Raw genomic sequence first — 54,981 nt, forward strand, 5'->3', positions numbered from 1 at the left:
CTGTGGATGGCAGTGTTTGCCGACATGGGCGTAAGCCTGTTGGTGGTGTTCAACGGGCTGCGGTTGCTGCGCAAGTGACGTTGCACCCGTCACTGCGCGGCGCTCTTTTCGCGGCCACCGGCCGCTCCTACGGGGTTCGTGGCACTGCGGATCTCACCGTAGGAGCGGTCATCGGCAGCGAAAGGCCCCCCCGATGCATCTGACATACCGCGGCGCTCTTTTCGCGGCCACTGGCCGCTCCTACAAGGTTCGTGGCACTGCGGATATCAGCGTAGGAGCGGTCATCGGCCGCGAAAGGGTTACCCCGATGCATCTGACATACCGCGCCGTTCCTTTCGCGGCCACTGGCCGCTCCTACGGGGTTGTCAGAGCTGCCGGGCCAGCGCCTCGATCTGCTCTTCGCGCTCGCGTTGGCTCAGGTGCTTGTGGCCGTTGAGCGAGGACCATTGCGGATAGGCGCGGGCCTTGTTCAGGGCTTCGGGCAGCTTGCCTTCGCGCCAGGTCTGCTCCTGTGGCGCCGCCACTTCGATGGTGCCCATGGCGGCATGGCCACGGGCATCGAGGGCTTTCACCAGTTGCTGTTGGCGCAACGCCAGCAGCCGCAGCACGTTGTCGTCCACGGTCAGTTCGCGCTCGCCCTTGAACTTGCCCAACAAGCGCGCGCCATAGCCCCGTGCGGTTTGCAGCGCGCCGCCGGCAATGGCCCCAGCGATGGCCGCCATGCCCAAGGTCAAACCGCCCACCAGCAGGTCGACGCCCGCGCCAGCCGCTGCGCCGGCCGCAATGCCGCCGCCGACCTTTACCCCCAGCTGCTTGAGCGTATCGGGGTTGAACAGATCGTCTCCCCAGCGCCCATCCGACAGCGGCAGGTCGCCTGCCGAGGCATCCTGGCTGCGGAAGGCATACAGTTTCAGCAACGTTTCCACGCAGCGCTGCTCGCGTGTGCGCACCGCTTGGCGGAGGTCTTCGATGGCGCCCGCCGCGGCGTCACTGGTAACGCTGCGACGACAGGCGGCGCAGTCGATCAGCAGTTCGGCAATCAACCGCCGCGCGCTGCCCTGGCGCGCCAGCCGTTGTGCCTGTTGATCGTCGATCAGCCGCTGCAGGGCCGGACGGGAATGCTCCAGCAGCAACGCCAGGCTTTCATAAAGACGCCGTTCACCGTCTTCGGGCGGCGCCACGCTGTCGAAGCGCACCAAGGCATGCAAACCAAGGCGGGCCAGGGCCTCGCGCCAATCCCCCTCGCGCTGCAGGCTGCTGCTGACGAAATTGAGCACTGGCAGTAGCGGTTTCCCGCAGCTGGCCAGCACTTCCAGCTCATCCCGGTACTTGGCCAGCACCGGCTCGCGTGCGTCGATCACGTACAGGCCCGCATCGGAAGCCAATAACTGGCGCAGCACCTTGGCCTCCTGCTCGAAGCGTTGACGGGCTTCGCTGCCCTGCAGAAACCGCTCGACCCGCGCCGGACCGTCGAGACGCTCGCCGGGGCGATCCAGACGCTCCACGAATTCCAGCAAGGCAATGGCATCTTCCAACCCAGGGGTGTCGTAGAGCTCCAACAAGGCATCGCCATCCACTGAAAGACGTGCGCCTTCCACATGTCGTGTGGTGCTGGGCCGGTGTGACACTTCGCCAAAACCCACGTCGCGGGTAAGCGTACGCAGCAGCGAAGTCTTGCCGACGTTGGTATGGCCGACCACGGCCAGGGTCAGGGGCTTACTCATGGCCTGTCTCCAGCCAGCTCAACGGGGTCGATTCATCGACCGGCAGGCCCAGTGCATCCAGCCCCGCCTGCCAATCTCCACGGCGTTGTGGGTCGAGGGCCTGGCCGGGTGGCGCGGGTAACAACCACACTCGGGTAACGTTGGCGCACCTGGCCAGTTCGGCAATCAGGCCAAGGCTGCCGCGATCCGGCGAGCGCCGCGGATCGCAGGCGATCACCAGCCGCGCGGGCGGAAAGCGGGTCATCTGTTCCAGCAGCCGCTGGCGCGACTCGCGGCTGTCGAGCACGCCGGCATCCTGAATGTCGGGCGCCAGGGCAGGCGGCCACGGATGCTGGCCGTCGAGTTCCAGTGCTACCAATACAGCGCCGCTGCTCGATTCGCTGGCTGCTTGAGTGGTGACATGCGGCAACGCGTCTGGCGCCTCATCGCGCACGCCCAAGCGTTCGCTGCTGGGCATCAGCCGTTCGCGCAACTGGCTGTAGCCGGGCAGGCTGGTATCCAGGGTCAAACCCGCGCGGCCTCGGCGCCAACGCCATTGGCAGAACGCGGCCAGCACCAGGCGCGGGCCGATACCGAACACCAGCAGCACGCCGACCAGCCAACCCGCCCAAGCCTGGCGTGCGCCTTCGATGTTGGTCGCCTGATCGCCACTGGCGCGGATCATGTCGATGTCCGGCACACTGAAACCCAGCAGCGCGGGCACGGCGCCCAACATCTGAGTCAGGTTTATGAAGGTGTCCGCGCCCAGAATGGTAGTCTCCCAGACGAAACCATAGCGCCGGGTCGCCAGCAGCAACAGCAGCACGGCCAGCGCACTCAGCAAGGCCAGCAGCCACAGCCCATGCACCAGTGTGCCCAAGGCCCAGCGGTTGAGTCGCCGCCGCTGCAGCAGCAATACCAGCGCCGGTGCCAGATGCACGGCTTGCGCATCACGCGCCAGTTTCTCGCTGAGCCACAACCACAGGCGGCCCAGCACCGCACCGTGTCCACCGGACGCGACCAGCCCCAGCAGCCAGCTCAGCAGCAAAATGAGGTTAAGCCCCAACAGGCTGCCCAGCGCCCAGAACACGTTGACGGGCTGCAGACCATCGCCCAGCGCCGCGAATGCCAGGCCCGCGCCGCTGAACACGGCCAGTACGCCCAGCAGCAGCATCGCCAGTCGCGCACCCTGCAACCAGTGGCTCAGGGCCTGGCGCTGGCCATCACGTTCGGCCAGCAGCAGAGCACGGTGCTCGATGCGCGCGGCCAGGTCGCCGCCTTGCTGACGTGCGCGGCGGTTGGCTTCCAGGTCTTCCAGGGGGCCTGCCTGCTCTTCGCGCAGGCGGATGGCTTCACTGAGCCAGAGTCGATGCAATGCAGTGGGTGCGCTCACGCGTTTTTCCAGGCGGCCGATTCGTCGTGAGCATAACCCAAGGAGGCTCTGCTATTCTGCCGGCCATGAAGACATCTCTCCCTTTAAGCTTGATCGCCGCGCTCGCCGAGAACCGCGTGATCGGCATCGACAACAGCATGCCCTGGCACCTGCCGGGGGATTTCAAGTATTTCAAGGCAACCACCCTGGGCAAGCCCATCATCATGGGTCGCAAGACCTGGGACTCGCTCGGCCGCCCACTGCCGGGGCGCCTGAACCTGGTGGTCAGCCGACAGCCGGACCTGCAACTGCCGGGTGCCGAAGTGTTCACTTCGCTGCAGGCGGCCATCGAGCGTGCCGAAGCCTGGGCTCGCGAACAGGGCGCCGAGGAAGTGATGCTCATTGGTGGCGCGCAGCTGTACGAGCTGGGCCTTGCTCAGGCGGATCGCCTGTACCTGACGCGGGTAGCCTTGCACCCGGAAGGGGATGCCTGGTTTCCCGAGTTCGACGAGAACCAATGGCAGAGGGTGTCGAGCGTGCCCAACGAAGCGGTCGACGACAAGCCGGCCTACACGTTCGAGGTATGGGCGCGCAGATGATCGGATGGCCTGTTCGCGCCGCCTGTTCGAGAGGGCGCCCACGAACAGGCAGCAGCGGTTACGCCGAAGCCAGTTCCTTGTGCTCATCAGCTGCCAGCAAAGCCTGGTCGGTCTGACCCATCACTTGGCTGGTAATGGTGCCCGCTGCCATCGACCCGCTCACGTTCAGTGCCGTGCGGCCCATGTCGATCAGCGGCTCGACTGAAATCAGCAGCGCCACCAGGGTGACCGGCAAGCCCATGGCCGGCAGTACGATCAATGCAGCAAAGGTCGCGCCGCCGCCCACCCCTGCCACACCGGCCGAACTCAGGGTGACGATGCCCACCAACGTGGCGATCCACAGTGGATCGAGTGGGTTGATCCCAACCGTGGGCGCGACCATCACTGCCAGCATGGCTGGATACAGGCCAGCGCAGCCATTCTGGCCGATCGTCGCGCCAAAGGAGGCGGCGAAGCTGGCGATCGCTTGAGGTACGCCCAAGCGACGAGTCTGCGCTTCGATGCTCAGTGGAATGGTCGCCGCGCTCGAGCGGCTGGTGAAGGCAAAGGTCAGCACCGGCCACACCTTGCGGAAGAACCGCAGCGGATTGACCCCAGCCAGGCTCAGCAGCAGCCCGTGCACCGCGAACATCAATGCCAGGCCGATGTACGATACCACCACGAAACTGCCCAGCTTGACGATATCCTGCACGTTGGAACTGGCGACCACCTTGGCCATCAGGGCCAGCACACCGTAGGGCGTCAGCTTCATCACCAGCCGCACCAGGCGCATCACCCAGGCCTGCAGCACGTCGATCGCACCCAGCACTTTCGTCCCTTTGTCGGCATCGTCCTTGAACAGCTGCAAAGCCGCCATGCCCAGGAACGCGGCAAAGATCACCACGCTGATGATCGACGTGGGTTTGGCCCGTGCCAGGTCGGCGAAGGGGTTCTGCGGAATGAACGAGAGCAGCAGTTGCGGCACGTTGAGGTCGGCCACCTTGCCCGCATAGTCGCTCTGGATCGTCGCCAGACGTGCCGTTTCCTGGGTCCCGGCGACCAGGCCCTCGGCGGTCAGGCCGAACAGGTTGGTCAGACCGATACCGATCAGTGCTGCGATTGCGGTGGTGAACAGCAGCGTGCCGATGGTCAGGAAGCTGATCTTGCCCAGCGAAGAGGCATTGTGCAGACGGGCCACCGCACTGAGGATGGACGCGAAGATCAGTGGCATGACGATCATCTGCAACAGTTGCACATAGCCGTTGCCAACCAGTTCCAGCCAACTGATGGTGCTTTTGAGCACAGGGTGGCCGGCACCGTAGACGGTGTGCAGGCCGATACCGAACAGAACGCCCAAGGCAAGGCCCAGCAAGACCTTCTTGGCCAGGCTCCAGTCGGTGCGACGCGTTTGTGCCAGACCCAGCAGCAATGCCGCGAAGATCAGCAGGTTCAACAGCAGGGGCAGGTTCATGTCAGCTCCGAAAGATTGACGACCGCGGCTCTACGGACGCTGGTCAATCGCGAATGCTAACACCCTGAATCGAAAGGTAATTAATATCGGAATGGAAGATCGTTAGGCGTTTTTGGAATAAGCGTCTGGGCCCTCACGGCAAATGGCCGGTCTTCACCAGAGGTTGCGTGAAGACCGGCCTGCAGGGTCCTGCTAGCGAAGAGCGTCTTACAGCCCGTCGAGCATCGCCTTGTTGCGTACCGCGCCCTTGTCGGCGCTGGTGGCCAGCAGGGCATAGGCCTTGAGTGCGGTGGTCACCTTGCGTGGACGCACCTCGACCGGCTTCCAGCCTTTCTTGTCCTGCTCGGCACGACGGGCAGCCAGTTCGGCATCGTCCACCAGCAGGTTGATCGAGCGGTTGGGAATGTCGATCAGCACCTTGTCGCCGTCCTGCACCAGGCCAATGGCACCACCTGCCGCCGCTTCAGGCGATGCGTGGCCGATCGACAGGCCGGACGTGCCGCCCGAGAAACGTCCGTCGGTGAGGAGCGCGCAGGCTTTGCCCAGGCCCTTGGACTTGAGGTACGACGTCGGGTACAGCATCTCCTGCATGCCCGGCCCACCCTTGGGGCCTTCGTAGCGGATGATCACGATGTCACCGGCCTGCACTTCGTCGGCAAGGATGCCACGCACCGCGCTGTCCTGGCTTTCGAAGATCTTGGCGTTGCCCTCGAACACGTGGATGGACTCATCCACGCCGGCGGTCTTCACCACGCAGCCATCCATTGCGATGTTGCCGTAGAGCACGGCAAGGCCACCTTCCTGGGAGTAGGCGTGTTCGAAGCTGCGGATGCAGCCGTTTTCGCGGTCGTCGTCCAAGGTGTCCCAGCGGGTCGACTGGCTGAAGGCAGTTTGCGTCGGTATGCCACCGGGGCCGGCCTTGAAGAAGTGGTGCACCGCTTCGTCGGTGGTCTGGGTGATGTCCCACTTGGCGATGCCTTCGGCCATGCTGCGGCTGTGCACGGTCGGCAGGTCGGTGTGCAGCAGGCCGCCACGGGCCAGCGAGCCGAGGATGCTGAAGATGCCGCCAGCGCGGTGCACGTCTTCCATATGGTATTTCTGAATGTTCGGCGCGACCTTGCACAGCTGCGGCACGGTACGCGACAAGCGATCGATGTCGCGCAGGTCGAATTCGATCTCGGCTTCCTGGGCAGCGGCCAGCAGGTGCAGGATGGTGTTGGTCGAACCACCCATGGCGATGTCCAGCATCATGGCGTTTTCGAATGCCTTGAAGTTGGCGATATTGCGCGGCAGGACCGACGCGTCGTCCTCGCCGTAGTAGCGCTTGCACAGCTCGACGATGGTGCGGCCCGCCTGCAGGAACAGCTGCTCGCGGTCACTGTGGGTCGCCAGGGTGGAACCGTTGCCCGGCAGAGCCAGGCCCAGGGCCTCGGTCAGGCAGTTCATCGAGTTGGCGGTGAACATGCCTGAACACGAACCGCAGGTCGGGCAGGCGCTGCGCTCGTATTCGGCGACCTTTTCATCCGAAGCGGTATCGTCGGCGGCAATCACCATGGCGTCGACCAGGTCCAGGCCGTGGCTGGCCAGCTTGGTCTTGCCGGCTTCCATCGGCCCGCCGGAAACGAAGATCACCGGAATGTTCAGGCGCAAGGCGGCCATCAGCATGCCAGGAGTGATCTTGTCGCAGTTGGAGATGCACACGATGGCATCGGCGCAGTGGGCGTTGACCATGTACTCGACCGAGTCGGCGATGATCTCGCGGCTGGGCAGGGAATACAGCATCCCGTCGTGGCCCATGGCAATGCCGTCGTCCACGGCAATCGTGTTAAATTCCTTGGCCACGCCGCCGGCGCGCTCGATTTCGCGTGCAACCAGCTGACCGAGATCCTTGAGGTGCACATGCCCCGGCACGAACTGGGTGAACGAGTTGGCGATGGCAATGATCGGTTTCTTGAAATCGTCGTCCTTCATGCCAGTGGCACGCCACAGCGCGCGGGCACCGGCCATGTTGCGACCGTGGGTGGACGTTTTCGAGCGATAGTCAGGCATGGAACGACTCCGGGCGGCTAATCGGGTTGCAATGAGGGATTGAGCTTTTCCTGGTCCGCGGCACGCTCGGGCGGTGTGTTGCCGTGCTTGCGGATGAGGCCGGTAACGCTGCGGGATCGCCACGCGTTCGGCCGAGCTCATAAACCCGCCGGGGGATGATTGGCGATGAGTAGGGCGATTCTACACCCATGGGGGAAGGATGGAACGTGGGGCAGGGCAAGTAATCGGCAGTAAGGCCTGACGCGGCTCGCGCGGCTCTTTTACAGGCCCTCTCCGGACTGAACGCCCTGCGGTTCGCTTTATAGACTGGAAGGAGGCGCTCGCCTGGCGAGAAAAGCCAAAGCATTCAATAGAAGAACGCCCGAAGCTCCCATCAAGACGAAGGTCCAGCCCAATGTTTGAAGCAGTTGGTGGCTGGAATTACTGACAAAAGCACTCACCACGCCCCCGATGATAAAAACAGTCGTGTTTAGTAACGACGATGCGGTGCCTGCACTCTGTTCCGATAGATCAAGTGCTTCGGAAGTTGCCGCTGGCCTAAGGATGCTGGCGCCTGCTGTGCAGAAAATCGCTGGCACTAAAATGCTGGCGAACGATAGTTGCCATGTCTCTGGCATCAGGATGATGGCTGTTCCCGATCCTAGAATGAGCGTCAATCCTGCAGTCATCTGCACATGAACGGACGTCACACGGCCCAGTCGGGAAGCAGCATAGCCCCCGCCTACATAAGCAAGGCTGTAGCACAGCAACGAGAAAGCGAACTCCATGGATGTGAAGCCTAGCTTTTCCAAGAAAAATAGCGGAGAGATGACGATGAAGGAGAAATGGCTGGCAAATGCGATTGCCGACAGCAGGGACATCCCAATGAATCGAAGCTTCATGCAAGGTCCAAACCGGTCGCTCCAGCCGACATTGATAGAAGAGCTGCTGATGCTGTCTTGATCCATCAGCTTGCGCGCAAGCCAGATCGTAACGACACCGAGCGCTGCAAAGACGTGAAAGCTCGCTGTCCACCCTGCTACGGTTTGCAGCATCGTGCCGATCAATGGCGAAACTGATATACAGATCCCACTGATACTGACCATGAGTATTCGAAGCTGGCGCCGCTGAGTGCCGAAAAACAGGTCTTGGATGATTGCATTGGCTAAAACGAAGCAACCACAGCCTATTGCCTGCACCAGCCGGAACGTCAAAAAGCTTGAGAAGTCTTGCGCCATAGTGCATCCAATCGCGCCGCTCACGGCTAAACCAAGCCCAGCGAGCAGAAGCTTCCTCCTGCCAAAGCGATCCGAAAGCGGGCCAATGGCGATCTGTGAGAAGGCGAAGCCCATAGCGAAGATACTGAGTGAAAAGGCGATCCGTGTGGTGCTGGTTTGAAAATGCTCGGCCAAGGCTGGAAAGGAGGGAAGGATGACGTCCAACGGGAAAACGCCCAGCGAGGTCATCAGTATCAAGAGTGCGATGATTCCTGCTTGCCTCTGGTCCGTACGTTTTAGGTCACAATTCATCCAACAGCCCTGCCTTATGGAATGGCTCCCGCTGATTTTCAGTTGTAATTGCTCCCGCGCTTCGGAGAGCACTGAACGTTGCCACGCACGATCGCTTTGCACGTTGTGAAAGCAGATTATCGCTGTTGAGCGAATGAGCTATCTCCGATGCCAACGCTGTGTTGATCCCCTCGTCTCTCAATGCTGAGCTGAGCCAGTCTTCGTCGATGAGTGCAAAAGTTTTCATCAAGATTGGGAGCAGTCGGCTGATGCAGTTTCGAGTGTGCTCATCGGCGTGTCTCCATCCATGAACAAATAGCCCGGAGAAAAATTTGCAGTGACGAGCTTCGTCCTGTAAATGGTCTCGAAGCATGGACCCTACTGGACGTTTCAAAGATGCTGAGGATAAATCGAGTAGCTCTTTTGCAATGGCAGTCTCGGATATGAAAGCTGTCAGGAATCTAAAGAGCGGACGCTGTTCTTTTTTCTCGGATTTTTCGAGTTTTGAAATTTCTAAAATGCGTTTAAATTCTGATATCTGCTGATTGTCAGCGTAGAGCTGCGCTACTTGATCGGCCAGCTCCTCTGAAAAAAGGGCGTGGTAGGCTTCATCTGTATATAGGCGGAGTGCCAGGTTTTTGGATTTTTCAGGCAGGTTGAGTCCCGAGTTTCTTTCTGTGATCTCACAGACTGCCTGGTTTACAATCTGAAGCTCTAGGGTTGTTGTGTATCGAAGAAAATAGATGAGATGCTTTGCCAGCAATCGTTGCTTTGATGCTGGTGATAGGCCTGAAACCTCAGATCTGGTAAATGCAGGCGCCATATGTTCGGGAAACCACCACTGATGATGATCCACTGTATCTGTATCATTCGGGCTAATATCATATGCCCATTGCTTGCTGCGAACCGCTGAACGCATATTCCAATCTTTCAGGTCGGTCATAGTGGTTCGATTCATTAAGGGGTCTCCCCTCGCATCAATGTCATTTCTAATGCGATCGGAATGGCGGAGTGTTCTCCATATCCAATACCCACGAAGAATAAAGGTTGTTCGTGGGAAGGCTCGATTTTTAGCGCGTGTTCAACAGCCGCATCATTGAATGCGCCTGTAACCCATGTCTTGAAATTCAACGCAGTGGCGATAAGTTGAAGGCTCTGGGAAATATGACCGGCTTCAATCAGTGCCATTCGGTAGGCGCGGGAGTGTTCGTACTTCCACCACAATTTGTCTAGCCGAGAAGTCAGCCAAATCCCCATTGGAAGATTGTCAACGAAATGTTGACCGCTCAATGTCTCGCCAAGAGCCGTTGATGTGAGTGGGCCACGGTGCTCCAATGCATGTTCGTAAGGATCGTAATAGTAGAATCCAGCTTCCACGTCCCGAATGTTTTTTGCGTACACATACCCTTCTGTGGCGTTCAGGCCCCCTGCCGATGGGGAGGTTCGACGCTGACCCAATGCACAGATGCTGGCAGCTTTTGAAGCCTTTCTAAATGGAGTGGTAAAGCCGAGCGCTATAAAAAGTAAAGTGGAGACGTCTATCAAGGATAACTCCTGATTATGAAATACTCTACAAGTTGCTCGGTTTAAAAGGGTGCTTTTCAATGAGGCGTCCAGATCAGAAATATTTGGCTTCGGCAGCTTGATACGCCGCTGGCTCGCACTGCATTTATCAATTGATGTAGGGGCGCAACTAGATAGCACCTCGAAGCAGTGCTGTTGATAGGCTTTGGCCCAGTCTTCCACATTGGCGATTGCTGTCTCAAACTGAATATTTTTTGTACCGATATGAAAAATCTTTGAAAGGATATCCCATCCCCATGTGTCTTGAGGCACAGGTTCTGATGATAGGACGCCACTTTGAAGGAGCGAGCGATCTACGATGGACTCCGCATCAAAACTAGCAGGGCTAGTGAGGATCGAATTCAATCGAATCCATGTGTCTGGGTCTATTTCGTACTGCTGATGGTTGCGATAGTCCCATAGTATCCACTGGCCTTGGTGCGGATAAATAAATAGGTCTTGATTTAAATACATGGAAAACCTCCTCAGCAAAGGAGGAAGGGTCCGGTTTCCCTCCCCCCTTTCTTAGGGTTTACTTGGCTTTAACCAAGCACATCAGGTTGGCGATTTTTTTTGATTCGAGATTTATCTTCTTCATTTTATTCCCTCGCTTTCATTGGAAGTCACGACGATGTGACGCCTTGAGGTTAATAGCCGTACGAAAGAAGTCAAGGGCGTATTCACAGAGTCGGCAGGCGAATTGTTTGAGTTGTAAAAGCTGTACTGGCTTCTGCGAGATATCTGTATCTACTTATATTGTTCTCTTTCAGGTCCGTGCGTTCGGCTAAATAGCCGGATTGAGCTAACTCATTGTTTCTTGAGCGATGCGAGCCAGACATGCTCCTTTCACGCTTTCATCTTCATATGATGGCGCAGGGGGAGCTGTATATGTCTCAAAATGTGTAGGTGTAGTGGGTAACGTGAGATGAAGTGAGTGCAAGGACGTACGTTGGAGTCGATCACGAGAAATACATCGATTCCAACATACGGCTGCAGCAGTGCTAGCTATTAGGCAACAACCGGCACGTAATGCTCTTGATGTACCGCGTTTCCGGAATCGCTGGATGCACCGGGTGGTCCGGGCCTTGGCCGCCGCGTTCCAGCAGCTGGATGTTGCGGTCCAGGTGGCGGGCGCTGGTCAGCAGGATGTTCTGCAGATCGTCTTCGGGCAGGTGCATGGAGCACGAGGCGCTGACCAGGATGCCGTCCTTGCTGAGCAGGCGCATGGCTTGTTCGTTGAGGCGGCGGTAGGCGCCTTCGCCGTTCTTCAGGTCTTTCTTGCGCTTGATGAACGCGGGCGGGTCAGCCACGATCACGTCGAAGCGTTCTTCGGCGGCCTTCAGCTCTTTCAAGGCTTCGAACACGTCGCCTTCCACGCAGGTGACTTTTTCGGCGAAGCCGTTGAGCGCGGCATTGCGCTCGACGCCATCGAGGGCGAAGCCCGAAGCGTCGACGCAGAATACTTCACTGGCGCCGAAGGCACCGGCCTGCACGCCCCAGCCGCCGATGTAGCTGAACAGGTCGAGCACGCGCTTGCCCTTGACGTACGGCGCCAGGCGCGCGCGGTTCATGCGGTGGTCGTAGAACCAGCCGGTCTTCTGGCCTTCCATCACCGGCGCTTCGAACTTCACGCCGTTCTCTTCCAGGGCGACCCACTCCGGCACCACACCAAAGGCGCTCTCCACGTAGCGCTCCAGGCCTTCGGCATCGCGGGCGGCTGAGTCGTTCTTGAACAGAATGCCGCTGGGTTTGATCACCTGGATCAATGCGGCCATGACATCGGCCTTGTAGCGTTCCATGGTGGCCGAAGCCAGCTGCACCACCAGGATGTCGCCGAAGCGATCCACCACGAGGCCCGGCAGCAGGTCGGAATCGCCGAATACCAGGCGATAGAACGGCTTGTCGAACAGGCGCTCGCGCAACGACAGACACACGTTGAGGCGGTGCACCAGCAGCGACTTGTCCAGGCTCAGCTTGACGTCGCGCGACAGCAAGCGAGCGCAGATCAGGTTGTTCGGACTCATTGCGACCACGCCCAGGGGCTTGCCACCCGCCGCTTCGAGAATGGCCTGATCGCCCGCCTGGAACCCGTTCAGCGGAGTGGCGGCCACGTCGATCTCGTTGCTGTAGACCCACAGGTGTCCGGCGCGCAGGCGGCGGTCGGCGTTGGCTTTGAGGCGAAGGCTGGGCAGGGACATGAAGTCGCTCCGGAAAAAAGAGCGGGAGTATAACCCGCCGTCCCCATCGCCGACGGCTCATTCGACAAATGACCCGGTGCGCACGGTGGGCGCTGCGGACCTTAACAGTTAGAATCCCCATGGTGTCCGGGGCGTCGAGCCTGGGGCACGGTTGCCTATCGATCCGCGTTTCGCATCAGGGGCCCCATGCCTGAATTACCCGAAGTAGAAACCACTCGCCGGGGCATTGCCCCGCACCTGGAAGGGCAGCGCGTGAGCCGCGTGATCGTCCGCGACCGGCGCCTGCGCTGGCCGATACCCGAAGATCTGGATGCGCGGTTGTCCGGGCAGCGGATCGTGGCCGTCGAGCGGCGGGCCAAGTACCTGTTGATCAACGCCGAAGTCGGCACCTTGATCAGCCACCTGGGCATGTCGGGCAACCTGCGCCTGGTCGAAGCCGGCCTGCCGGCGCTCAAGCACGAGCATGTCGACATCGAGCTGGAATCGGGCATGGCCTTGCGCTACACCGATCCGCGACGTTTCGGCGCCATGCTCTGGAGCCTGGATGCGCTCAACCACACATTGCTCCAGGGGCTGGGGCCCGAACCGTTGACCGAGCTGTTCGACGGCGAACGGCTGTTTCAGCTGTCGCGTGGCCGCAGCATGGCGGTCAAGCCGTTCATCATGGACAACGCAGTGGTGGTCGGGGTGGGTAATATCTACGCGAACGAAGCGCTGTTCGCCGCCGGTATCGACCCGCGCCGCGCGGCGGGGGGCATATCGCGCGGCCGCTACCTGCGCCTGGCGGTCGAGATCAAGCGCATCCTGGCCTACGCGATCGAACGCGGTGGTACCACGTTGCGCGACTTCATCGGCGGGGATGGCCAGCCGGGCTACTTTCAGCAGGAATTGTTCGCCTATGGCCGCGGTGGGCAGCTGTGCAAGGTCTGCGGTACCACCCTGCGCGAGGTCAAGCTGGGCCAGCGTGCCAGCGTGTATTGCCCGCGCTGCCAGACATGATCCGGCTGCGCGCGGCCTGCACAATGGCGGGCAACTGATATAGTTACTTGCATCCCTGATGACCCCATCGCAAATCGCAGTCGCCCCACGTGAGCAGAAGGATTGTGCCATGAACCTGTTTCGAACCCTGTCGCTGGCGCTGGTCGTCAGTTTCGGCCTGCACGTCGTGCCGGCCACTGCCGCCGATTCGAGCATGAGCACCAGCAGCGGTGACCCGACCTACCAGATCCAGAATCCGCCGGCCTATGCCATGATCGGCGATCTGCTGATCGCGCGGCCGCTGCTGGTGGCCGCCACTATCGTGGGCGCGGGGCTGTTCGTGATCGCATTGCCGTTCACCGCCGCCGGTGGCAACGTCGGCGCCAGCGGCAAGGCCTTGGTGGTCGATCCGGGCCGGGCCGCCTTCGTGCGTTGCCTGGGCTGCACGAACAGCGGCTACGGCAACCGCGACTGAGCCTGTCGCTGGCGCATCTGCCAGCGCGCTGGAATCAATGCTTGCCGGTGATCTGCTTGTACTTGGCCATCAGCTGTTCCTGGGATTCAGGATGCGCTTCGTCCAGCGGTATGCAATCCACCGGGCAGACCTGTTGGCACTGTGGCTCGTCGTAGTGGCCTACGCACTGGGTACACAGGTTGGGATCGATCACGTAGATCTCTTCCCCCTGGGAAATGGCAGCGTTCGGGCACTCGGGTTCGCAGACGTCGCAGTTGATGCAATCGTCGGTGATGATAAGGGACATGAAGACTCCGGCCCGAGACAACGGCCCAGGCATGTGAAAACCAATGGGCGCAATTGTGCCGCATTAGCGCCCGTAGTGCACGCGGGCGCTACCTTTGCCGGCTACTTGTTGCTGAAGCGCAGGGTGAGCGCCTCGGCCACGGCCGGGTGGACGAACTTGGTGATGTCTCCACCCAGGGCCGCAATTTCCCGCACCAGCGTCGACGAAATGAAGGAATAGCGTTCCGAAGGGGTGAGGAACAGGCTTTCCACGTCCGGGGCCAGTTGCCGGTTCATGTTGGCCAGCTGGAACTCGTATTCGAAATCGGACACCGCCCGCAGGCCGCGCAGCAATACGTTGGCGTTCTGCTCCTTGGCAAAGTGCGCGAGCAGGGTCGAGAAGCCCACGACCTCGACGTTCGGCAGGTGCCGCGTCACTTCGCGGGCCAACTCCACCCGTTGCTCGAGGGCGAACAGGGGGTTTTTCTTGGGGCTCGCGGCGACCGCGATGATCACGTGATCGAACAGGCGCGAGGCGCGTTCGACCAGATCACCGTGACCCTTGGTGATAGGGTCGAAGGTACCTGGGTACAACACTCGGTTCATCACGGCGTCCTGGCGGGAATCTGTTGGGGAATGCGATGGTATCGCAGCCGGAGAGGTGGGCCAAGCCTGCATCCATGGCGCAATGCAAGCAGGATCGCCTGTGGCACGCTGTCGCGGTGGTCGGCCGCTCGTTGTACGATGGCCGCCAGCCCCGACGCGCCGCGCGAACGGGTGTGCCGACTGCTACAGTGATTCATGCCGCGATCGATTTTGCCCGAGCTTTTCCAGCTGCGCGCAGGTCCATCATTCATCCCCGCCGGAGTCCTTCATGCCCCTCGCGCAACTGATCAGCCCGCAAGCGCTCGCCGAACATATCGATTCCCCCGGATGGGTCCTGCTCGACTGCCGCTACAGCCTGGAAGACGCCGATTACGGCCAGCGCAGCTATGCCGAGGGCCACATCGCCGGTGCCTGTTTCGCCGACCTGGGCCGTGACCTCAGCGCCCCGGCGGTCAGAGGCGTCACCGGGCGTCATCCGCTGCCCGAGCCTGGACAGTTGCAGGAACGGCTGCAGCGTTGGGGCATAGGTGCAGACAGTCGGGTGGTTCTCTACGATGACGGGCCGGGTGCCTATGCGGCACGTGCGTGGTGGCTGCTGACCTGGCTGGGCAAGCGCGACGGCGTCTTCCTTCTCGACGGCGGGCTGGCGGCGTGGCACGCCGCCGGACTGCCTTTGAGTCTGGATGCGGCGTCCACCGAGCCAGGCGATTTCATTGCAGCGCCCGACGACGAGCGCGTGGTCGATGCGGCCCAGCTGCAGGCGCGCCTGCAAGCGCCCGGGTTGACCTTGCTGGACGCACGCGCATTGCCCAGGTTTCTGGGCGAGGTCGAACCCATCGACCCTGTGGCGGGGCATATTCCCGGCGCACAGTGCGCAGCCTTTACCGAGAACCTGGGGCCCGATGGGCGCTTTCTCCCTGTGCAACAGTTACGTGAGCGGTTCGATGCTCAACTCAAGGGCCGTCCTGTGGAACAGGCCGTGGCCTACTGCGGCTCGGGCGTCACCGCCTGCCACAACCTGTTCGCCATGGCCCTGGCGGGCTACCCGTTGGCGACGCTGTATCCAGGCTCCTGGAGCGACTGGATCACCGACCCGCAGCGGCCCGTGCAGAAGGGGCCATGAACTCGATCCACTGGTTCAGCCACTGCGGTATGCGCCGTTCCAGGTAATAGCCGGGCTGGCGCAGGCTGCCATCGACGAAGCCGACGTGTCCGCCCCGCGCATGCAGCTCGAACTCGATGCAGGGCGACATTTCTTCGGCGGTGGGCAGGCTGTGGGCAAACACGAACGGATCGTCCTTGGCCTGGATGATCAGCGTGGGTTTGGCGACGCCGCCCAGGTAGTAGCGACTCGACGAGCGGCGATAGTAGTCCTGGGCATCCTTGAAGCCGTGCAGCGGAGCCGTGACCTGCCCGTCGAAATCCCAGAAGGTCCTGATGCCCTGCAGCGAGCCCAGCGCTTCGAGCGCGGCCAGTCCCTCGTGCTGCCCCTCGTGCTGGAAGCGGCTGCGCTTGTCGGTCAGGTAGCCGAGCATGGCGCGCATGAAATGCGCCTGGTACACCCTGGAAAACCCCTGGGTCATGCGGTCGGCACACTGGTCCAGGCGAAACGGCACCGATACCGCCACCGCGGCCTGCAATGGGCTGTTCGCTCCGCTTTCACCCAGGTGCTTGAGCAGGATGTTGCCACCCAGTGAATAACCGACGGCGTAAAGCGGCGCCAGGGGTCGTTGCCTGCCCAGGTGGTCGAGTACGTGCAGCAAGTCTTCGCTGGCGCCGGAATGGTAGCTGCGCGCCAACAGGTTGGGCTCGCCGGAGCAGCCGCGCCAGTTGACGGCCACGCTTGCGCAACCGTGCAGCCCCAACTGCCGTTGCAGGCCGGCGACGTAGGGCGAGTTGGATGATCCGGTCAGGCCGTGCAATACCAGCACCAGTGGCGCATGGGGTGCGTGTGGGCCGTGCCAATCGAGGTCGACGAAGTCGCCGTCCGCCAGCCACAGGCGTTCGCGCTCGCGCGCCAGTGCCGGTTGCTTGCGCCACAAAGGGCCCCATAGCGTCTGTAGATGCGGGTTGCCCAGCCCAAGGGCCGGACGGAAGCTGGGGTATGCTGGGTTCAACGTGGCTGCCTTGGCAAGCCTGTGTCAGCCACGCTGCCACAGGGAGTAGTAAACCTGTCCGGCTTTCTTCTCGCGGTGCAGGCGCCATGTTGCCGGCATCTGCAGCGCAGAGGGCGGTGCTTCGCTTTCCGTGTAGATCCAGGCCCGCGCGGCCAGCCAGCCTTTGTCTTCAAGCAGTGTGCAGGTGGCTGGCAGCAGGTTCTGGTGGAACGGGGGGTCGAGGAACACCAGGTCGAATGCGCTTGGAGTCTGGGTTTCCAGGTACTTGAGCGCATCGCTTTGCAGCAGTTGGCCGACGGCACACCCGAGCAGGTCGAGATTGTGCCGAAGGCTGGAAATGGCACTGGCATTGGCATCCAGTGCCAGTGCCATGCTGGCGCCGCGCGACAGCGCTTCGAGGTACAGCGCGCCGCTGCCGGTGAAGGCATCCAGCACCTTGGCACCTTCGATGTGCGCTGCCAGCCAGTTGAACAGTGTTTCACGCACCCGATCCGGGGTAGGGCGCAGACCAGGCGCTTCCGGGAAGCTCAGTTTGCGGCTGCGCCACTGGCCGCCAATGATGCGCAGGTGGCCTTGGCCACCATGGGGTTGCTTGGTTTTGACGCTGGCCATCAGTGCTCCGGTACGCCGAGCGGTTGCTCATTGGGTGTGTCCGTAGGGGCCGGCAACGGTTGCTGCGCAACCTTGGGGCCAGCCGTGACGATCACCAGTTTATCGGCATCCAGATGTTTGTTCATCGCAGCTTTCACCTGCTCCACGGTCAGCGCCTGGGATTGCTGCAGGAAGTCTTCCATCCAGGTCAGCGGCATGTCGTAGAAGCCGGTGGCGCCCAGTTGCGCGACGATGCTCGCGTTGCTGGCATTGGACAGCGGGAAGCTGCCGGCTTGTTCGCGTTTGGCGTTGTCCAGCTCTTCCTGGGTGGGGCCGGTCTTGAGGTAATCGCGCAGGATGTCCTGCACCAGCTTCAAGGTGCCGTCGCCGAGCTCGGCACGGGTCTGCAGGTTGATCAGAAACGGACCGCGCACCTGCATCGGCGTGAAGCCCGAGTACACCCCATAGGTCAGCCCGCGTTTTTCCCGGACCTCGCTCATCAGGCGGGTACCGAAGGAACCGCCGCCCAGGATCTGGTTGCCCATGGACAGCGCGGCGAAATCCGGGTCCTTGCGGTCGATGCCCAGCTGCGCGATGAACATCTGCGTCTGCTTGGACGGGAAGTCGATATGGGTCACACCGGCTGCGGGCGCAACCGGTTGCGCCGGCTTGGCCAGCGCAGGGCCCTTGGGCAGGGCGCTGGATACCTGTGCGGCGATCTGCTCGGCTTCGCCGCGCGACAGGTCGCCGACGATGGCGATCACCGCGTTGCCTGCAGCATAGGCACGTTGATGGAAGGCCCGCAGCTGCTCGATGCTCAGACGCGGCAGGCTCTTGGCGTCGCCCTCGCTGGGGTGTGCATACGGATGGCTGCCATACAGCTGCGTGAACAGCTCGTTGCTGGCCAGCTTGGCAGGGTTCTGCTTCTGGAATTCGAAGCTGGCGAGCAGTTGGTTCTTGATGCGTACCAGGGCGTCTGCCGGGAAGGTCGGTTTGCCGACGACATCGGCGAACAGCTTGAGGGCAGGGGTGCGCTTGTCGGTATCGCTGAGGCTGCGCAGTGACGCGACGGCCATGTCGCGATAGGCACCGTTGGAAAAGTCCGCGCCCAGGCCTTCGAAGCCTTGGGCGATGGCGCTGACGTCCTTGCCGGCCACGCCTTCGTTGAGCATGGCATTGGTCAGCACGGCGATGCCGGGATGGTTCTGATCCTGGCTGCTGCCGGCGGCGAAGGTAAGCCGCAGGTCGAACATCGGCAGCTCGTGGGCCTCGACGAACAGGACCTTGGCACCTTCGGCGGTTTTCCAGCTTTGAATGTCGAGGCGGCGATGGCTGGGTGCGGTGTTGCCCAGCTCGCTCACCGATTGCAGGCCGCGCGCGGGTTGGCCAGCGCCGGTGGCGTCCGCAGCCTGGACGGCGAAAGTGGCCAGGCAACCGGCAAGCACCAGAAAAGTCGAGCCAACCAGGAAACGACGGGGGGTGGTGGGCTCACTCATGAGCGGCTTCCTCTGGCAGAACGTGGGCGATACTCAAGCGATCGCGGGTGAAATAGGTGCGTGCGGCGCTCTGGATGTCCTGCGGCGTCACGCTCTTGAGGTCTTCGAGTTCGCTGTCCATGAGTTTCCACGACAACCCCACGGTTTCGAGCATGCCGATGGTGGTGGCCTGGCTGCTGATGGAGTCGCGGCTGTAGACCAGGTCGGCGATGACCTGAGCGCGCACGCGCTCCAGCTCGTCGGCCGAGGGCGGCGTGGTCTTGAGCTCGTCGAGCAGTTTCCAGAGGCCTTTCTCGACATCGGCGAGGGTTTTTTTCTTCTGCGCATTGGGCGTCGCGGAAATGAAGAACAGACTGTCGCCGCGGGTGAAGGCATCGTACCGGGCGCCGCCGCTGGAGATCAGTTCCTCGCCGCGTTCGAGGCGTGTGGCCATGCGCGCGCTGTAGCCGCCGTCGAGCAGTGCGGAAATCAGCCGCAGGGCCTGGACGTCGCGCGGCTTGTCGGCAGTGGCCAGGGCCGGGACGTTGAAGCCGTACAGCAGGCTCGGCAGTTGAGTGCGTACGTGCAATGTGGCCAGGCGCTGGCCGGGGTTGGCCAGTTCCAGCGGGATCTTCGCCGGTGGGGTGGGGCGTCGGGCGATGTTGCCGAAGAAACGTTGGGCCAGGGCCTTGACCTCGTCTGGCTTGACGTCGCCTACCACCACCAGGGTGGCGTTGTTGGGCACGTACCAGGCCTGGTACCAATGGCGCAGCTCTTCGACCTTCATGCGTTCCAGGTCGGCCATCCAGCCGATGGTGGGCGTGTGGTAGCCACTGGCCGGGAAGGCCATGGCCTTGAAGATCTCGTACGCCTTGGCGCTGGGCTTGTCGTCCGTGCGCAGGCGGCGTTCTTCCTTGATGACTTCGATTTCCCGAGCGAATTCTTCGGCGGGCAGGCTGAGGCTGGCCATGCGGTCGGCTTCGAGGTCGAACGCCACGGCCAGGCGGTCCTTGGCCAGCACTTCGTAATAGGCGGTGTAGTCGTCGCTGGTGAAGGCGTTTTCTTCGGCGCCGAGGTCGCGCAGGATGCGCGAGCCTTCGCCGGGGCCCAGTTTGTCGGTGCCCTTGAACATCATGTGTTCAAGGGCGTGAGACAGGCCGGTCTGGCCGGGGGTTTCGTAGCTGGAGCCGACCTTGTACCAGATCTGGGAAACCACCACCGGGGCGCGGTGATCCTCTCGCACGACGACCTTGAGGCCGTTGTCCAGGGTGAATTCGTGCGTGGGCTGTGTATCGGCGGCAAAAGCTGCCAAAGGCAGGCTGAGCGTGCAGAGCAGCAGGCCTGCGGCGCGGCGGGCGAGGACATTCATGGGATTCAGAACCTTGAGAGCTGCCCGCGTGGCCTTAGCGTCTACGGGCGAGGAGGTGCTAGGATACTGATCCGGTTCGCTGGGGGCCATGCCTGGAAGGCATGAACCTGCCCGGGCAACTCGACAAAATGTTGCGCGTGAACGAGCCGGCGTAAAAGCAGTCTGTGTTGCGTCTTCGAATTTTTTCCGACTCGCCGCCTGGCGCGTCGCTACCTTGAGATAGCCGTCTTCCATGTTTGGTTCCAACGACGACAAAAAGACCCCGGCCCCGGCCGGTGAAAAGAAAGGCCTGTTCGGATGGCTGCGCAAGAAGCCGCAGACACCTGTCGCCGAACAGCCGCCAACCCCTGCCGCCCAGGATCTGCCTGCAGCAGCCGACGCCGCCGCTGCCGAGGCGATCCCGCAGGCTTCCGTGGAAGCTGCAGTGGCGCTCGCACCGGAGCCGGTTCTGGCGCCGCAGGCCGAGCCCGCTGCCGCACCGGTCGAGCAGCCTGCCCCGCACGGCCTGGTGCTCCCGGTTCCCGAGGAGCCCGTGGCGCTGGTCGAGGACGATGCCCCGCAAACGCCGCCGGTCATCGCTCCGCGGCCGGAAGCGCCGGCCCCGGTGGCCGTCGAGCCTGCTCATGTTCCTGTTTCGCCACCAGCGCCGGCAGCGCCCGGCGCGCCAGCCCCGGTACCTGCGCCACCGCTGCCCGTACCCGTGGCAACCGTCGCTGCGCCCCGTGTCGAAGCGCCGACGCCTGCGGTTGCTGCCGCGCAACCTCCAGGGCAGACCAAGACCGGCTTCTTCGCCCGCCTCAAGCAGGGCCTGGCCAAGACCAGCGCCAGCCTTGGCGAAGGCATGGCCAGCCTGTTTCTGGGCAACAAGATCATTGATGACGACCTGCTCGAAGAGCTGGAAACCCGCCTGCTGACCGCCGATGTCGGCGTCGAGGCCACGTCGGTGATCATCCAGAGCCTGACCCGCAGGGTGGCACGCAAGGAACTGACCGATGCCGCCGCCTTGTACAAGGCTTTGCAAAGCGAGCTGACCGCCCTGCTGCGGCCGGTCGAGCAGCCGTTGGTGATCAGGGCCGAGCACCAGCCGTTCGTGATTCTGGTGGTGGGCGTCAACGGCGCCGGCAAGACCACCACCATCGGCAAGCTGGCCAAGAAGCTGCAGCTCGAAGGCAAGAAGGTCATGCTGGCGGCGGGTGACACGTTCCGTGCCGCAGCCGTCGAGCAGTTGCAGGTGTGGGGCGAGCGCAACAATATCCCGGTCATCGCCCAGCACACCGGTGCCGATTCCGCCTCGGTGATCTTCGACGCCGTGCAGGCCGCCAAGTCGCGCGGCATCGATGTCCTGATCGCCGACACTGCAGGTCGTCTGCACACCAAGGACAACCTGATGGAAGAGCTGAAGAAGGTCCGTCGGGTGATGGGCAAGCTCGACGAGCAGGCGCCGCACGAAGTGCTGCTGGTGCTCGATGCCGGTACCGGGCAGAACGCGATCAACCAGGCCAAGCAGTTCAACCAGACCGTGGCCCTGACCGGCCTGGCCCTGACCAAGCTCGACGGCACCGCCAAGGGCGGGGTGATCTTCGCGCTGGCCAAGCAGTTCGGCCTGCCCATTCGCTACATCGGCGTGGGCGAGGGCATCGACGACCTGCGTACCTTCGAGGCAGAACCCTTCGTCCAGGCCTTGTTCGCCGAGCGGGAGCCTTCATGATTCGATTCGAACAGGTTGCCAAGCGCTACCCCAACGGCCATGTCGGTCTGCATGAACTGAGCTTTCGGGTGCGGCGTGGCGAATTCCTGTTCGTTACCGGTCATTCGGGCGCGGGCAAAAGTACCTTGCTGCGCCTGCTGCTGGCGATGGAACGGCCCACCAGCGGCAAGCTGCTGCTGGCCGGCCAGGACCTGGGGCAGATCACCAATGCGCAGATCCCGTTCCTGCGCCGCCAGATCGGCGTGGTGTTCCAGAATCACCAACTGCTGTTCGACCGTACGGTGTTCAACAACATCGCCTTGCCGCTGCAGATTCTCGGCTTGAGCAAGCCGGAAATCGCCAAGAAGGTCGATTCGGCGCTCGAGCGCGTGGCATTGGCGGACAAGGCCGACCTGTACCCCGGCGACTTGTCGACGGGCCAGCAACAGCGCGTGGGCATTGCCCGGGCCATCGTCCATCAGCCAGCCTTGCTGCTCGCCGATGAACCCACCGGCAACCTCGACCCGCGTCTGGCGGCCGAGATCATGGGGGTCTTCGAAGACATCAACCGGCTAGGCACCAGCGTGCTGATTGCCAGCCACGATCTGGCGCTGATCGCGCGCATGCGCCACCGCATGCTGACGCTGCAGCGCGGGCGCCTGATCGGTGACGGAGAGGCAGGACAATGAGTGCGACACGCAGTCCCAAGGTCGCGGACCGGGTAGCGCCCAAGGGCGGCGAGCCCACACCGCAGAAGCCGAAGAAACGCCAGCGTGACGAAGACGACGGGCCGCCGTTCAGCAGCTTGCTGCGCGCCTGGGTCGAAAGCCATCGCGCCAGTTGGGTCGACAGCCTGCGCCGTCTGGGCAAGCAGCCGATCGGCAGCTTCTTTACCTGCCTGGTCATGGCCGTGGCCTTGAGCTTGCCCATGGGCCTGTCCCTGCTGCTCAAGAACGTCGAGCGGCTGGGCGGTTCGTGGCAGCGCGCGGCGCAAATTTCGCTGTACCTGGAACTCGATGCCGGCGAGCGCGAGGGCCAGGCCCTGGTGACGCAGATCAAGGGGCTGTCGGGCGTGGCGCAGGCCGAGTTCATCAGTCGCGAGCAGGCGCTGGGCGAGTTTCAGCAGCAGTCCGGGCTGGGCGAGGCGCTCAAGGAGCTGCCCGAGAACCCACTGCCCGGTGTAGTGGTGGTCACCCCGCTGGAAATCGACAAGGCCGCCCTGGAAACCCTGCGCCAGCAACTCGCCGAACTGCCCAAGGTGCAGCAGGCGCAGCTGGACCTGGTATGGGTGGAGCGCCTGGCGGCGATTCTCAAGCTGGGCGACCGGTTCGTGTTCGGCCTGACCCTGCTGCTGGTGTCGGCGTTGCTGCTGGTGATCGGCAACACCATTCGTCTGCACATCGAGAACCGGCGCATCGAAATCGAGGTCATCAAACTGGTAGGGGGCACGGACAGCTACGTGCGTCGACCTTTCCTGTACATGGGTGCGCTGTACGGCTTCGGTGCAGGCATTTTTGCATGGGGCATCCTGGCCTTCGGCCTGGATTGGCTCAACGATGCGGTCACCGGGCTTTCCGGCCTGTACGGCAGCGACTTCGCCCTGGGTGGGGTTCCCGTCGCCGACGGCTTGTCGCTCTTGCTAGGCGCGGTATTGTTAGGGTATATCGGTGCATGGATTGCGGTCTGGCGGCACCTGCGCGAACTGGCGCCGCGTTAGCCTGCAACAGATATGTGTGCTGTGTGAACGTGTATTCAAGTTAACTTTATTGTCATTGACCGTTAAAGCGTCATAGGGAACTTGTCCACTGGTTTCCGGTCAATTTTTCGCAGTGCCCACGGGCACGAGTCATGTGAGTCGGAGGTTTTTTCGTATGACCACTTCTTTGCAACCTGCTTATGCGCTGGTGCCGGGTGCGAACCTGGAAGCCTATGTGCACACGGTGAACAGCATTCCCTTGCTGACACCTGAGCAGGAGCGTGAACTGGCCGAGAGTCTCTACTATGAGCAGGATCTTGGAGCGGCTCGGCAGATGGTGCTCGCTCACCTGCGTTTCGTCGTGCACATTGCGCGCAGCTATTCGGGCTACGGCCTGGCTCAAGCCGACCTTATCCAGGAAGGCAACGTTGGCCTGATGAAGGCCGTGAAGCGTTTCAACCCGGAAATGGGCGTGCGCCTGGTGTCGTTCGCCGTGCACTGGATCAAGGCTGAAATTCACGAGTTCATTCTGCGCAACTGGCGCATCGTCAAGGTGGCGACCACCAAGGCGCAGCGCAAGCTGTTCTTCAATCTGCGCAGCCAGAAGAAGCGTCTGGCCTGGCTGAACAACGAGGAAGTGCACCGCGTGGCCGAAAGCCTCGGTGTGGAGCCGCGTGAAGTCCGCGAGATGGAAAGCCGCCTGACCGGCCATGACATGGCCTTCGATCCGGCTGCCGAAGCAGACGACGACAGTGCGTTCCAGTCCCCGGCGAACTACTTGGAAGACCATCGCTACGACCCGGCGCGCCAACTGGAAGACGCCGATTGGAGCGACAACTCCAACACCAACTTGCACGAAGCCCTGCAGGTGCTGGACGATCGCAGCCGTGACATCCTCTACCAGCGCTGGTTGGCCGAGGAAAAGGCGACGCTGCACGAGCTGGCCGAGAAGTACAACGTGTCGGCCGAGCGCATTCGTCAGCTGGAAAAGAGTGCGATGAACAAGCTGAAGGTTTCGATCGCGGCTTGATGTGATGTGTTGAATTGAAAAGCCCCGACTGGTTTGGGGCTTTTTGTTGCCTGGCAGGAAGTCTTTGCGGGAGAGGGCTTGCCGCACTCTCACACAGACGTGGCCTAATCCGCCCAGGGCGCCGGGCGCGGCATGTTCAGGCGCAGCAGATAGTCATGCCCGCCGAGTTGGCCCATTTGCTGGCGGATCCAGCCCGCGCGGCGAGCCACGTAAGGGCTGGGCCGGCTGGCGCTCCAGTTGCGCGGGTTGGGCAGCACGGCGGCCAGCAGGCTGGCTTGCTGGCGGGACAGTTGAGCCGCGCCAACGCCGAAATGGTGCCGCGCGGCCGCCTCGGCGCCGAACACCCCGTCATCCCATTCCGCACTGTTGAGGTACACCTCGAGGATGCGCTGCTTGGACCAGAACATCTCGATCAGACCGGTGAACCACGCCTCCAGGCCTTTGCGCAACCAGCTGCGGCCCGACCATAGAAAGACGTTCTTCGCCACCTGCTGGCTCAGAGTGCTGGCACCGCGCAGCGAGCCACCTTCTTCGTTGTGCGCAAACGCTGCACGAATGGCGGCGATGTCGAAGCCCCAATGCTCGGCGAAACGTTGATCTTCGCCGGCGATCACCGCCACCTTGAGATCGTCGGCGATGTTCGCCCAGGGTTGCCAATCGCGCTGCAGGTCGATCGGCTGGCCGTCGATCAAGGATTCGATCTTGCGTTCGGCCATGAGCATGGTGCCCGGCGGTGGAATGAAGCGAAAGATCACCACCACGGCCACGCTTGCGGCGACGAACCAGAGCAGGGTCTTGCACAGACGGCGGAAGAAGGATTGCAGCATGAAGGGCTTGGCCTGGCCGAGTGAGCGGGCCATTATACAGACCCTGCAGTGCAACACGGCTTTATGAGGACACACCTGGATGCTGCGTACGTTCATGATGCTGGCTGCGTTCTTCGGCTTTACCGGTGTGGCGCTCGGCGCCTTCGCCGCCCACGGTTTGAAGAACCGCCTGAGCGCCGAGTATCTGGCCATTTTCCAGACCGGCGTCAGCTACCAACTTATCCACACATTGGCGTTGTTCGGGGTCGCGCTGCTCAGCGTCCATGTGCCAGGGCGCCTGGTGGGCTGGGCGGGCGCGCTGTTCTGTCTGGGTATCGTGTTGTTCTCGGGCAGCCTGTATCTGTTGACCCTGACCGGCGTCAGCAAGCTGGGTATCGTGACCCCGTTCGGCGGCCTGGCCTTGCTCGCCGGTTGGCTGTGCCTGGGTATGGTCGCCTGGCGCCTGGGCTGATCGCGCGGGTGGTCGGCTTGGCCTTGGGAATCCTCGGCGATCGGGCTAGAATGGCGACCCCCAAAAAATGATGGCTGCCGACCGCATGCGCATTCAATTGAACGGCGACCCTTTCGAACTTCCCGACGGCGAAACCGTTGCCGGGCTGCTGGTCCGTCTCGAGCTGGTCGGCCGCCGCGTGGCCGTCGAGCTGAACCAGGACATCGTCCCGCGCAGCCAGCACGGCGACACCGTACTGGGCGAGGGTGACCAGATCGAAGTGGTTCACGCCATCGGCGGCGGCTGATCGAGTCGCCGGCACCTTCCACGTTCGTATCTTTACCTCAGCAGAGGAATTCCGATGAGCAATGCTCGCATTGACAAGCCATTCACCCTGGCCGGTCGCACCTTCGAGTCGCGCCTTCTGGTCGGCACCGGCAAGTACCGCGACCTCGAGCAGACGCGCCTGGCCATCGAGGCTTCGGGCGCCCAGATCGTCACGGTCGCCGTGCGCCGTACCAATATCGGCCAGAACCCCGGCGAGCCGAACCTGCTCGACGTGCTGCCGCCGGATCGCTACACCATTCTGCCCAACACCGCCGGTTGCTACGACGCCGTGGAGGCGGTGCGCACCTGTCGCCTGGCCCGCGAGCTGCTCGATGGCCACAACCTGGTCAAGCTGGAAGTGCTGGCCGACCAGAAGACCCTGTTTCCCAACGTGATCGAAACCCTCAAGGCCGCCGAAGTGCTGGTCAAGGACGGTTTCGACGTGATGGTCTACACCAGCGATGACCCGATCATCGCTCGCCAGTTGGCCGAGATCGGCTGCATCGCAGTCATGCCGCTGGCTGGCTTGATCGGCACTGGCCTGGGTATCTGCAACCCGTACAACCTGCAGATCATCCTGGAAGAAGCCAAGGTCCCGGTACTGGTCGATGCCGGCGTGGGTACCGCGTCCGACGCCACCATAGCCATGGAACTGGGCTGTGAAGCGGTGCTGATGAACTCGGCCATCGCCCACGCGCAGGATCCGATCATGATGGGCGCGGCCATGAAGCACGCCATCATTGCCGGGCGCATGGCCTATCTGGCCGGGCGCATGCCGAAAAAACTCTATGCCAGCGCCTCTTCGCCGCTGGATGGCCTGATCAAGTAAGAGCCCCCGATGACTGACTCGCAAGAAACGCCAACGTCCAACGAAGGCGAACCGCGCCAGCACCGCGCTATCAAGAGCTTCGTGATGCGCGCCGGACGCATGACCGAAGGTCAGCAGCGTGGCCTGGACCAGGGCAAGCCGCTGTTCGTGCTGCCACTGACCGATGAACCGGCCGACTTTGACCAGGTGTTCGGCCGCACTGCGCCGCGCACCCTGGAGATCGGCTTCGGCATGGGCCACTCGCTGCTCGAGATGGCAGCGGCCTCGCCGGAGCTGGATTTCATCGGTGTTGAAGTACACCGGCCTGGCGTTGGCGCACTGCTCAACGGCGTGCTGACCCAGGGTTTGAAAAACCTGCGGGTCTACGACTGCGATGCCATCGAAGTGCTCAAGCAGTGCGTTGCCGACAACAGCCTGGATCGCCTGCTGCTGTTTTTCCCGGACCCATGGCACAAGGCGCGCCACCACAAGCGGCGCATCGTCCAGCCGGCGTTCGCCGAACTGGTTCGCAGCAAGCTGAAAGTCGGTGGTGTGCTGCACATGGCGACCGATTGGGAACCCTATGCCGAGTACATGCTGGAAGTCATGAACGTTGCGCCCGGTTACCGCAACCAGGCGGCCGATGGCGGTTGCGTACCGCGTCCGGCCGAGCGGCCGGTGACCAAGTTCGAGCGCCGCGGCGAGCGGCTGGGGCATGGGGTGTGGGATCTGAAGTTCGAGAAGGTCGATTGAGGCTCACGCATCATTTGCGATCAGCGACGATCCCCAGCAGCACCAACACCACCAACAGCACCGGCGCCAGGCTGTAGTTGTTGAACTGGCTCAACCCCTTCAGCACCCAGGGCGTGGCATAGATCAAGGCCGCGCCACTGCCGATCACGCACATCAAGGCGATCAGGGGCACTCGCAGCATGCCCGAGAGCGAGCCCAGGCGGCCCTCGGCCCACGCCTTCACATCGGCGCCGAACAGCACCAGCACACAGCCCACCAAGGCCAGGGAGATCTCCGAAAGGTTGCCTCGGCCCCAGCGGGACACGATGGCGAGCAGATCGAGCACGAAATCCATCAGGACAATCCTTATACCAGGAAGTATTGCAGCAGGTCGTTGAGGAACAACTGCCCGCGGGCAGTGGCGACCAGACGCGTCGGTTCGACCTGTAAAAGGCCCTTTTGTTCGGCGTTGGCGCGTGCCGTCGCCAGTGACTGCAGGGACAGGCCGGTGCGTTGCGCGAACAGCCCGGCGTCGACGCCCTGGGTGAGGCGCAGCGCGTTCATCAGGAACTCGAAGGGCAACTCGTCTGCGGCCAAGGCCTTCTCGCCGGCCTTGAATGGTTTGGCGGGGTTCAGGTAATCCTTGGGCAGGCGGGTTTTCCAGGTACGCACGATGCGTCCATCAGGGTGGCTCAGCTTGCCGTGGGCACCGGCGCCGATGCCGATGAAGTCGCCGAAGCTCCAGTAGTTGAGGTTGTGCCGCGCTGCCTTGCCTGGCCTGGCATAGGCCGACACTTCGTACTGGCCGAAGCCATGCTCGGCCAGCAGGGCCTGACCGGCTTCCTGGATGTCCCAGAGAATATCGTCCTCGGGCAGCACGGGTGGCTGGTTCCAGAACACCGTGTTGGGTTCCAGGGTCAGCTGGTACCAGGACAGGTGCGTGGGCGCCAGGGCAATGGCCTGGCGCAGATCGTCCAGTGCCTCTTCCAGGGACTGATCGGGCAGGCCGTGCATCAGGTCCAGGTTGAAGTTGTCGAAACCGGCGCGGCGCGCCATTTCGGCAGCGCGCAAGGCTTCGTCACCGGTGTGGATGCGGCCCAGCGCCTCGAGCTTCTGCGGCTGGAAGCTCTGGATGCCGATGGACAGGCGGTTGATCCCCAGCTTGCGATAGGCGACGAACTTGTCCTGTTCGAAGGTACCGGGGTTGGCCTCCAGGGTGATCTCGATGTCGGGCGCGAAGGCGATGCGTTGCTCGACGCCGGCCAGCAGTCTGCCCAGGGCGGCCGCGCTGAACAGGCTGGGCGTGCCGCCGCCGAAGAAGATCGAATTCAGCGGGCGTCCGTAGACCGCGGGCAAGTCCTGGTCTAGGTCGGCCAGCAGGGCGTCGACGTATTCTTCTTCAGGCAGAACCGGGCTGGCGGTGTGGGAATTGAAGTCGCAGTACGGGCATTTGCGCACGCACCAGGGGATGTGGATGTACAGCGCCAGGGGTGGCAATTGCGCCAGCGCCTGGTCGGGACGCGGTGCCGGCGGATAAAGCAGTTGGTCGTTCATGCAAGGCTCAGGCGTTGGCGCAGCAAGGCCATGGCACGGGCGCGGTGGCTCAGTTGGTTCTTTTGCGTAGGGTCGAGTTCGGCGCTTGAACAGTTGCGCTCGGGCACCCAGAACAACGGGTCGTAGCCGAATCCGTGGGCACCGCTGGCGGCATGCAGGATGCGGCCGTGCCAGAGCCCTTCGCAGAGGATCGGCAGCGGGTCGTCGGCGTGCCGCACCAGGGCCAGCACACAGACGAACTGCGCACCGCGCGCCTCGTCGGGTACGCCCTGCAAGGCGTCGAGCAGCTTGGCATTGTTGGCGGCATCGCCCTGGCCATCGGCATAGCGCGCCGAATAGATGCCCGGGGCACCGCCGAGGAAGTCCACGGCCAGGCCGGAATCGTCCGCCAGTGCCGGCAGGCCGGACAGGCGCGCAGCGTTGCGTGCCTTGAGGATGGCGTTCTCGACGAACGACAGCCCGGTTTCCTCGGGCTCGACCTGGCTGAATTCGCCGACCGAGCGAAGTTGCACCGCACCTCCGAGCATGGCCTGCAGTTCCTTGAGCTTGCCTGTGTTATGGCTGGCGAGGACGAGTTGGGTGAAATTGATCATGGTTGTGAATGGGTTCCGAAGGGTTCAAAGAGCCAGTTCATGCAGTCTGTCTGATGTATCCAGTCGTCAGCTTCGCGGGCAGAGCCCGCTCCCACAGACCGCGAAAAGCCGTCTACACCGCCACCCGATGCTCCTGCAGCCCGGGGCTGCTGACCCGGTAGATGCCGATCTCGCCCAGAAGGTTGGGCCAGATCTTGCTCGCCCACCCGTGGCGGTGCTGTTGATCCACCGCCAGGCGGTTGAGCACCTGCGCGCGACGCTCGCTGCACAGGGCCTCGAAGTCGGCAAAGGTGCAGAAGTGGATGTTCGGCGTGTTGTACCAGGTATAGGGCAGGAACTCGGACACCGGCATGTGGCCCTTGCTGGCCAGGTACCAACGGCAGCGCCAGTGGCCAAAATTGGGGAAGGTGATGATGCACTGGCGACCGACCCGCAGCATTTCGTCAAGAATGCGGTCAGGGTATTCCACAGCCTGCAGCGCCTGGGTCATGACCACGATGTCGAAGCTGTTGCTGGCGAAATTGCCCAGGCCTTTGTCCAGGTCCTGCTCGATGACGTTGATGCCCTTGCGCACGCATTCGGTGATGTTGTCCGCATCGATTTCCAGGCCGTAGCCGGTGACCTGCTTGTGGTCGCGCAGCCAGGCGAGCAACTCGCCATTGCCACAGCCCAGGTCGAGCACGCGGCTGCCGGCAGGGATCCAGTCCTGGATGATTTCTAGGTCAGCTCTCATGGATGCCTCACAGTGCAATGCGGTTCATGTAGCTGCTGAACGCCTGCAGATACCGTGGAATGGGGATCAGGAAAGCGTCATGCCCCTGCGGCGCGTCGATTTCCAGGTAGCAGACGTCTTTCTTCGCGGCCATCAAGGCGTCGACCAGCTCGCGCGAGCGCGCTGGCGAAAAACGCCAGTCGGTGGTGAACGACATCACGCAGAACTTGGCCTGCACATGGGCGAACGTGGCGGCCAGATCATCGTCGTGAGCTGCGGCGGGGTCGAAGTAGTCCAGCGCCTTGGTCATCAGCAGGTAGGTATTGGCGTCGAAGCGACCGGAGAATTCCTCGCCCTGATAACGCAGGTAGCTTTCCACCTGGAATTCCACGCTGTGGAAATCGTAGTTGAGCTTTTCGCTCTTCAGGCCGCGGCCGAATTTCTCGCCCATCGAATCATCCGACAGGTACGTGATGTGCCCGACCATGCGCGCCAGCATCAGGCCGCGTTTGGGTATCACCCCGCGGGCCTGGAAATCACCGCCATGGAACTCGGGGTCGGACAGGATGGCCTGGCGCGCCACCTCGTTGAAGGCGATGTTCTGTGCGCTGAGCTTGGGCGCCGAAGCGATTGCCAGGCAGTGACGAACGCGCTCGGGGTAGGTGATGGTCCACTGCAAGGCCTGCATGCCGCCCAGGCTGCCTCCAACCACCGCCGCCCACTGGGTGATTCCCAGGGCGTCTGCCAGGCAGGCCTGGCTGTGAACCCAGTCTTCGACGGTCAATACCGGGAAATCGGCGCCGAACGGTTTGCCGGTGTCGGGATCGATGCTGCTGGGCCCGGTGGAACCGTTGCAGCCGCCCAGATTGTTCAGGCTGACCACGAAGAAGCGGTTGGTATCGATGGGCTTGCCGGGACCGATGCAGCTGTCCCACCAACCCGGCTTGCGGTCGTCGGCGGAGTGGTAGCCGGCGGCGTGGTGATGGCCCGACAGCGCGTGGCAGATCAGCACCGCGTTGCTGGCACTGGCGTTGAGCTGGCCGTAGGTCTCGTAGATCAGGTCGTAGGCGGGCAGCGAGCGTCCGCAGGCCAGGGCCAGGGGTTCGCTGAAGTGGGCAATTTGTGGAACGACCAGACCGACGCAATCATCGGGAAAGACAGTGGACATCGACCCTGCTCACGCTTGAATGAGGCGTAAGTCTAAAGAGCGCGGGGCACAGGGGCAAGCAGCGCTTGGCGGGGTTGGAGGCACGCAGGCAGGGAGCGTTTGCCGCGTGCGTGAAAGCCCATCGGGACCTTCACGCAGGCGGCATGCGGCGGTCAGATCAGCAGGCGCAGGATCTGCGGCATGCCGGTGCTCATGGCCAGGTTGTTGATGACCAGCATGTCCAGCAGCTTGAGTACCATGAAGGCCAGGATCGGCGAGATGTCCAGGCCACCCAGGTTGGGCAGGATGCGCCGGAACGGCGCCAGAGCCGGCTCGCAGATCTGGTTGACCAGCTCGGCACCCGGGTTGTGGCTTTGCGGCGCGACCCAGGAAAGGATCACGCTGATGATCATGGCGAAGAAGAAGATCTTCAGGAACAGCGCGGTCACCCCGATGATCGACCACACCAGCAACTGCAAGGGGTTGCCGGTGGTGCCGTAGGCGAGCAGCAAGGTCAGCGCCATGATGATCATCTGGATGACGATGGCCAGCAGCAGCGAGGACATGTCCAGCCCGAACAGGCTGGGGATGATCCGCCGCACCGGCTTGAGCAGCGGCTGCGTGGCGCGCACGATGAACTGGCACAGCGGATTGTAGAAGTCGGCACGCACCAGCTGCAGCACGAAGCGCAGCAGCATGATCAACAGATACAGGCTGCCCAGGGTTTGCACGACATAGATCGCCGCGGTATTGAGACCGTACATGAAAGCTCCTTGATGACCTGGTTATTGACCCAGCTGTTCGGCCAGCTCGGCCGAACGCCGGGCGGCGGCGTTCAGGGCGTTCTGCACCAGGGTTTCGAACCCTTCGGACTGGAATGACTGGATGGCCGCTTCGGTGGTACCGGCGGGGGAGGTGACGCGACGACGCAGTTCGGCAGCGTCGACGTCGCTGGCCACGGCCATGTGCGCAGCGCCCAGGGCGGTCTGCAGGGTCAGCCGGGCAGCCGTCTCGTGCGGCAGCCCGAGTTTTTCCCCGGCGGCGGTCATGGCTTCTATCAACAGAAAGAAGTAGGCCGGGCCGCTGCCGGACACGGCGGTGACCGCATCCAGTTGCTGTTCTTCATCCAGCCAAAGGGCCAGGCCGACCGCGCCCAGCAAGTCTTCGGCCTGCTGGCGTTGTTCGGCATTGACGTCGGCGGTGGCGTACAGGCCGCTGGTGCCCTGGCGCAAAAGCGCGGGGGTGTTGGGCATGCAGCGCACGATCGGCTGTTGCTCGCCGAGCCACGCCTGCAGGCTCGCGCAGTTGATGCCCGCGGCGATCGAGACCACCAGTTGACCGGGTGCCAGGCTCGGTGCCAGCGATTGGCACACGTCCTTCATGCCTTGCGGCTTCACGGCCAGCACCACCACGTCGACCCCCTCGATGGCCTCGGCGTTGTCGGCGAACACCTCGATGCCATGTTCGGCCGCTACCTTGTCACGCTGTTCGGCGCCGCGGTCGCTGGCGCGGATGTGGCTGGCTTCGACACCCTGCGCGCGCAGGCCGCCGATCAGGCTGGCGGCCATGTTGCCGGCGCCGATGAAGGCAATACGAGTGTTGCTCATGAAGGATCCTTGCTCAAAGGTGAGGAGGCCACGGCGGTGTGCGCCGGGGAGGTGTCTTGGCCGTAGTTGCGCGCGCCGAACAGCGCCGTGCCGATGCGCACCCACGTGGCGCCCTGGGCGATGGCTGCCTCCAGATCGTGGCTCATGCCCATGGACAAGGTGTCCAGCGGCATTGGCAGATCGTGCTGCAGCGCACGCACGCGGGCAAAGGCAGCGTTCTGCAGAGCGATGTCATCGGTGGGCTCCGGTATGGCCATGAGGCCACGCAGGCGCAGGTTGGGCAGCGCGGCGATGCCGCTGACCAGGGTGGCTACGTCGTCGGGATCGCAGCCGGACTTGCTGGCCTCGCCGCTGACATTGACCTGGATGCAGATGTTCAGGGGGCCAAGCGGGGCCGGGCGTTGTTCGCTGAGCCGTTGGGCGATCTTGAGGCGGTCCACGGAATGTACCCAGTCGAAGTGTTCGGCGATTGCGCGCGTCTTGTTCGACTGAATGGGGCCGATGAAGTGCCAGATCAAGGGCAGGTCGGCGAGTTCCAGCTGTTTGCCCAGGGCTTCCTGCAGATAGTTTTCGCCGAAGTCACGGATGCCGGCGGCGAATGCCTCGCGCATGGTGGCGGCAGGCTTGGTCTTGCTGACCGCGAGCAGGCCGACTTGGCCGGGCTCGCGTTGCGCCTGTCGGACAGCGGCTGCGATTCGGGCACTCACTTGCGAAATGTTGTCTGCTATCGTGGACATTGAATTCGTGCCGGCGGGTTTCAGGTCTGCGGCATTCTACCTGCTTGTCTGTATTTGGGGAGTCTCATGGACATTACCGAGCTGTTGGCCTTCAGTGCGAAACAAGGCGCATCCGACCTGCACCTGTCCGCAGGCCTGCCGCCGATGATTCGGGTGGATGGCGACGTGCGCCGTATCAACCTGCCGGCGCTGGACGACAAACAGGTCCAGGCGCTGATCTACGACATCATGAACGACAAGCAGCGCAAGGACTTCGAGGAGTTTCTGGAAACCGACTTTTCTTTCGAAGTGCCCGGTGTGGCGCGCTTTCGGGTCAACGCGTTCAACCAGAACCGCGGTGCCGGTGCAGTGTTTCGGACCATTCCGTCCAAGGTGCTGAGCATGGACGACCTGGGCATGGGAGATGTGTTTCGCAAGATTACCGAAGTGCCGCGCGGACTGGTGCTGGTCACCGGGCCGACCGGGTCGGGCAAGTCGACTACCCTGGCGGCGATGATCGATTACCTCAACAGCAACAAGCACCATCACATCCTGACCGTGGAAGATCCGATCGAATTCGTCCACGAGTCGAAGAAGTGCCTGGTCAACCAGCGTGAGGTGCACCGCGACACCCTGGGGTTCTCCCACGCCTTGCGCTCGGCGTTGCGTGAGGACCCGGACGTGATCCTGGTGGGCGAAATGCGCGACCTGGAAACCATTCGGCTGGCGTTGACGGCGGCCGAGACCGGGCACCTGGTGTTCGGCACGCTGCACACCACGTCGGCGGCGAAGACCATCGACCGGGTGGTCGATGTGTTTCCGGCAGAGGAAAAGTCGATGGTGCGTTCAATGCTGTCCGAATCGCTGCAGGCAGTGATTTCTCAGACCTTGCTGAAGAAGATTGGTGGCGGGCGGGTGGCTGCGCACGAGATCATGATCGGCACCCCGGCGATTCGTAACCTCATCCGTGAAGACAAGGTCGCGCAGATGTACTCGTCGATCCAGACAGGTGGATCGCTGGGCATGCAGACCTTGGACATGTGCCTGAAGAACCTGCTCGCCCAGGGCATCATCAGCCGCGACTCGGCGCGCGAAAAGGCCAAGTCCCCGGACAACTTCTGAACGGTGCATATCCCGCTGCACCGTGGCGTACGTTTCGCGGCCACTGGCCGCTCCTACAGAGAATGGCAGTCATCCGTAGGAGCGGCCAGTGGCCGCGAAGGGCGCACCGCGGTCGGGCTGATGCCCTGCGGTGAATGCGTTGCGGCCGATGACCGCTCCTACAGACAATTGCGGTCATCCGTAGGAGCGGTCCGTGGCCGCGAAGGGCACGCCGCGGAAAGAGGGATCAGCGCTGGACGATGCGCAGCGCGGGCTCTTTGGGCAGGACGCGCTTGGCGACAGCGTAGTGGGTGTTCCAGTACGGTTTCTTCAAGGTGTCGATGGTCACAGCCTTGCCACGACGCGGGGCATGGATGAAGCGGTCGTTGCCCAGGTAGATGGCGACGTGATTCACCTTGCGGCTCTTGATGTTGAAAAATACCAGGTCACCCGGCTTGAGGTCCTTGCGTTCAACCTTGACACCGTGGCCCGCAGCCATGGCGTTGGACGTACGCGGCAGATCAACGGCTTTCACGTCGTTGAAGGCATACTTGACCAGGCCACTGCAGTCGAAACCCTTGCTCGGGCTGCTGCCGCCCCAGCGATAGGGGGTGCCAAGCACGTTGACCGCACGGCTGAGCACATCGCTGCTCTGCTTGGACGAGGCGCTGCCGACCTTGACCGCGGTAACCTTGGCCAATGCCTGGTTGTTGCTGGCAGGGCGGGTCACGACGATGCGTGGGGCGCGTTGCGATTGTTCGGTAGCGGACTGGGCGGTGTAGCCATTGAAGCCAGCGGGAAGTCGTTGCTCACGATTGGTGGCGTGGGCGGCCAGGGGCAATAATAGGCAGATGGTCAGCCATGTCTTGAAAAATGGACGCATTCGGCAGGGCTCATGTGGGTAGGCGCGCAACTTTATAACAGCTTTTTGTGTGGTTTTTAATCCGCTGGTCGAGGCACGCAGGTCGCAAATGGCACCAATCGGGCGCAGAATTGTCCTTTGTGCGGCACGCAACTCAGGTGCTGCAAGGGTTCAGCCGATGTCGGTCACAGAAATGCCATACGTCGGGACGGGGCAAAAAAGTCACAAAACCGTTCAAAAAATTTTTATATCAGAGGGCGCACATCAACAATGAACAGCTATCGGATCCACGATACCCACAGCAAAGTCATGGGCTACCTGTTGTGGATTTTGGGCTTTACCGGTGCTCATCGCTTCTACTACGGCAAGCCGGTGACCGGGACGATCTGGTTTTTCACCCTGGGGCTGTTCGGCATCGGCTGGCTTATCGACCTGTTCCTGATTCCGGCCATGGACCGGCACGCCGACATGCGCTTTCACAGCGGCCAGACCAACTACAACGTGGCCTGGGTACTGCTGACTTTTCTCGGTTTGTTCGGTGTGCACCGCATGTACATGGGCAAGTGGATCACCGGGGTGATCTACCTGCTGACTGGGGGGTTGTTCTTGGTGGGCGTGCTCTATGACTTCTGGACGCTGAATGATCAGGTGTCGATGAAGAACGCGCAGCGCGGGTAGGTCGTTCAGGCTGCAGCCCCTGCTGCGCTGTGTCAGGCAGACCGCAGCGAGGCCTTCGCGGCCGCTGACCGCTCCTACGGGGGTGGTCGTCTGTGGGAGCGGGCTCTGCCCGCGAAGAAGTGGGTGCGGTGCATCAGGCAGGCCGCAGCGAGGCCTTCGCGGCCGCTGACCGCTCCTACGGGGGGGGCGTCTGTGGGAGCGGGCTCTGCCCGCGAAGAAGTGAGTGCGGTGCATCAGCCGTACTGCGGCGAGGCTTTCGCGGCCGCTGACCGCTCCTACAGGGATGGTGTCGTCTGTAGGAGCGGGGGGGATCAGCCAGTGAAGCTGATATGCCCATCCACCAAGGTGTAACGCACGGCGCCCGGCAACGTGTGACCGAGGAACGGGCAGTTGGCGCCCTTGGACAGCCAGCGCTCGCCGGCCACCGTCGAGACGCCTTCATCGAACAGCACCAGATCTGCCGCTGCGCCCACCTGCAAGCGGCCGGCCGGCAAGCGCATGGCCTCGGCCGGGCCCTGGCCCAGGCGCGCGAGCAAGGTCGGCAGGTCGAGCAAGCCATCCTGCACCAGGGTCAGGGCCAACGGCAATAGCAGCTCGACACTGCTGATACCCGGCTCGGTCGCACCGAACGGGGCCAGTTTGGCATCACGGTCGTGGGGCTGGTGATGGCTGGCAATGGCCTGCACCACGCCCTTCTTCACCGCCGCACGCAAGCCTTCCCGATCCGCTGTCGAGCGCAGCGGCGGTTGCACGTGATACAGGCTGGAAAACCCGGTCAGCGCCTCGTCGGTCAGGATCAATTGGTACAGCGCCACGTCCGCCGTGACCGGCAGGCCGCGGCCTTGGGCCTGTTCGATCAGCTCGACGCCGCGGGCGGTGGTCAATTGGCTGAAATGCGCACGCACGCCGCTTTGTTCGACCAGCAGCAAGTCACGTGCAAGGGCGACGGTTTCAGCCGTTTCCGGAATGCCTGCCAGGCCAAGGAAGCTGGCCGTAGGGCCGTCGTGGGCGAGCCCGCCGGCGGACAGGTCACGGTCCTGGGAATGGAAGATCACCGTCAGGTCGAACGTTGCGGCGTACTCAAGCGCACGACACAACGTCCGGTGGTTGCCGAAGCTGTTCAGGCCATTGCCGAAAGCAATGCAGCCGGCATCGCGCAAGGCAATCAGTTCCGCCAGTTGCTCGCCTTCCAGGCCCTTGCTCAGGGCACCGATCGGAAACACCTTGGCATGCCCGGCCTCGCGGGCGCGATCCAGGATCAGCTCGGCCACTGCCGAGGTATCGAGGATCGGCTTGGTCAGCGGCGGGCAGCACAGGCTGGTGACGCCACCGGCAGCTGCGGCCCGGGTTTCACTGGCGATGGTGCCCTTGCGGCTGTAGCCGGGCTCGCGCAGCGACACGCTGAGGTCGACCAGGCCGGGCGCGGCCACCAGGCCGCTGGCGTCCAGGCGCTGGCTGGCGGTGAAATCGGCGGGCGCATCGCCGATGGCCACGATTCGCCCCTGGCTGATATGCAGGTCGCTGATCTGGTCCAGACCACTGGCGGGGTCGATCACCCGTGCACCGATAATACTGAGGCTCACTGGACGCTCTCCTGCTCGAATTGACGCTGGGCCGTCTGCCCGCTCATGGCCATCGACAACACCGCCATGCGGACTGCGATGCCGTAGGTGACCTGGTTGAGAATTACCGAATGAGGTCCATCGGCGACGGCCGATTCGATCTCGACGCCACGGTTGATCGGCCCTGGGTGCATGACGATGGCGTCGGGCTTGGCACCGGCCAGACGCGCAGTGGTCAAGCCGTAGAGGCGATAGAACTCGCCTTCGCTGGGCAGCAGGCCACCGGTCATGCGTTCACGCTGCAGGCGCAGCATGATCACCACATCGACATCCTTGAGGCCCTGCTCCAGGTCGGTAAACACCTTGACGCCATACTGCTCGACGCCGATGGGCAACAGCGTCTTCGGACCGATCACACGGATGTCCGGGCAGCCCAGGGTCTTGAGGGCGATCATGTTCGAGCGCGCTACCCGCGAGTGCAGGATGTCGCCGACGATCGCTACCGACAGGTTCTCGAAGCCGCCTTTGTGCCGACGAATCGTGAGCATGTCGAGCATGCCCTGGGTCGGGTGGGCATGGCGGCCATCGCCACCGTTGATGATGGCCACTTCCGGGCTGACGTGCTCGGCGATGAAGTGCGCGGCCCCGGAGTCGGCGTGGCGCACGACGAACATGTCGGCGGCCATCGCTTCGAGGTTGCGCAGGGTGTCGAACAGGGTTTCACCCTTGCTGGTCGAGGAGGTCGACACGTTCAGGGTGATGACGTCGGCCGACAGGCGCTGGGCGGCGAGCTCGAAGGTGGTGCGCGTGCGCGTGGAGTTTTCGAAGAACACGTTGCACACGGTCTTGCCGCGCAGCAACGGGACTTTCTTGACCGCACGGGCGCCAACTTCAAGGAACGAATCAGCGGTATCGAGCACTTCGGTCAGTAGTTCGCGGGACAAGCCGTCGAGGGAAAGAAAATGGCGTAGCTGGCCCTGGTCATTGAGCTGCAGCGGGCGCTTGGCGTCGATAGGCGTCATGGCGGGGGCTCTTAAAGGCTGGAGGCGGAAACGAGGTCCTGGCGCTCGAGGGCGAGCGGGGACGGGCCGAGCAATTTTACCCGTTCATGGGCAGCCAGCGACAGGGTGGCACCGACGATGTCGGGGCGAATCGGCAGCTCGCCGGCGTCCAGGTCGAGCAGGCACACCAAGGTCACGCTGGCAGGGCGGCCGTAGTCGAACAGTTCATTGAGGGCAGCGCGGACGGTGCGGCCACTCATCAGCACGTCGTCGATCAGCACCAGATGCTGGCCCTCGATCTCGAAGGGCAGGGCCGAGGGGCGCACTTGCGGGTGCAGGCCGTTCTGGCTGAAGTCGTCGCGGTAGAACGACACGTCCAGGGTGCCCAGCGCAGCCTTGCTGTCCATGGCTTGCAGCAACGCCTGAGCGACCCAGACACCGCCGCTGTGAATGCCGATGTAGCGCGGCTCGGCAATGGAGCGCCTGGCCAGATGGGCCTTGAGGTCGACAGCCATCGCGCCGATCAGCTCGGCCGGGTTGGGAAGGCTCATGTGTGCTCCTGTGGTTGAGATCGTCCGAAGAGAAGGGGTGCGGTGTGACGCGGCTTGCACCGCACCTGTAGCAGCGGCGCAAGCCGCGTCGGCGGTCGCGCGGTGTATCTGGAAAAATGCGTCGAGGCCGGACGCGGCTTGCACCGCTGCTACAGGGGGGTGGGGTGCAGCTGCTGTCATCTTCAGCTGTTGCCACCCAGCGCATTCGCCTCCAGCCAGCCTTGCAGCAGCAGCTTGGCAGCGATGGCGTCGACCGGGTTGTCGCGGTAGCTGCCGCGCTGCCCGCCACGGGCCATGCGCTCGCCCTTGGCCTCGAAGGTGGTCAGCCGTTCATCGTGGGTGTGCACCGGGATGTTGAAGCGGCCGTTCAGGCGGCGGGCGAACTTTTCTGCCCGCTCGCTCATTTCGCTGGGGCTGCCGTCCATGTTCAGCGGCAGGCCGACGACGATGGCGTCCGGCTGCCATTCCTTGATCAGCGCTTCGACGCGGGTCCAGTCGGGCACGCCGTTCTGGGCCTTGAGGGTACACAGTTCACGGGCCTGGCCGGTGATCACCTGGCCGACCGCGAAGCCGATCTGCTTGGTGCCGTAATCCACGCCGAGCAGCAGTCTGGGTGCGCTCATCAGGCGTGGCCCGCCTGGCTGGTCAGCAGGCTGAGGTTGATGCCCAGGCGTGCCGCCGCCGCGCCGAGGCGCTGGTCGCTGTCGGTATTGAACAGGATGTCGGCATCGAAAGGGCAGGTCAGCCAGGCATTGTCGGCCAGTTCGGCTTCCAGCTGACCGGCTTCCCAGCCGGCGTAGCCCAAGGTGATCAGGCTTTGCTCGGGACCCGCGCCATCGGCGATGGCGAACAGGATGTCCTGGGAGGTGGACAGCGAGACCTCGCCCAGCTCGACCGTGGCCTGGAACACCGGGCCGCTGGGGTGCAGAACGAAGCCGCGGTCGGTCTGCACCGGCCCGCCGTTGTAGATGGGCACCTGCTGGCAGGAAGCCGGTGGTTCGGTGTCCGGCCGCAACTGCTCGAGTATGTCGGCCAGGTTCAGGTCCTGCAGGCGGTTGACCACCAGGCCCATCGCGCCATTGGGCGTGTGCTCGACGATGTAGGTCAAGGTATGGGCAAAATTGGGGTCCGCCATGTGCGGCATGGCGATCAGGAACTGGTTCCTGAGGTAGCTCGTTTCGAGGTTTTTCATGACCTGTAGTGTGGCGTCGGCCTGCCAGCCTGACAAGCTTGCAGGCGCAGTTTCATGTGTCTCAATTGCTCTGCAGGCGATCGCCCTTGGCGAAGCGCCAGGTACGGATGATCTCCAGGCGGTCGACGTCGGCCAGATCGCCGGTGAAGGGCGCGAACGGCGCGGCCAGGCGCACGATGCGCTGGGCCGCCTGATCGAGCAGCGGCTGGCCGGACGATTCGAGCACCAACACCTCGTAGAGCGAGCCGTCGCTGTTGATCGACACCATCAGCCGCAGGCTGCCGTAGATCTGCTGGCGGCGTGCCTCGTCGGGGTAATTGAGGTTGCCGATGCGTTCGACTTTCTTGCGCCAGTCATCCTTGTACCAGGCACCCTTGTCGCGCATGGTCGAGGCCGCGCTCAAACGGTGGATGCGCGGACGCTTGGCGTAGGCCTGCTGCTCGTGGGACAGCTCGGCTTCCAGGCTGGCGATCTCGCTGGACAGCTGCGAGCTGTCGAATTCCGGGGTAACGGCCTTTGGCTTGGGGTCGGGCTTGACCGGTGGCGGTCGTGCCTCGGTCTTCACCGGCCGGGGGGCCGTGGTGGCGATGGCCTTCTTCAGCGGTGCAGGCTCGGGCTGGGTGACCGGCTTGGGCGCAGGCGGTGGCGTCACCTTGTTGATCTTGCTGTCCTGGAAGGGCGCGACTTCAGTGGTCTTGGGCACGGCCTTCTTGTCCAGGGTGCCGCTGCCTTGCTGGTTGTCCTGGGCAAGAAAATCCGCATCCTTGGGCGCGGTCTGACTTTTGAGCGGTGCCAGGGTCACTTCCAGGGTCTTGCTGATCTGGGTAGGCGGCTGCGTGCCGAAGCCCACGCCGACGATCAGGGCGACGTGCAGCAGCGCGGCGAGGAACAGGGTAAAACCCAGCCGATCCGCAGGGCGGGCGCCGATGCGGGTCAGTTCAGCAGGGAGGTCGGCGGGCAGCGTCATGAAGAATCCGGCAGGCGTGCAACCCGGGCGGCGATGCGCGCCCGGCAACTGAAAGGGCGTGCATCATAACCCGGAGCAGGGGCGTAGGGTCAGCGTGCCTTGAGCTTGCGATCGATGGCGTCCATCAATTGGCCGCCGATGTCGGTGCCGAATGCCGCGTCGATTTCGCGGATGCAGGTCGGGCTGGTGACGTTGATCTCGGTGAGGTGCTCGCCGATCACGTCCAGGCCGACGAACAACAGGCCCCGGGCGCGCAGCGACGGGCCGACCTGTTCGGCGATCCAGCGGTCCTTGTCGCTCAGCGGACGCGCTTCGCCACGCCCCCCGGCTGCCAGGTTGCCGCGAGTCTCGCCGCTGGCGGGAATACGCGCCAGGCAGTAGGGCACCGGCTCGCCGTCGATCATCAGGATGCGTTTGTCGCCGTCCTTGATCGCCGGCAGGTAGCGCTGCGCCATGATCTGCTGGGTACCCATGGCCGTCAGCGTTTCGAGGATGACCGACAGGTTCGGATCGCCCACCCGATGGCGGAAGATCGAGGTGCCGCCCATGCCGTCCAGCGGCTTGAGAATGACGTCGCCATGTTCGGTGGCGAACTCGCGCAGGATGTCGGCCCGACGGCTGACCAGCGTGGGCGGGGTCAGTTGCGGGAACAGCGTGGCGAACATCTTCTCGTTGCAATCGCGCAGGCTCTGCGGCTTGTTCACCACCAGTACGCCCGCGGCCTCGGCCTGTTCGAGCAGGTAGGTGCTGTAGACGAATTCGAGGTCGAAGGGTGGGTCCTTGCGCATCAGGATGACGTCGAGATCGGCCAGCGGCGCGTCGAATTCCGACTCGAATTCGAACCAGTGCTGCGGGTCGGCGAAGACCTTGAGCGGACGCATCCGCGCGCGGGCCTGGCCCTGGCCTTGATACAGGTCCTGGATTTCCATGTGGAACAGCGACCAACCGCGTGCCTGGGCTGCCAGCAGCATGGCCAGCGAGCTGTCCTTCTTGTAGGAGATGTTGGCGATCGGGTCCATGACAATGCCGAGGCGAACGCTCATGGGGTAGCTCCTGTACGCGGGACGTGCCGCTTGCGAATGGGTCTTGGAAAGTGGCGTCAGGGTGGCGCCGCATGGCCCGCAGGTCAAGGGGCAGCGGCCGATGGAACGCTGTTGGAGAGTGTGCTAAAAAGGCTCGGACTTCTTTATTGCCCGCGAAGGCGCCCGTCGGGGCAAGCGCACATCAGAGCCTCCATGAAAACGTCCGAAGCCTTCAAGATCATGGTGATCGACGACTCCAAGACGATTCGTCGCAGCGCCGAACTGTTGCTCGAACAGGCAGGCTGCCAAGTGATCACCGCACTCGATGGCTTCGATGCCCTGGCCAAGATCGTCGACGAACGTCCCGATATCATCTTCATTGATGTCATGATGCCGCGCCTGGATGGCTACCAGACCTGCGCGCTGCTCAAGAGCAACAGCGCCTTCAGCGCCATTCCGGTGGTGATGTTGTCGTCGCGCGATGGCCTGTTCGACAAGGCTCGCGGCCGCAGTGTCGGCTCGGATCAATTTTTGACCAAGCCCTTCAGCAAGCAAGAACTGCTCGCCGCGATCCGCACCCATGTGCCGGGTTTCGCCGCGTAGCGAACGTTGTCCAGCCCTGGCGCGTGCCAGGGCCTTTACCGCATGGGGAACAGCATGGCTCGAATCCTGATCGTCGATGATTCGCAGACGGAAACCTACAAACTCACCGGCATGCTGGAACGGCACGGTCATGAAGTGCTCAAGGCCCAGAATGGTGCCGATGGTGTGGCCCTGGCCCGCCAGGAGAAGCCCGACGCCGTCCTCATGGACATCGTCATGCCCGGCTTGAACGGCTTCCAGGCGACCCGCCAGTTGCACAAGGACGAAGAGACCGCGCACATTCCGGTGATCATGATCACCACCAAGGATCAGGAAACCGACAAGGTCTGGGGCACTCGCCAGGGGGCCAAGGGCTACCTGACCAAGCCGGTGGACGAGGACACCTTGATCCAGACGTTGAACACCGTCCTGGCCGGTTGACCCACGCCGATGCTGGAGTCACGCACCGCCTTCGACCTGCTGCTCGATATCGACCAGCGTTGTCGCCTGCTGGCCGCCGAGCTGCCCTCGCAGGAACTGCGCCTGCAGACCTGGAGCGGCATAGGTTTTCGTCTGGCCGGGCACTGGTACGTCGCGCCCATGGGCGAGGTCGCCGAAGTGCTGCCCGAGCCACGCAGCACGCGGCTGCCGGGGGTCAGGCCCTGGGTCGTGGGCGTGTCGAACCTGCGCGGGCGGCTGTTGCCGGTCATCGACCTGGGCGGATTCTTCGGCCATGGCCTGTCGCCGCAGCGCAAACAGCACCGGGTGCTGGTGGTGGACCGAGCGGACATCTTCGTCGGCCTGCTGGTGGACGAGGTCGCAGGTCTGCAGCATTTCAGCTCGGCCAACCACCAGGCATCATTGCCCGAAACGGCGCTGGCTGCCGCCGCGCCGTTCCTGCAGGGCCACTTCCTGCGTGAACACCCCTGGTGCGTGTTCAGCCCGGCCCGGCTGGTACAGGCCCCCGCTTTCCTGGATGTAGCACTCTGAGCATGCCTATGCGTTTCCGTACTTCCCCCAGCAGACTCGCCCTACACGGGCCCACATCATGACCAAGCGCTGGCCAGGCAACTCTCTGTTGGGCTCCCGAGCCGGCGCGCAGATCATCGGCCTGTTCGTGGCGTTGGTGATCTTCATCGTTCTGCTGTTCGCCAATTTCACCTACCTCAACACTCAATCCACCTACGACAAGCAGTACATCGGCCATGCCGGCGAATTGCGCGTGCTGTCGCAGCGCATCGCCAAGAACGCCACCGAGGCGGCGGCGGGCAAGGCTGCAGCGTTCAAGTTGCTGGCCGATGCGCGCAACGATTTCGAGCGCCGCTGGGGTTTTCTCAAGGAGGGCGACAGCGCCACCGGCCTGCCTGCGGCCCCCGCGGCGATGCGCGAACAGATGCGCCTGGTGCAGCGCGACTGGGACGAGTTGCGCCACAATTCCGATGCGATCCTGGCCAGCGAGCAGACGGTGCTGTCGCTGCACCAGGTGGCCGCAACCCTGGCCGAAACCGTGCCGCAACTGCAGGTCGAGTACGACAAGGTCGTCGACACGCTGCTGCGCGGCGCCGCGCCTGCCAGCCAGGTCGCCGTGGCCCAGCGCCAGTCGTTGCTCGCCGAACGCATTCTGGGCGCCGTCAACACGGTGCTGTCCGGCGACGAAAGCGCGGCCCAGGCTGCAGAAAGCTTCGGCCGCGACGCCAACCGTTTCGGCCAGGTGCTGGGCGGCATGCTCGACGGCGATGCGCTGATCCGGGTGACCCAGGTACAAGATCCGGAGGCACGCGCGCGCTTGCGCGAGATCGCCGAGCTGTTCCAGTTCGTCTCGGGCAGTGTCGACGAGATCCTGGAAACCTCGCCCGAACTGTTTCAGGTGCGGGCCTCGGCCAGCAATATCTTCAATCAGTCGCAGACCCTTCTGGAAGAAGCCTCGCGCCTGGCCAGCGGCTTCGAGAACCTGGCCAGCGGGCGTTCCGCTGGTACCGTCGGCGGCTATGTGCTGGGCCTGGCGGCGCTGGCTTCGATCATTCTGATCGCCCTGGTGATGGTGCGCGAAACCAAACGGCAACTGCGCCAGACCGCAGAGAAAAGCGAGCGCAACCAGGCGGCGATCATGCGCCTGCTCGATGAGATCGGTGGGTTGGCCGATGGCGACCTGACCGTGACCGCCTCGGTGACCGAGGAATTCACCGGTGCCATTGCCGATTCGATCAATCATTCCATCGACCAGTTGCGCGATCTGGTGGCCACCATCAACCTCACCGCCGAAGAGGTCGCTACGGCCGTGCAGGACACCCAGGCCACCGCTCACCAGTTGGCGCGAGCCTCGGGGCATCAGGCGCAGCAGATCAGTGACGCATCGGTGGCGATCAGCGACATGGCCCAGTCGATCGACCGGGTGTCGACCAACGCCTGGGAGTCGGCCAAGGTTGCGGATCGTTCGGTGACCATCGCCAACAAGGGCAGCGAGGTGGTGAACAACACCATCCAGGGCATGGACAACATTCGCGAGCAGATCCAGGACACCGCCAAGCGCCTCAAGCGGCTGGGCGAATCGTCCCAGGAAATCGGCCACATCGTCAGCCTGATCGACGACATTGCCGACCAGACCAGCATCCTTGCCCTGAACGCGGCGATCCAGGCCTCCATGGCTGGCGAGGCCGGGCGTGGCTTTGCCGTGGTCGCGGACGAAGTGCAACGCCTGGCCGAGCGCTCGTCATCGGCTACCCGGCAGATCGAGACGCTGGTGCGGGCGATCCAGGCCGACACCAACGAGGCAGTGATCTCCATGGAACAGACCACGTTCGAAGTGGTGCGCGGTGCGCGCCTGGCTCACGACGCCGGGATCGCCCTGGAAGAGATCGAGGGCGTGTCGCAGGATCTGGCCGAACTGATCCAGGTGATTTCCAGCGCTGCCCAGCAGCAGACCAGTTCGGCGGGACAGATCTCGCACACCATGTCGGTGATCCAGCAGATCACCGAGCAGACCTCTTCAGGCTCCAGTGCAACGGCTGAAAGCATCGGCAATCTGGCGCAGATGGCCAGCGAGATGCGCCGTTCGGTGTCCGGTTTCACCTTGCCGGCGCCCAGTGCCGATGCAACTGCGGAGTGATCATGGCTGAACGGCACGAATACGTACTTCCCGCGTTGTGCGAGGAGTTGCTCAAGGTCAAGGAGCAGCTGGACCTGTTCGTGCGCGGTGGTCGCGAGTACACCCAGGAGTTGAACGGCCTGACGGCATCGTTGCGACAGATTGCCGATGCCCTGGCTGTGCTCGGTTTCGGCCAGCCGCGCAAGGTCATCATCGACCAGTTGGCGGTGATCCAGAGCCTGGTGCAGGGGACCCGCGAGCCCAACGACGCCGTGTTGATGGACGTCGCCGGGGCATTGCTCTATGTCGAAGCCACGCTGGCGGGCATGGCGGGACCCAGTGATACGCCGGGGCGCGATGAGCAGCAGACGTCCAGCACCGACCTGGTGCAGATTCGCCAACTGGTGATGCGCGAAACCCGCTTCGGCCTGCAGGAGGCCAGGGACGTACTGGCCGATTCCAGCGACGGCCGCTGGGACCGGCAACGGCTGCGCACCTTGGTGCCGCTGCTCACCCAGCTGCGCGGTGCGCTGGTCATGCTGCCGTTGCCCAGGGCCGCCGCGGTGCTGCAAGGCTGCAATGACGCCGTTAAAGCGCACCTGTTGGACGAGCCGACGGCATCGGTACCTGTGCCACTGGAGCAGGTGACGGCTGCACTCGCGGCGGTCGAGCATTACCTGCAGCGCACCAGCGAAGCACCGCAGCTTGCCCATGAGGGCCTGCTGGCGGTGGCCGAGGCTGGCCTGGCAGCGGCTGCGCCAACAGACCCACACGGCGAGGCGCATGCCGCGACGGGCCCGGAGCCCGACCCCGTGGATACCCAATTGCTGGAGATCTTCCACAGCGAGGCCTTGAGCCACCTGAGCGCCGTGGAGCGATTTCTCGCCCTGGACGAGCAAGGCAACGACGTCGCCGTCACCGACGAATTGCAGCGTGCCCTGCACACGCTCAAGGGCAGCGCGCTGGTGGCCGGTGTCACGCCGCTGGCCGAACTGGCCACCGCCTTCGACATCATGGCCCGCGAGCTGCGTGCCCACCGGCTGCCGTTCCAGGCCCGAACGCTGGGCCTGCTGGGCGATGCCCACTATCTGATGCGGCAGAAGCTGCTGCAATTGCCTGCGCAGCCGCTGACGCCCATTCCCGGTGCCGGCGAGCTGATCCGGCAGGTACAGGAACACACCATCGAACGCCTGCAGGGCGTACAGACGCTGGGCGATGCCCGCCAGGTCCAGGCGCCGCAACTGATCGAGCGGTTGCTCGACGAGGGCATGGATATCCTGCTCGATGCCGAGCGCTTGCTGCAGCGCTGGCAACAGACGCCGGCCAGCCGTGTGGAGTTGCCACGGCTGCTTGATCAGCTGACCCTGCTGGGCGAACAGGCGCAACTGACGGACGTGCAGGCGCTCGACGAGCTGTGCGAGGCGCTGCTCGATCTGTATGGCGCGGTCGAAGAAAGCAGCCTGAGTGTCAGCACGGATTTTTTCCAGCAGGCCGAACAAGCCCAGGAAGCCATGATCGGCATGCTCGATCAATTGGCGGCCGGGCAAGAGGTCAAGGCCCAGCCCACCCACGTGCGTGCCCTGCGGGCACTGCTGCAGGGTGCCCTGGCCCCGCACGCCATGGGTGTGGTGCAGCGCGAAGGCGGCGCGGTGATCGATCTTGCCCTGCTTGGCAACGTCGCTGCGACAGGTGCCGACGATGAAGGGTCATTCACCGAGGAATCCATCGAGCAGACCCAGCGGCGCTGGCTGAGCGAACCCGGCTACGAGGGGTCATCCCAGCTCCCGCCGCGTCCGGCTCCATCGGAGCCTGGAATCGAGCAGGTGGACGACGCCGACGGTGAATTGCTGGGTATCTTCATCGAAGAGGGATTGGACATCGTCGAGAGCGCAGGCGCGGCACTGGTGCGCTGGCAGGCCGAACCGGGCAACCATCTCGAAGCGGAAAACCTGCTGCGCGACCTGCACACGCTCAAGGGCGGCGCACGGATGGTAGAGATCGGTCCGCTGGGCGACCTGGCCCACGAGCTGGAATCGGTGTACGAACGCATTTCCCAGGGCCAGCTGCAGGCTTCCAGCCAACTGTTTGGCCTGCTGCACAAGGGTCACGACCGCCTGGCCCAGATGCTCGACGCGGTCCGCTCGCGGCAGGCGTTGCCAGCCGCCGGAAAGCTGATTGCCGCGATCGCCGAATTCGCCGCCGGCAGTGAGCCAGCCGGGCCCGCCGGGCCAGCTGCTTCGGCCAAGCCCGCCATTGCCGAACCGGTGGCCGCCGAACGCGGTCCCGTCGATGTGATCAAGGTCGGCGCCGAGCTGCTTGATGAATTGGGCAACCTGGCGGGGGAAACCGCAATCTTTCGCGGCCGCATCGAGCAGCAGGTCAATGACGCCCAGGCGGCGCTGCAGGAAATGGAAACCACCATCGAGCGCATGCGCGATCAGCTGCGCCGCCTCGATACCGAAACCCAAGGCCGCATCCTCAGCCGTCAGCAGGTCGATGGTCAGGGTTACGAAGACTTCGACCCACTGGAAATGGACCGTCATTCACACCTGCAGCAGCTGTCGCGGGCCCTGTTCGAATCGGCCTCGGACCTGCTCGATCTGAAGGAAACCCTGGCCGGCCGCAACCTGGAAGCACAGACGTTGCTGCAGCAACAGGCGCGCGTCGACAGCCAGTTGCAGGAGGGCTTGATGCGCACGCGCATGGTGCCGTTCGAGCGCCTGCTGCCGCGCCTGCAGCGTGTAGTGCGCCAGGTGGCCGAGGCGCTGGGCAAGGAGGTCGAGTTCGAAGTCAGCCAGGCTCAGGGCGAGATGGACCGCAGCGTCCTGGAACGCATGATCGCGCCGCTCGAACACATGCTGCGCAATGCCGTCGATCATGGCCTGGAGCCGATCGAGCAGCGGCTGGCTGCGGGCAAGCCGGCGGTGGGGCACATTCGTCTGGCCTTGCTGCACCAAGGCGGCGACATCGTCATCGAGATGAGTGACGACGGTGCCGGGGTGCCCCTGCAAGCGGTGCGCGCCAAGGCCATCAAGCGTGGTTTGCTGGATCCGCACAGCGACCTCAGCGACCACGACGTGCTGCAGTTCATCCTCCAGCCTGGCTTCTCCACCGCCACCAAGGTGACGCAGATCTCCGGCCGTGGCCTGGGCATGGACGTGGTCCACGAAGAGGTCAAGCAGTTGGGCGGCGCCATGAGTATCGACTCGCGGCCGGGGCAAGGTGCGCGGTTCCAGATTCGCCTGCCGTTCACCGTGTCGGTCAACCGCGCCCTGATGGTGCAGTGTGGCGAAGAACAGTACGCGATTCCCCTGAACAGCATCGAGGGGATCGTGCGGGTCATGCCCGGCGAGCTGCACGATGCCTACCAGTCTGCCCCACCGCGCTACGGCTACGCCGGGCGGGTGTATGACCTGCGCTACCTGGGCACCCTGCTGCATGGCCTCGCCGTCCCCTCGCTGACTGCGCAGAGCCAACCGTTGCCCGTGCTGCTGGTGCGCGCGTTCGATCAGCAGGTGGCGGTGCAGGTCGATGCCTTGGCCGGCTCCCGCGAAATCGTGGTGAAAAGCCTGGGAAGCCAGTTCGCGGCCGTGCCGGGCCTGGGCGGCGCGACCATCCTGGGCGATGGCAGCGTGGTGCTGATCCTCGACCTGCTGGCTCAGCTGCGGGCCCGTCAGGGTGTGGCCGTGGCTCGCGCCGGTTATCAGCACGGTGCGCAGGTACGGCGCCTGCAAGTCCTGGTGGTCGACGACTCGGTGACCGTGCGCAAGGTCACCAGTCGCTTGCTCGAGCGTCACGGCATGCAGGTGCTGACCGCCAAGGACGGGGTCGACGCCATGGCGCTGTTGCAGGAACACAGCCCCGATATTCTCCTGCTGGACATCGAGATGCCGCGCATGGACGGTTTCGAGGTCGCCCGGCGCATCCGCCAGCATCCCACGCTCAAGGACCTGCCCATCATCATGATCACCTCACGTACGGGGCAAAAGCATCGCGAGCGGGCGATGGCCATTGGCGTCAACGAGTACCTGGGCAAGCCTTATCAGGAGAGCCAGTTGCTGGAATGCATCGAACGCTGGGGCCAGGTCCATGCTTGATCGGGCGATCGGCCGCCGCGACAGCCTTACCGCGCTGGTGCTGCCCCTGGCCGATCGAAGCCTGTTGCTGCCCAACGTGGCGGTGGCCGAGCTGATCGACTATCTGCCCGGTGAACCGGTGCTGGGCGCCGCGCGCTGGCACCTGGGAATGATCGAGTGGCGCAACCTGCGCCTGCCGCTGGTCAGCTTCGAAGCGGCCAGCGGTGGCGAGGCGGTGATCGGCGAGCGCGCCCGTATCGTCGTGCTCAATGCACTGGGTGAAACCTCGACGCGCTTCATGGCCGTATTGATCCAGCACGTGCCTCGCTCGTGCCGGGTCGACAGCCAGCTCAGCTACGTTGACGTGCCGCTCAAGCCGCTGGAAATGGCGGCGGTGCAGGTCGGCGAAACCGTAGCGCGGGTGCCGGACCTCACAGCCTTGGAAAACCTGCTGCACAGCGCGGTGTAGACACCTTGTCACGTAATCGTTGCAGGGCTTTACAGCCGTCGGCCTGACCGGCACTCTGGCGTTGCCTTTGCTGCAGGGACCTCGTAATGCTCGACCGCACTTTTCTCGCCTTTGCCTTTTGTACTGCGCTGCTCAGTGGCAGCCCCGTGCGCGCCGAGGTCCCGGCAGGCTATTCGATGGTCTTGCTGACCGAAAACTTTCCACCCTACAACATGGCCAGCAACGACAAGAACTTCGCCCAGGAAGAGAACATCCGCGGCATCGCAGCGGAACTCGTGCGCGAAATGTTCCGTCGGGCGGACATCCCCTACAGCATGACCCTGCGGTTTCCCTGGGACCGTATCTACAAGCTGGCCCTGAGCAATGCCGGCTATGGGGTGTTCGTCACCGCGCGCCTTCCCGAGCGCGAACAGGCCTTCAAATGGGTTGGCCCACTGGGTCCGGATGACTGGATCATGCTGGCCCGTGCGGACAGCCCGATCACCCTGGAGACCCTCGACCAGGCCCGACCCTACCGGATCGGCGCCTACAAGGGCGATGCCATTGCGCAGAGTCTTGCCGAGCGCGACATGCGCCCGATCGTCGCCCTGCGCGACCAGGACAACGCACGCAAGTTGCTGGATGGCCAGATCGACCTGTGGGCCACGGGCGATCCGGCTGGCCGCTATCTGGCACGTCTGGAAGGGATCAACGGGCTCAAGACCGTGCTGCGCTTCAACAGCGCCGAGCTGTTTCTGGCGCTGAACAAGGACACACCGCAGGCGGTGGTCGAGCGTCTGCAACGATCACTCGATGAGATGCGCCGCGACGGTTTCGTCGATCGGGTATTCGCCGACTATCTATGAGACACGGCACTCCATGAAACAGGGCAATGGCGAATCAGTGGTAGATCCCGCCCTTGCCATGGGCGGCCGTGGCGCGATTGCCGCGCTCGCCGATCATCTGCCGGACCGGTATCCACTCCACTCCCCTGGCCTTCAAGCGCGGTAGTTCGCGCTCCAGCACTTCCAGGGTCTGTGGATAGGGGTGTCCGATGATCACCACCGTGCCCTGTTTGTGTGCCAAGGCAATGGCTTTTTCGAGCTGGCCAGCGATGGCCTCGACGGTGCGCGTGTCATCCAGGAAGACGTCCCGGGAGAGGCTGGCCAGGCCGATGCCCTGGGCTTTGGCGGCGGCCACGGTGGCGGCGCTGGTGCGGCTGTCGACGAAGAACATGCCGTGCTGCTGCAGCTCGTTCATCAACAGGGCCATGGCCTCGGGCTGCGAGGTCATGCGGCTGCCCTCGTGGTTGTTCAGGCCGGCAGCATACGGCACGGCGCGCAGCGCGGCCTGCAGGCGAGCGAGTAGCTCACTGGCAGGCATGTCGGGTCGCCAGGCGAACGGGCCGGTCGCAGGATCCATGGGCATGTGCACCATCACGGTCTTGCCGGCCTTGTGCGCCTGGCGGGCAAAGTCCGCAGCGTGTGGCGTGTCGGGCATGATTGCCAGCGTCACTGGGCCGGGCAGAGCCAGGGTGCGGCTGTCGCGAGCCGGGGACTGGCCCAGGTCATCGATGATCAGGCTCAGGTACGCCGGCCCGGCGAAGGCCGGGCCGGCAGTCAGCAACAGCACGGCCAGCAACAGGATGCGGCGCATGTCAGTTGCCGCGCGTCACGCTCAGGCCCTTGAGCAGGCTGAGCGCCTGGCTGATCTGGAAGTCGTCGTCCTGTGGCCGGGCCTTGCGGGCGCCGATCACCGGCTTGCCCGAAGGTCGATCGGCGCCGCCGTTGCCGTTGCCCAGGTGACCCTGCAGGTCGGCTTCCTTGAAGCTTTCGGTGTCGGCATCGCGGGTGACCTTGCCCTGACGTACCTCAACATCCGGGATGATGCCCTGGGCCTGGATCGAGCGGCCATTGGGCGTGTAGTACAACGCCGTGGTGATCTTCAGGGCGCGATCGTTGTTGAGCGGCAGCACGGTCTGCACCGAGCCCTTGCCGAAGCTGTCGGTGCCCATGAGGATGCCGCGCTTGTGGTCCTGCAGTGCGCCGGCGACGATTTCTGCCGCCGAGGCGCTGCCGCCGTTGATCAGCACCACCAAAGGCACCCGTTCGCTGGCATCGGCAGGGTCTGCCGAGAAGCGCAGTTCCGAGTTGGCGATGCGGCCCTTGGTGTAGACGATCAAGCCCTTGGTGAGGAAGTGGTCGGCCACCTCCACGGCGCTTTGCAGTACGCCGCCGGGGTTGTTGCGCAGGTCCAGAATCAGGCCCTTGAGCTTGCCGTTGTTGTCCTTGCGCAGCTTTGCCAGGGCCTTGCCGACTTCTTCGCCGGTTTTCACCTGGAACTGGGTGATGCGCAAATAGCCATAACCGTTTTCCAGCAACTGCGCCTTGACGCTCTTGACCTGGATAGTGGCGCGGGCCAGGGTCACGTCGAACGGCGTACCGCCGTCGCGCACCAGGGTCAGGGTGATTTTCTCGCCGAGCTTGCCGCGCATCAGATCGACGGCCTCGGTCATGCTCAGGCCCTGGGTGGGCTGGTTGTTGATCTTGACGATCAGGTCGCCGGCTTCGATGCCGGCCTTGGAGGCTGGCGTGTCGTCGATGGGCGATACCACCTTGATCATGCCGTTCTCGCTGCCCACCTCGATACCCAGGCCGCCGAACTCGCCACTGGTGCTTTCCTGCAGCTCCTGGAAGTCCTCGGGGCCCAGGTAGGCGGAGTGGGGGTCGAGGTTGCTGAGCATGCCCTTGATGGCATTCTCCAGCAGCGTCTTGTCATCCACAGGCTCGACATAGGCCGCCTTGATGCGGTCCATCACCTCGGCGAAGGTCCGCAGCTCGTCCAGCGGCAACGGTGCGGCGGCCGGAGCCGTGCCGACCGACCGGGCGGGCTGGGGAGCCAGATCGGCGGCGATCACTGCCGGGGCAGCACAGGCCACGGCGATCGTCAGGGCCAGCGAGGTAAGGCGGGACAGATGCGGCATGTCTAACAGACTCCTGATACGGGTTCGCGCCTTTGAGGGCTGCTTTTGAACGACTGCGCCAGTCAGCCTCGACACCATTGCGAGGGGTCGGTCGGCTTGCCTTGCTGGCGTATTGCAAAATACAGCGCTGGCGTGCTCTGCCCGCCGCTGGTACCTACAGTGGCGATGGCATCACCGGGCTTGACCACATCACCGGCCGATTTGAGCAGGGTCTGGTTGTGCCCGTACAGGGTGAGGTAGCCATTGCCATGGTCGAGAATGACCAGAAGCCCGGCGCCGCGCAACCAGTCGGCGAACACCACGCGGCCACCGTGCACCGCATGCACCTGGCTGCCGGCCGAGGCACTGATCATGACCCCGTCCCATTTGGTGCGGACATCGTCGCCGCGGGTTTCCCCGAAACGTGCCAACAGTCGACCATCGACAGGCCATGGAAGTTTTCCCCGCGCCGAAGCAAATGCACCACCGAAGCTTTCGCCGCTGCTCGACACCAGCGGGCCACTCGGTGCGCGAGGGGCCTGTGGTGCGGGTGCTGGCGCTTCTCGGGTGGCGGCCGCCTGCGCTTCGCGCTGCCGACGTTTTTCAGCCTCCTGGGCGGCCAGCAGGGCCTTCTGCCGCGCTTCCTCGGCTTCGCGAGCCTGGCGTGCCAGGGTTTCCTCGATGGTCTTGAGCACCTTGGCCAGGTCTTCCTGGTCCTGCTGACGCGTCT

The 54,981-nt window shown here is 63.4% G+C and carries 56 protein-coding genes (2 of these 56 running past the window's edge); 22 read left to right on the forward strand and 34 right to left on the reverse strand.

From position 1 onward, the window contains the following. A protein-coding gene (locus IFT80_RS10635; protein WP_192137537.1) for a heavy metal translocating P-type ATPase crosses the window boundary here: on the forward strand, nt 1–78 show its end. Its footprint begins 2,193 nt before the window's first position; only the last 78 of its 2,271 coding nucleotides appear in the window; its start codon lies off the left edge, out of view; it ends in the stop codon at nt 76–78. Between the two features lie 287 nt (nt 79–365). On the opposite strand, the gene IFT80_RS10640 is transcribed toward IFT80_RS10635, so the two are convergent. Beyond that, nucleotides 366–1,724 (reverse strand): DUF3482 domain-containing protein, encoded by a 1,359-nt coding sequence (locus IFT80_RS10640; protein WP_192058933.1) that lies wholly within the window; start codon nt 1,722–1,724, stop codon nt 366–368. Beyond that, entirely contained in the window at nt 1,717–3,096 is a 1,380-nt protein-coding gene (locus IFT80_RS10645) for a DUF2868 domain-containing protein (protein WP_192137538.1), read from the reverse strand. The genes IFT80_RS10640 and IFT80_RS10645 overlap by 8 nt, the downstream gene beginning before the upstream one ends. A 65-nt stretch (nt 3,097–3,161) precedes the next feature. Here IFT80_RS10645 and IFT80_RS10650 point away from each other — a divergent pair, with 65 nt between their 5' ends. Next, nucleotides 3,162–3,674 (forward strand): dihydrofolate reductase, encoded by a 513-nt coding sequence (locus tag IFT80_RS10650; protein ID WP_192058937.1) that lies wholly within the window; start codon nt 3,162–3,164, stop codon nt 3,672–3,674. A 58-nt stretch (nt 3,675–3,732) separates the two neighbouring features. Here the strand turns inward: IFT80_RS10650 and IFT80_RS10655 are convergent, their stop codons facing one another. From IFT80_RS10655 to IFT80_RS10680, 6 genes are all read right to left on the reverse strand, one after another. Then, nucleotides 3,733–5,124: an L-cystine transporter gene (locus tag IFT80_RS10655; RefSeq protein WP_192102816.1), complete on the reverse strand. Its 1,392-nt coding sequence runs from the start codon at nt 5,122–5,124 to the stop codon at nt 3,733–3,735. 207 nt (nt 5,125–5,331) lie between these two features. Further along, entirely contained in the window at nt 5,332–7,173 is a 1,842-nt protein-coding gene (gene ilvD, locus IFT80_RS10660) for a dihydroxy-acid dehydratase (RefSeq protein ID WP_122795915.1), read from the reverse strand. A gap of 299 nt (nt 7,174–7,472) precedes the next feature. Further along, the gene (locus IFT80_RS10665; protein WP_244652401.1) at nt 7,473–8,681 is read right to left on the reverse strand and encodes an MFS transporter; all 1,209 of its coding nucleotides are present in this window, start codon (nt 8,679–8,681) and stop codon (nt 7,473–7,475) included. Next, nucleotides 8,671–9,603, reverse strand: coding sequence for a diiron oxygenase (locus tag IFT80_RS10670; RefSeq protein ID WP_192137540.1), 933 nt, complete (start codon nt 9,601–9,603; stop codon nt 8,671–8,673). Before IFT80_RS10670 ends, IFT80_RS10665 begins: the two co-directional genes overlap by 11 nt. A 14-nt stretch (nt 9,604–9,617) precedes the next feature. Then, on the reverse strand, nt 9,618–10,697 hold the full coding sequence (locus tag IFT80_RS10675; protein WP_122714496.1) for a SagB/ThcOx family dehydrogenase: 1,080 nt from the start codon (nt 10,695–10,697) through the stop codon (nt 9,618–9,620). A gap of 527 nt (nt 10,698–11,224) precedes the next feature. Further along, nucleotides 11,225–12,421, reverse strand: coding sequence for a class I SAM-dependent rRNA methyltransferase (locus IFT80_RS10680; protein WP_122480530.1), 1,197 nt, complete (start codon nt 12,419–12,421; stop codon nt 11,225–11,227). A 186-nt stretch (nt 12,422–12,607) separates the two neighbouring features. Here IFT80_RS10680 and mutM point away from each other — a divergent pair, with 186 nt between their 5' ends. Both mutM and IFT80_RS10690 read left to right on the forward strand, forming a co-directional pair. Further along, nucleotides 12,608–13,420, forward strand: coding sequence for a bifunctional DNA-formamidopyrimidine glycosylase/DNA-(apurinic or apyrimidinic site) lyase (gene mutM / locus IFT80_RS10685; RefSeq protein WP_192137541.1), 813 nt, complete (start codon nt 12,608–12,610; stop codon nt 13,418–13,420). Between the two features lie 109 nt (nt 13,421–13,529). Further along, nucleotides 13,530–13,874, forward strand: coding sequence for a multidrug transporter (locus IFT80_RS10690; RefSeq protein WP_192055887.1), 345 nt, complete (start codon nt 13,530–13,532; stop codon nt 13,872–13,874). A gap of 34 nt (nt 13,875–13,908) precedes the next feature. Here IFT80_RS10690 and IFT80_RS10695 read toward each other — a convergent pair whose 3' ends face one another. Further along, nucleotides 13,909–14,160 (reverse strand): YfhL family 4Fe-4S dicluster ferredoxin, encoded by a 252-nt coding sequence (locus tag IFT80_RS10695; RefSeq protein ID WP_043191560.1) that lies wholly within the window; start codon nt 14,158–14,160, stop codon nt 13,909–13,911. Nucleotides 14,161–14,261: 101 nt separating this feature from the next. Beyond that, the gene (gene coaD / locus IFT80_RS10700; protein ID WP_122480527.1) at nt 14,262–14,744 is read right to left on the reverse strand and encodes a pantetheine-phosphate adenylyltransferase; all 483 of its coding nucleotides are present in this window, start codon (nt 14,742–14,744) and stop codon (nt 14,262–14,264) included. A 268-nt stretch (nt 14,745–15,012) separates the two neighbouring features. Here coaD and IFT80_RS10705 point away from each other — a divergent pair, with 268 nt between their 5' ends. Continuing rightward, nucleotides 15,013–15,867: a sulfurtransferase gene (locus IFT80_RS10705; RefSeq protein WP_122480526.1), complete on the forward strand. Its 855-nt coding sequence runs from the start codon at nt 15,013–15,015 to the stop codon at nt 15,865–15,867. Here the strand turns inward: IFT80_RS10705 and IFT80_RS10710 are convergent. Genes IFT80_RS10710 through IFT80_RS10725 form a run of 4 tightly spaced genes read right to left on the reverse strand, consistent with a single transcriptional unit; the run spans nt 15,830 to nt 20,296 of the window. Then, complete coding sequence (locus IFT80_RS10710; RefSeq protein ID WP_192137542.1) at nt 15,830–16,861, reverse strand: hydrolase; 1,032 nt, start codon at nt 16,859–16,861, stop codon at nt 15,830–15,832. The two genes, IFT80_RS10705 and IFT80_RS10710, sit on opposite strands and share 38 nt — an antisense overlap. 24 nt (nt 16,862–16,885) lie before the next feature. Continuing rightward, nucleotides 16,886–17,473, reverse strand: a complete 588-nt coding sequence (gene rsmD / locus IFT80_RS10715) for a 16S rRNA (guanine(966)-N(2))-methyltransferase RsmD (RefSeq protein WP_192055881.1) — start codon at nt 17,471–17,473, stop codon at nt 16,886–16,888. Further along, nucleotides 17,473–18,948 carry a M16 family metallopeptidase gene (locus IFT80_RS10720; protein ID WP_192137543.1) on the reverse strand — a complete coding sequence of 492 codons (1,476 nt, stop codon included), beginning with the start codon at nt 18,946–18,948 and terminating at the stop codon, nt 17,473–17,475. The genes rsmD and IFT80_RS10720 overlap by 1 nt, the downstream gene beginning before the upstream one ends. Then, the gene (locus IFT80_RS10725) at nt 18,941–20,296 is read right to left on the reverse strand and encodes a M16 family metallopeptidase (RefSeq protein ID WP_192055877.1); all 1,356 of its coding nucleotides are present in this window, start codon (nt 20,294–20,296) and stop codon (nt 18,941–18,943) included. The genes IFT80_RS10720 and IFT80_RS10725 overlap by 8 nt, the downstream gene beginning before the upstream one ends. A 232-nt stretch (nt 20,297–20,528) precedes the next feature. Between IFT80_RS10725 and ftsY the strand changes: the two genes are divergently transcribed. The 4 genes from ftsY to rpoH all read left to right on the forward strand — a co-directional run bounded on the left by ftsY (nt 20,529) and on the right by rpoH (nt 24,709). After that, a complete protein-coding gene (gene ftsY, locus IFT80_RS10730) occupies nt 20,529–22,004 on the forward strand; it encodes a signal recognition particle-docking protein FtsY (RefSeq protein WP_192137544.1) in 1,476 nt (491 codons plus the stop codon). Continuing rightward, nucleotides 22,001–22,672, forward strand: a complete 672-nt coding sequence (ftsE, locus tag IFT80_RS10735; protein ID WP_122480520.1) for a cell division ATP-binding protein FtsE — start codon at nt 22,001–22,003, stop codon at nt 22,670–22,672. Before ftsY ends, ftsE begins: the two co-directional genes overlap by 4 nt. Continuing rightward, nucleotides 22,669–23,700, forward strand: a complete 1,032-nt coding sequence (ftsX, locus tag IFT80_RS10740; RefSeq protein ID WP_122714503.1) for a permease-like cell division protein FtsX — start codon at nt 22,669–22,671, stop codon at nt 23,698–23,700. The genes ftsE and ftsX overlap by 4 nt, the downstream gene beginning before the upstream one ends. A 154-nt stretch (nt 23,701–23,854) precedes the next feature. Further along, nucleotides 23,855–24,709: an RNA polymerase sigma factor RpoH gene (gene rpoH / locus IFT80_RS10745; RefSeq protein WP_043191535.1), complete on the forward strand. Its 855-nt coding sequence runs from the start codon at nt 23,855–23,857 to the stop codon at nt 24,707–24,709. Nucleotides 24,710–24,813: 104 nt separating this feature from the next. On the opposite strand, the gene mtgA is transcribed toward rpoH, so the two are convergent. Next, entirely contained in the window at nt 24,814–25,536 is a 723-nt protein-coding gene (gene mtgA / locus IFT80_RS10750; protein ID WP_122480672.1) for a monofunctional biosynthetic peptidoglycan transglycosylase, read from the reverse strand. A gap of 79 nt (nt 25,537–25,615) precedes the next feature. Between mtgA and IFT80_RS10755 the strand changes: the two genes are divergently transcribed. The 4 genes from IFT80_RS10755 (at nt 25,616) to trmB (ending at nt 27,854) form a co-directional block, all read left to right on the forward strand. Next, nucleotides 25,616–25,987 carry a DUF423 domain-containing protein gene (locus IFT80_RS10755; RefSeq protein ID WP_122480518.1) on the forward strand — a complete coding sequence of 124 codons (372 nt, stop codon included), beginning with the start codon at nt 25,616–25,618 and terminating at the stop codon, nt 25,985–25,987. A gap of 70 nt (nt 25,988–26,057) precedes the next feature. Then, nucleotides 26,058–26,273 (forward strand): sulfur carrier protein ThiS, encoded by a 216-nt coding sequence (thiS, locus tag IFT80_RS10760; protein ID WP_342030363.1) that lies wholly within the window; start codon nt 26,058–26,060, stop codon nt 26,271–26,273. A 54-nt stretch (nt 26,274–26,327) separates the two neighbouring features. Further along, nucleotides 26,328–27,122 (forward strand): thiazole synthase, encoded by a 795-nt coding sequence (locus IFT80_RS10765; RefSeq protein ID WP_122480517.1) that lies wholly within the window; start codon nt 26,328–26,330, stop codon nt 27,120–27,122. Between the two features lie 9 nt (nt 27,123–27,131). Then, complete coding sequence (gene trmB, locus IFT80_RS10770) at nt 27,132–27,854, forward strand: tRNA (guanosine(46)-N7)-methyltransferase TrmB (RefSeq protein WP_122480516.1); 723 nt, start codon at nt 27,132–27,134, stop codon at nt 27,852–27,854. A 10-nt stretch (nt 27,855–27,864) separates the two neighbouring features. Here trmB and IFT80_RS10775 read toward each other — a convergent pair whose 3' ends face one another. The 8 genes from IFT80_RS10775 to IFT80_RS10810 all read right to left on the reverse strand — a co-directional run bounded on the left by IFT80_RS10775 (nt 27,865) and on the right by IFT80_RS10810 (nt 34,183). Beyond that, nucleotides 27,865–28,188 carry a DUF3392 domain-containing protein gene (locus tag IFT80_RS10775; RefSeq protein WP_192137545.1) on the reverse strand — a complete coding sequence of 108 codons (324 nt, stop codon included), beginning with the start codon at nt 28,186–28,188 and terminating at the stop codon, nt 27,865–27,867. A gap of 11 nt (nt 28,189–28,199) precedes the next feature. After that, entirely contained in the window at nt 28,200–29,387 is a 1,188-nt protein-coding gene (gene hemW / locus IFT80_RS10780) for a radical SAM family heme chaperone HemW (protein WP_192137546.1), read from the reverse strand. Continuing rightward, nucleotides 29,384–29,980: an RdgB/HAM1 family non-canonical purine NTP pyrophosphatase gene (rdgB, locus tag IFT80_RS10785; RefSeq protein ID WP_192137547.1), complete on the reverse strand. Its 597-nt coding sequence runs from the start codon at nt 29,978–29,980 to the stop codon at nt 29,384–29,386. The genes hemW and rdgB overlap by 4 nt, the downstream gene beginning before the upstream one ends. 112 nt (nt 29,981–30,092) lie before the next feature. Further along, nucleotides 30,093–30,713 carry a methionine biosynthesis protein MetW gene (metW, locus tag IFT80_RS10790; protein ID WP_043191520.1) on the reverse strand — a complete coding sequence of 207 codons (621 nt, stop codon included), beginning with the start codon at nt 30,711–30,713 and terminating at the stop codon, nt 30,093–30,095. A gap of 7 nt (nt 30,714–30,720) precedes the next feature. Next, nucleotides 30,721–31,860 (reverse strand): homoserine O-succinyltransferase MetX, encoded by a 1,140-nt coding sequence (metX, locus tag IFT80_RS10795; protein ID WP_122480513.1) that lies wholly within the window; start codon nt 31,858–31,860, stop codon nt 30,721–30,723. Nucleotides 31,861–32,012: 152 nt separating this feature from the next. Then, nucleotides 32,013–32,603, reverse strand: a complete 591-nt coding sequence (locus tag IFT80_RS10800) for a YggT family protein (RefSeq protein ID WP_122480512.1) — start codon at nt 32,601–32,603, stop codon at nt 32,013–32,015. Between the two features lie 21 nt (nt 32,604–32,624). Then, nucleotides 32,625–33,446, reverse strand: a complete 822-nt coding sequence (gene proC / locus IFT80_RS10805; protein ID WP_192137548.1) for a pyrroline-5-carboxylate reductase — start codon at nt 33,444–33,446, stop codon at nt 32,625–32,627. Beyond that, a complete protein-coding gene (locus IFT80_RS10810; RefSeq protein WP_192137549.1) occupies nt 33,443–34,183 on the reverse strand; it encodes a YggS family pyridoxal phosphate-dependent enzyme in 741 nt (246 codons plus the stop codon). The genes proC and IFT80_RS10810 overlap by 4 nt, the downstream gene beginning before the upstream one ends. 66 nt (nt 34,184–34,249) lie before the next feature. On the opposite strand from IFT80_RS10810, the gene IFT80_RS10815 reads away from it, so the two are divergent. Continuing rightward, a complete protein-coding gene (locus IFT80_RS10815; protein ID WP_122480509.1) occupies nt 34,250–35,284 on the forward strand; it encodes a type IV pilus twitching motility protein PilT in 1,035 nt (344 codons plus the stop codon). A gap of 226 nt (nt 35,285–35,510) precedes the next feature. On the opposite strand, the gene IFT80_RS10820 is transcribed toward IFT80_RS10815, so the two are convergent. Beyond that, on the reverse strand, nt 35,511–36,146 hold the full coding sequence (locus IFT80_RS10820; protein ID WP_122480508.1) for a C40 family peptidase: 636 nt from the start codon (nt 36,144–36,146) through the stop codon (nt 35,511–35,513). A gap of 249 nt (nt 36,147–36,395) precedes the next feature. On the opposite strand from IFT80_RS10820, the gene IFT80_RS10825 reads away from it, so the two are divergent. Further along, a complete protein-coding gene (locus IFT80_RS10825; RefSeq protein ID WP_122480507.1) occupies nt 36,396–36,803 on the forward strand; it encodes an NINE protein in 408 nt (135 codons plus the stop codon). Between the two features lie 311 nt (nt 36,804–37,114). Here IFT80_RS10825 and IFT80_RS10830 read toward each other — a convergent pair whose 3' ends face one another. The 7 genes from IFT80_RS10830 to gshB all read right to left on the reverse strand — a co-directional run bounded on the left by IFT80_RS10830 (nt 37,115) and on the right by gshB (nt 43,119). Next, the gene (locus IFT80_RS10830; RefSeq protein WP_192137550.1) at nt 37,115–38,386 is read right to left on the reverse strand and encodes a dihydroorotase; all 1,272 of its coding nucleotides are present in this window, start codon (nt 38,384–38,386) and stop codon (nt 37,115–37,117) included. Continuing rightward, nucleotides 38,383–39,387, reverse strand: coding sequence for an aspartate carbamoyltransferase catalytic subunit (locus IFT80_RS10835; RefSeq protein WP_122480505.1), 1,005 nt, complete (start codon nt 39,385–39,387; stop codon nt 38,383–38,385). The genes IFT80_RS10830 and IFT80_RS10835 overlap by 4 nt, the downstream gene beginning before the upstream one ends. A gap of 11 nt (nt 39,388–39,398) precedes the next feature. Next, the gene (pyrR, locus tag IFT80_RS10840; protein ID WP_122480504.1) at nt 39,399–39,917 is read right to left on the reverse strand and encodes a bifunctional pyr operon transcriptional regulator/uracil phosphoribosyltransferase PyrR; all 519 of its coding nucleotides are present in this window, start codon (nt 39,915–39,917) and stop codon (nt 39,399–39,401) included. Nucleotides 39,918–40,099: 182 nt separating this feature from the next. Then, on the reverse strand, nt 40,100–40,540 hold the full coding sequence (ruvX, locus tag IFT80_RS10845; protein ID WP_122480503.1) for a Holliday junction resolvase RuvX: 441 nt from the start codon (nt 40,538–40,540) through the stop codon (nt 40,100–40,102). Beyond that, entirely contained in the window at nt 40,540–41,109 is a 570-nt protein-coding gene (locus tag IFT80_RS10850; RefSeq protein ID WP_122480502.1) for a YqgE/AlgH family protein, read from the reverse strand. The genes ruvX and IFT80_RS10850 overlap by 1 nt, the downstream gene beginning before the upstream one ends. Nucleotides 41,110–41,170: 61 nt before the next feature. Further along, a complete protein-coding gene (locus IFT80_RS10855) occupies nt 41,171–42,076 on the reverse strand; it encodes an energy transducer TonB (protein ID WP_122480501.1) in 906 nt (301 codons plus the stop codon). An 89-nt stretch (nt 42,077–42,165) separates the two neighbouring features. Beyond that, a complete protein-coding gene (gene gshB, locus IFT80_RS10860) occupies nt 42,166–43,119 on the reverse strand; it encodes a glutathione synthase (protein ID WP_192137551.1) in 954 nt (317 codons plus the stop codon). A 192-nt stretch (nt 43,120–43,311) separates the two neighbouring features. Here gshB and IFT80_RS10865 point away from each other — a divergent pair, with 192 nt between their 5' ends. The 7 genes from IFT80_RS10865 to IFT80_RS10895 all read left to right on the forward strand — a co-directional run bounded on the left by IFT80_RS10865 (nt 43,312) and on the right by IFT80_RS10895 (nt 52,155). Next, nucleotides 43,312–43,701, forward strand: coding sequence for a response regulator (locus tag IFT80_RS10865; protein WP_122714517.1), 390 nt, complete (start codon nt 43,312–43,314; stop codon nt 43,699–43,701). A 54-nt stretch (nt 43,702–43,755) separates the two neighbouring features. Continuing rightward, on the forward strand, nt 43,756–44,121 hold the full coding sequence (gene pilH, locus IFT80_RS10870; protein ID WP_122480669.1) for a twitching motility response regulator PilH: 366 nt from the start codon (nt 43,756–43,758) through the stop codon (nt 44,119–44,121). 9 nt (nt 44,122–44,130) lie between these two features. Next, entirely contained in the window at nt 44,131–44,670 is a 540-nt protein-coding gene (locus IFT80_RS10875; RefSeq protein ID WP_122480498.1) for a chemotaxis protein CheW, read from the forward strand. 58 nt (nt 44,671–44,728) lie between these two features. Beyond that, nucleotides 44,729–46,786, forward strand: a complete 2,058-nt coding sequence (locus IFT80_RS10880) for a methyl-accepting chemotaxis protein (protein ID WP_122480497.1) — start codon at nt 44,729–44,731, stop codon at nt 46,784–46,786. A gap of 2 nt (nt 46,787–46,788) precedes the next feature. After that, the gene (locus tag IFT80_RS10885) at nt 46,789–50,862 is read left to right on the forward strand and encodes a hybrid sensor histidine kinase/response regulator (RefSeq protein ID WP_192137552.1); all 4,074 of its coding nucleotides are present in this window, start codon (nt 46,789–46,791) and stop codon (nt 50,860–50,862) included. Further along, the gene (locus IFT80_RS10890) at nt 50,855–51,310 is read left to right on the forward strand and encodes a chemotaxis protein CheW (RefSeq protein ID WP_122480495.1); all 456 of its coding nucleotides are present in this window, start codon (nt 50,855–50,857) and stop codon (nt 51,308–51,310) included. Before IFT80_RS10885 ends, IFT80_RS10890 begins: the two co-directional genes overlap by 8 nt. Before the next feature lie 86 nt (nt 51,311–51,396). After that, complete coding sequence (locus IFT80_RS10895; protein ID WP_192137553.1) at nt 51,397–52,155, forward strand: substrate-binding periplasmic protein; 759 nt, start codon at nt 51,397–51,399, stop codon at nt 52,153–52,155. Between the two features lie 34 nt (nt 52,156–52,189). On the opposite strand, the gene IFT80_RS10900 is transcribed toward IFT80_RS10895, so the two are convergent. The 3 genes from IFT80_RS10900 to IFT80_RS10910 all read right to left on the reverse strand — a co-directional run. After that, on the reverse strand, nt 52,190–52,945 hold the full coding sequence (locus IFT80_RS10900; protein ID WP_192102829.1) for a divergent polysaccharide deacetylase family protein: 756 nt from the start codon (nt 52,943–52,945) through the stop codon (nt 52,190–52,192). Between the two features lies 1 nt (nt 52,946). After that, the gene (locus tag IFT80_RS10905) at nt 52,947–54,272 is read right to left on the reverse strand and encodes a S41 family peptidase (RefSeq protein WP_122480492.1); all 1,326 of its coding nucleotides are present in this window, start codon (nt 54,270–54,272) and stop codon (nt 52,947–52,949) included. A gap of 62 nt (nt 54,273–54,334) precedes the next feature. Further along, nucleotides 54,335–54,981: the 3' portion of a murein hydrolase activator EnvC family protein gene (locus IFT80_RS10910; RefSeq protein ID WP_192137554.1), read on the reverse strand. It continues 646 nt past the right edge of the window; the window shows 647 of its 1,293 coding nt (coding positions 647–1,293); the start codon falls outside the window, past its right edge; the stop codon is at nt 54,335–54,337.

The sequence above is a fragment of the Pseudomonas sp. CFBP 8771 genome, from assembly GCF_014841695.1.
Classification (GTDB): Bacteria; Pseudomonadota; Gammaproteobacteria; order Pseudomonadales; family Pseudomonadaceae; genus Aquipseudomonas; species Aquipseudomonas baltica.

Coding starts and splice junctions, on each gene's coding strand:
- IFT80_RS10800 (WP_122480512.1), bottom strand. CDS start 32,603: ATGTACGGTCTCAATACCGCGGCGATCTATGTCGTGCAAACCCTGGGC.
- IFT80_RS10875 (WP_122480498.1), top strand. CDS start 44,131: ATGCTGGAGTCACGCACCGCCTTCGACCTGCTGCTCGATATCGACCAG.
- hemW (WP_192137546.1), bottom strand. CDS start 29,387: ATGAACGACCAACTGCTTTATCCGCCGGCACCGCGTCCCGACCAGGCG.
- IFT80_RS10850 (WP_122480502.1), bottom strand. CDS start 41,109: ATGAAAAACCTCGAAACGAGCTACCTCAGGAACCAGTTCCTGATCGCC.
- gshB (WP_192137551.1), bottom strand. CDS start 43,119: ATGAGCGTTCGCCTCGGCATTGTCATGGACCCGATCGCCAACATCTCC.
- IFT80_RS10835 (WP_122480505.1), bottom strand. CDS start 39,387: ATGACGCCTATCGACGCCAAGCGCCCGCTGCAGCTCAATGACCAGGGC.
- metW (WP_043191520.1), bottom strand. CDS start 30,713: ATGAGAGCTGACCTAGAAATCATCCAGGACTGGATCCCTGCCGGCAGC.
- ftsY (WP_192137544.1), top strand. CDS start 20,529: ATGTTTGGTTCCAACGACGACAAAAAGACCCCGGCCCCGGCCGGTGAA.
- IFT80_RS10650 (WP_192058937.1), top strand. CDS start 3,162: ATGAAGACATCTCTCCCTTTAAGCTTGATCGCCGCGCTCGCCGAGAAC.
- IFT80_RS10820 (WP_122480508.1), bottom strand. CDS start 36,146: ATGCGTCCATTTTTCAAGACATGGCTGACCATCTGCCTATTATTGCCC.
- coaD (WP_122480527.1), bottom strand. CDS start 14,744: ATGAACCGAGTGTTGTACCCAGGTACCTTCGACCCTATCACCAAGGGT.
- ilvD (WP_122795915.1), bottom strand. CDS start 7,173: ATGCCTGACTATCGCTCGAAAACGTCCACCCACGGTCGCAACATGGCC.
- IFT80_RS10665 (WP_244652401.1), bottom strand. CDS start 8,681: ATGAATTGTGACCTAAAACGTACGGACCAGAGGCAAGCAGGAATCATC.
- IFT80_RS10775 (WP_192137545.1), bottom strand. CDS start 28,188: ATGGATTTCGTGCTCGATCTGCTCGCCATCGTGTCCCGCTGGGGCCGA.
- rsmD (WP_192055881.1), bottom strand. CDS start 17,473: ATGGCCAGCGTCAAAACCAAGCAACCCCATGGTGGCCAAGGCCACCTG.
- mtgA (WP_122480672.1), bottom strand. CDS start 25,536: ATGCTGCAATCCTTCTTCCGCCGTCTGTGCAAGACCCTGCTCTGGTTC.
- IFT80_RS10670 (WP_192137540.1), bottom strand. CDS start 9,603: ATGACCGACCTGAAAGATTGGAATATGCGTTCAGCGGTTCGCAGCAAG.
- IFT80_RS10765 (WP_122480517.1), top strand. CDS start 26,328: ATGAGCAATGCTCGCATTGACAAGCCATTCACCCTGGCCGGTCGCACC.
- IFT80_RS10675 (WP_122714496.1), bottom strand. CDS start 10,697: ATGTATTTAAATCAAGACCTATTTATTTATCCGCACCAAGGCCAGTGG.
- rpoH (WP_043191535.1), top strand. CDS start 23,855: ATGACCACTTCTTTGCAACCTGCTTATGCGCTGGTGCCGGGTGCGAAC.
- ftsE (WP_122480520.1), top strand. CDS start 22,001: ATGATTCGATTCGAACAGGTTGCCAAGCGCTACCCCAACGGCCATGTC.
- IFT80_RS10655 (WP_192102816.1), bottom strand. CDS start 5,124: ATGAACCTGCCCCTGCTGTTGAACCTGCTGATCTTCGCGGCATTGCTG.
- IFT80_RS10880 (WP_122480497.1), top strand. CDS start 44,729: ATGACCAAGCGCTGGCCAGGCAACTCTCTGTTGGGCTCCCGAGCCGGC.
- mutM (WP_192137541.1), top strand. CDS start 12,608: ATGCCTGAATTACCCGAAGTAGAAACCACTCGCCGGGGCATTGCCCCG.
- IFT80_RS10885 (WP_192137552.1), top strand. CDS start 46,789: ATGGCTGAACGGCACGAATACGTACTTCCCGCGTTGTGCGAGGAGTTG.
- IFT80_RS10900 (WP_192102829.1), bottom strand. CDS start 52,945: ATGCGCCGCATCCTGTTGCTGGCCGTGCTGTTGCTGACTGCCGGCCCG.
- IFT80_RS10905 (WP_122480492.1), bottom strand. CDS start 54,272: ATGCCGCATCTGTCCCGCCTTACCTCGCTGGCCCTGACGATCGCCGTG.
- IFT80_RS10890 (WP_122480495.1), top strand. CDS start 50,855: ATGCTTGATCGGGCGATCGGCCGCCGCGACAGCCTTACCGCGCTGGTG.
- IFT80_RS10680 (WP_122480530.1), bottom strand. CDS start 12,421: ATGTCCCTGCCCAGCCTTCGCCTCAAAGCCAACGCCGACCGCCGCCTG.
- IFT80_RS10720 (WP_192137543.1), bottom strand. CDS start 18,948: ATGAGTGAGCCCACCACCCCCCGTCGTTTCCTGGTTGGCTCGACTTTT.
- thiS (WP_342030363.1), top strand. CDS start 26,058: ATGGCTGCCGACCGCATGCGCATTCAATTGAACGGCGACCCTTTCGAA.
- rdgB (WP_192137547.1), bottom strand. CDS start 29,980: ATGATCAATTTCACCCAACTCGTCCTCGCCAGCCATAACACAGGCAAG.
- IFT80_RS10810 (WP_192137549.1), bottom strand. CDS start 34,183: ATGTCCACGATAGCAGACAACATTTCGCAAGTGAGTGCCCGAATCGCA.
- trmB (WP_122480516.1), top strand. CDS start 27,132: ATGACTGACTCGCAAGAAACGCCAACGTCCAACGAAGGCGAACCGCGC.
- ruvX (WP_122480503.1), bottom strand. CDS start 40,540: ATGAGCGCACCCAGACTGCTGCTCGGCGTGGATTACGGCACCAAGCAG.
- proC (WP_192137548.1), bottom strand. CDS start 33,446: ATGAGCAACACTCGTATTGCCTTCATCGGCGCCGGCAACATGGCCGCC.
- IFT80_RS10815 (WP_122480509.1), top strand. CDS start 34,250: ATGGACATTACCGAGCTGTTGGCCTTCAGTGCGAAACAAGGCGCATCC.
- IFT80_RS10895 (WP_192137553.1), top strand. CDS start 51,397: ATGCTCGACCGCACTTTTCTCGCCTTTGCCTTTTGTACTGCGCTGCTC.
- IFT80_RS10640 (WP_192058933.1), bottom strand. CDS start 1,724: ATGAGTAAGCCCCTGACCCTGGCCGTGGTCGGCCATACCAACGTCGGC.
- IFT80_RS10695 (WP_043191560.1), bottom strand. CDS start 14,160: ATGTCCCTTATCATCACCGACGATTGCATCAACTGCGACGTCTGCGAA.
- IFT80_RS10825 (WP_122480507.1), top strand. CDS start 36,396: ATGAACAGCTATCGGATCCACGATACCCACAGCAAAGTCATGGGCTAC.
- metX (WP_122480513.1), bottom strand. CDS start 31,860: ATGTCCACTGTCTTTCCCGATGATTGCGTCGGTCTGGTCGTTCCACAA.
- IFT80_RS10865 (WP_122714517.1), top strand. CDS start 43,312: ATGAAAACGTCCGAAGCCTTCAAGATCATGGTGATCGACGACTCCAAG.
- ftsX (WP_122714503.1), top strand. CDS start 22,669: ATGAGTGCGACACGCAGTCCCAAGGTCGCGGACCGGGTAGCGCCCAAG.
- pilH (WP_122480669.1), top strand. CDS start 43,756: ATGGCTCGAATCCTGATCGTCGATGATTCGCAGACGGAAACCTACAAA.
- IFT80_RS10725 (WP_192055877.1), bottom strand. CDS start 20,296: ATGAATGTCCTCGCCCGCCGCGCCGCAGGCCTGCTGCTCTGCACGCTC.
- IFT80_RS10690 (WP_192055887.1), top strand. CDS start 13,530: ATGAACCTGTTTCGAACCCTGTCGCTGGCGCTGGTCGTCAGTTTCGGC.
- IFT80_RS10755 (WP_122480518.1), top strand. CDS start 25,616: ATGCTGCGTACGTTCATGATGCTGGCTGCGTTCTTCGGCTTTACCGGT.
- IFT80_RS10855 (WP_122480501.1), bottom strand. CDS start 42,076: ATGACGCTGCCCGCCGACCTCCCTGCTGAACTGACCCGCATCGGCGCC.
- IFT80_RS10705 (WP_122480526.1), top strand. CDS start 15,013: ATGCCCCTCGCGCAACTGATCAGCCCGCAAGCGCTCGCCGAACATATC.
- pyrR (WP_122480504.1), bottom strand. CDS start 39,917: ATGAGCCTTCCCAACCCGGCCGAGCTGATCGGCGCGATGGCTGTCGAC.